The sequence below is a fragment of the Stenotrophomonas sp. PA-6-5C genome (assembly GCF_021605635.1).
GTDB lineage: Bacteria > Pseudomonadota > Gammaproteobacteria > Xanthomonadales > Xanthomonadaceae > Stenotrophomonas > Stenotrophomonas lactitubi.
Genome location: NZ_WKEE01000011.1, coordinates 1 through 53,144, shown reverse-complemented (window position 1 = coordinate 53,144; position 53,144 = coordinate 1). Strand labels below are relative to the sequence as shown.

67 protein-coding genes and 2 pseudogenes are annotated in these 53,144 nt (G+C 65.1%); 40 read left to right on the top strand and 29 right to left on the bottom strand.

All coding sequences use genetic code 11. The features are described from left to right. Positions 1 to 76 precede the first annotated feature (76 nt). Entirely contained in the window at positions 77 to 580 is a 504-nt protein-coding gene (gene smpB / locus GIW57_RS06890) for an SsrA-binding protein SmpB (protein ID WP_025878861.1), read from the bottom strand. Between the two features lie 57 nt (positions 581 to 637). Between smpB and GIW57_RS06885 the strand changes: the two genes are divergently transcribed. Then, positions 638 to 1,063 carry a type II toxin-antitoxin system RatA family toxin gene (locus tag GIW57_RS06885; protein WP_025878862.1) on the top strand — a complete coding sequence of 142 codons (426 nt, stop codon included), beginning with the start codon at positions 638 to 640 and terminating at the stop codon, positions 1,061 to 1,063. 3 nt (positions 1,064 to 1,066) lie between these two features. Further along, positions 1,067 to 1,324, top strand: coding sequence for an RnfH family protein (locus GIW57_RS06880; RefSeq protein WP_099820179.1), 258 nt, complete (start codon positions 1,067 to 1,069; stop codon positions 1,322 to 1,324). Positions 1,325 to 1,360: 36 nt separating this feature from the next. Here GIW57_RS06880 and bamE read toward each other — a convergent pair whose 3' ends face one another. Further along, a complete protein-coding gene (bamE, locus tag GIW57_RS06875) occupies positions 1,361 to 1,756 on the bottom strand; it encodes an outer membrane protein assembly factor BamE (protein WP_025878864.1) in 396 nt (131 codons plus the stop codon). A gap of 103 nt (positions 1,757 to 1,859) precedes the next feature. Here bamE and fur point away from each other — a divergent pair, with 103 nt between their 5' ends. Next, a complete protein-coding gene (gene fur / locus GIW57_RS06870) occupies positions 1,860 to 2,267 on the top strand; it encodes a ferric iron uptake transcriptional regulator (protein ID WP_025878865.1) in 408 nt (135 codons plus the stop codon). Positions 2,268 to 2,324: 57 nt separating this feature from the next. Here fur and GIW57_RS06865 read toward each other — a convergent pair. The 23 genes and pseudogenes from GIW57_RS06865 to GIW57_RS06755 form a co-directional block, all read right to left on the bottom strand. Next, positions 2,325 to 3,119: pseudogene (locus tag GIW57_RS06865) on the bottom strand (SGNH/GDSL hydrolase family protein); the annotation flags it as partial. A 111-nt stretch (positions 3,120 to 3,230) separates the two neighbouring features. Then, entirely contained in the window at positions 3,231 to 3,587 is a 357-nt protein-coding gene (locus tag GIW57_RS06860; protein ID WP_180845640.1) for a Mor transcription activator family protein, read from the bottom strand. Continuing rightward, the gene (locus tag GIW57_RS06855) at positions 3,584 to 4,048 is read right to left on the bottom strand and encodes a regulatory protein GemA (RefSeq protein ID WP_236509611.1); all 465 of its coding nucleotides are present in this window, start codon (positions 4,046 to 4,048) and stop codon (positions 3,584 to 3,586) included. Before GIW57_RS06855 ends, GIW57_RS06860 begins: the two co-directional genes overlap by 4 nt. Further along, a complete protein-coding gene (locus GIW57_RS06850; RefSeq protein WP_236509609.1) occupies positions 4,045 to 4,221 on the bottom strand; it encodes a hypothetical protein in 177 nt (58 codons plus the stop codon). Before GIW57_RS06850 ends, GIW57_RS06855 begins: the two co-directional genes overlap by 4 nt. Next, the gene (locus tag GIW57_RS06845) at positions 4,211 to 4,681 is read right to left on the bottom strand and encodes a hypothetical protein (protein ID WP_236509608.1); all 471 of its coding nucleotides are present in this window, start codon (positions 4,679 to 4,681) and stop codon (positions 4,211 to 4,213) included. Before GIW57_RS06845 ends, GIW57_RS06850 begins: the two co-directional genes overlap by 11 nt. After that, positions 4,674 to 5,042 carry a DUF2528 family protein gene (locus GIW57_RS06840; protein WP_236509606.1) on the bottom strand — a complete coding sequence of 123 codons (369 nt, stop codon included), beginning with the start codon at positions 5,040 to 5,042 and terminating at the stop codon, positions 4,674 to 4,676. The genes GIW57_RS06845 and GIW57_RS06840 overlap by 8 nt, the downstream gene beginning before the upstream one ends. A gap of 8 nt (positions 5,043 to 5,050) precedes the next feature. Further along, positions 5,051 to 5,956 carry a recombination-associated protein RdgC gene (locus tag GIW57_RS06835; protein ID WP_236509605.1) on the bottom strand — a complete coding sequence of 302 codons (906 nt, stop codon included), beginning with the start codon at positions 5,954 to 5,956 and terminating at the stop codon, positions 5,051 to 5,053. After that, positions 5,943 to 6,635: a hypothetical protein gene (locus GIW57_RS06830; protein ID WP_236509603.1), complete on the bottom strand. Its 693-nt coding sequence runs from the start codon at positions 6,633 to 6,635 to the stop codon at positions 5,943 to 5,945. Before GIW57_RS06830 ends, GIW57_RS06835 begins: the two co-directional genes overlap by 14 nt. A gap of 1 nt (position 6,636) precedes the next feature. Beyond that, positions 6,637 to 7,248 (bottom strand): DUF3164 family protein, encoded by a 612-nt coding sequence (locus GIW57_RS06825; protein ID WP_049403072.1) that lies wholly within the window; start codon positions 7,246 to 7,248, stop codon positions 6,637 to 6,639. Then, on the bottom strand, positions 7,245 to 7,499 hold the full coding sequence (locus GIW57_RS06820) for a hypothetical protein (protein WP_236509602.1): 255 nt from the start codon (positions 7,497 to 7,499) through the stop codon (positions 7,245 to 7,247). The genes GIW57_RS06825 and GIW57_RS06820 overlap by 4 nt, the downstream gene beginning before the upstream one ends. Further along, entirely contained in the window at positions 7,499 to 7,978 is a 480-nt protein-coding gene (locus tag GIW57_RS06815) for a hypothetical protein (RefSeq protein ID WP_236509600.1), read from the bottom strand. The genes GIW57_RS06820 and GIW57_RS06815 overlap by 1 nt, the downstream gene beginning before the upstream one ends. Continuing rightward, positions 7,975 to 8,202: a hypothetical protein gene (locus GIW57_RS06810; RefSeq protein WP_197615196.1), complete on the bottom strand. Its 228-nt coding sequence runs from the start codon at positions 8,200 to 8,202 to the stop codon at positions 7,975 to 7,977. The genes GIW57_RS06815 and GIW57_RS06810 overlap by 4 nt, the downstream gene beginning before the upstream one ends. Further along, positions 8,195 to 8,470, bottom strand: coding sequence for a hypothetical protein (locus GIW57_RS06805; RefSeq protein ID WP_201016728.1), 276 nt, complete (start codon positions 8,468 to 8,470; stop codon positions 8,195 to 8,197). The genes GIW57_RS06810 and GIW57_RS06805 overlap by 8 nt, the downstream gene beginning before the upstream one ends. Continuing rightward, entirely contained in the window at positions 8,460 to 8,849 is a 390-nt protein-coding gene (locus GIW57_RS06800; protein WP_024957596.1) for a hypothetical protein, read from the bottom strand. Before GIW57_RS06800 ends, GIW57_RS06805 begins: the two co-directional genes overlap by 11 nt. Position 8,850: 1 nt before the next feature. Then, positions 8,851 to 9,159, bottom strand: a complete 309-nt coding sequence (locus GIW57_RS06795) for a hypothetical protein (protein WP_201016729.1) — start codon at positions 9,157 to 9,159, stop codon at positions 8,851 to 8,853. Further along, positions 9,159 to 9,398: a hypothetical protein gene (locus GIW57_RS06790; RefSeq protein ID WP_201016730.1), complete on the bottom strand. Its 240-nt coding sequence runs from the start codon at positions 9,396 to 9,398 to the stop codon at positions 9,159 to 9,161. Before GIW57_RS06790 ends, GIW57_RS06795 begins: the two co-directional genes overlap by 1 nt. Further along, positions 9,391 to 9,627, bottom strand: a complete 237-nt coding sequence (locus GIW57_RS06785) for a hypothetical protein (protein ID WP_236509598.1) — start codon at positions 9,625 to 9,627, stop codon at positions 9,391 to 9,393. Before GIW57_RS06785 ends, GIW57_RS06790 begins: the two co-directional genes overlap by 8 nt. 1 nt (position 9,628) lies before the next feature. Further along, positions 9,629 to 10,804 (bottom strand): AAA family ATPase, encoded by a 1,176-nt coding sequence (locus GIW57_RS06780; RefSeq protein WP_236509592.1) that lies wholly within the window; start codon positions 10,802 to 10,804, stop codon positions 9,629 to 9,631. After that, positions 10,801 to 12,603: a hypothetical protein gene (locus GIW57_RS06775; RefSeq protein WP_236509590.1), complete on the bottom strand. Its 1,803-nt coding sequence runs from the start codon at positions 12,601 to 12,603 to the stop codon at positions 10,801 to 10,803. Before GIW57_RS06775 ends, GIW57_RS06780 begins: the two co-directional genes overlap by 4 nt. Position 12,604: 1 nt before the next feature. Next, on the bottom strand, positions 12,605 to 13,522 hold the full coding sequence (locus GIW57_RS06770) for a DUF3102 domain-containing protein (RefSeq protein WP_236509589.1): 918 nt from the start codon (positions 13,520 to 13,522) through the stop codon (positions 12,605 to 12,607). A gap of 14 nt (positions 13,523 to 13,536) precedes the next feature. Continuing rightward, positions 13,537 to 13,830: a helix-turn-helix domain-containing protein gene (locus GIW57_RS06765; RefSeq protein WP_111111865.1), complete on the bottom strand. Its 294-nt coding sequence runs from the start codon at positions 13,828 to 13,830 to the stop codon at positions 13,537 to 13,539. Next, positions 13,827 to 14,060: a hypothetical protein gene (locus GIW57_RS06760; protein ID WP_111111866.1), complete on the bottom strand. Its 234-nt coding sequence runs from the start codon at positions 14,058 to 14,060 to the stop codon at positions 13,827 to 13,829. The genes GIW57_RS06765 and GIW57_RS06760 overlap by 4 nt, the downstream gene beginning before the upstream one ends. Then, positions 14,057 to 14,266, bottom strand: coding sequence for a hypothetical protein (locus GIW57_RS06755; RefSeq protein ID WP_024957605.1), 210 nt, complete (start codon positions 14,264 to 14,266; stop codon positions 14,057 to 14,059). Before GIW57_RS06755 ends, GIW57_RS06760 begins: the two co-directional genes overlap by 4 nt. A gap of 113 nt (positions 14,267 to 14,379) precedes the next feature. On the opposite strand from GIW57_RS06755, the gene GIW57_RS06750 reads away from it, so the two are divergent. The 31 genes from GIW57_RS06750 (at position 14,380) to GIW57_RS06600 (ending at position 42,040) form a co-directional block, all read left to right on the top strand. Continuing rightward, positions 14,380 to 14,751 (top strand): helix-turn-helix domain-containing protein, encoded by a 372-nt coding sequence (locus tag GIW57_RS06750; protein ID WP_236509587.1) that lies wholly within the window; start codon positions 14,380 to 14,382, stop codon positions 14,749 to 14,751. A gap of 78 nt (positions 14,752 to 14,829) precedes the next feature. Then, positions 14,830 to 15,249, top strand: a complete 420-nt coding sequence (locus GIW57_RS06745; protein ID WP_236509585.1) for a hypothetical protein — start codon at positions 14,830 to 14,832, stop codon at positions 15,247 to 15,249. A gap of 77 nt (positions 15,250 to 15,326) precedes the next feature. After that, a complete protein-coding gene (locus tag GIW57_RS06740; protein ID WP_159054930.1) occupies positions 15,327 to 15,986 on the top strand; it encodes a lysozyme in 660 nt (219 codons plus the stop codon). Then, positions 15,986 to 16,492 carry a lysis system i-spanin subunit Rz gene (locus GIW57_RS06735; protein WP_236509583.1) on the top strand — a complete coding sequence of 169 codons (507 nt, stop codon included), beginning with the start codon at positions 15,986 to 15,988 and terminating at the stop codon, positions 16,490 to 16,492. Before GIW57_RS06740 ends, GIW57_RS06735 begins: the two co-directional genes overlap by 1 nt. After that, positions 16,489 to 16,806 carry a hypothetical protein gene (locus GIW57_RS06730; protein ID WP_008265891.1) on the top strand — a complete coding sequence of 106 codons (318 nt, stop codon included), beginning with the start codon at positions 16,489 to 16,491 and terminating at the stop codon, positions 16,804 to 16,806. The genes GIW57_RS06735 and GIW57_RS06730 overlap by 4 nt, the downstream gene beginning before the upstream one ends. Further along, a complete protein-coding gene (locus tag GIW57_RS06725) occupies positions 16,803 to 17,126 on the top strand; it encodes a hypothetical protein (RefSeq protein WP_236509577.1) in 324 nt (107 codons plus the stop codon). The genes GIW57_RS06730 and GIW57_RS06725 overlap by 4 nt, the downstream gene beginning before the upstream one ends. Before the next feature lie 4 nt (positions 17,127 to 17,130). Then, positions 17,131 to 17,688, top strand: a complete 558-nt coding sequence (locus tag GIW57_RS06720; protein WP_065427937.1) for a DUF3486 family protein — start codon at positions 17,131 to 17,133, stop codon at positions 17,686 to 17,688. Then, positions 17,689 to 19,425 (top strand): hypothetical protein, encoded by a 1,737-nt coding sequence (locus GIW57_RS06715; RefSeq protein WP_236509575.1) that lies wholly within the window; start codon positions 17,689 to 17,691, stop codon positions 19,423 to 19,425. After that, complete coding sequence (locus tag GIW57_RS06710) at positions 19,422 to 20,948, top strand: DUF935 family protein (RefSeq protein WP_236509574.1); 1,527 nt, start codon at positions 19,422 to 19,424, stop codon at positions 20,946 to 20,948. Before GIW57_RS06715 ends, GIW57_RS06710 begins: the two co-directional genes overlap by 4 nt. A 3-nt stretch (positions 20,949 to 20,951) precedes the next feature. Beyond that, positions 20,952 to 22,229 carry a phage minor head protein gene (locus tag GIW57_RS06705; RefSeq protein ID WP_236509572.1) on the top strand — a complete coding sequence of 426 codons (1,278 nt, stop codon included), beginning with the start codon at positions 20,952 to 20,954 and terminating at the stop codon, positions 22,227 to 22,229. Continuing rightward, complete coding sequence (locus GIW57_RS06700; RefSeq protein ID WP_236509570.1) at positions 22,229 to 22,798, top strand: phage virion morphogenesis protein; 570 nt, start codon at positions 22,229 to 22,231, stop codon at positions 22,796 to 22,798. Before GIW57_RS06705 ends, GIW57_RS06700 begins: the two co-directional genes overlap by 1 nt. A 296-nt stretch (positions 22,799 to 23,094) precedes the next feature. Next, a complete protein-coding gene (locus tag GIW57_RS06695; RefSeq protein ID WP_236509568.1) occupies positions 23,095 to 24,300 on the top strand; it encodes a hypothetical protein in 1,206 nt (401 codons plus the stop codon). Between the two features lie 22 nt (positions 24,301 to 24,322). Further along, on the top strand, positions 24,323 to 24,664 hold the full coding sequence (locus tag GIW57_RS06690) for a capsid cement protein (RefSeq protein ID WP_187362298.1): 342 nt from the start codon (positions 24,323 to 24,325) through the stop codon (positions 24,662 to 24,664). A gap of 25 nt (positions 24,665 to 24,689) precedes the next feature. Next, positions 24,690 to 25,634, top strand: coding sequence for a hypothetical protein (locus GIW57_RS06685; protein WP_201016745.1), 945 nt, complete (start codon positions 24,690 to 24,692; stop codon positions 25,632 to 25,634). A 162-nt stretch (positions 25,635 to 25,796) separates the two neighbouring features. Further along, complete coding sequence (locus GIW57_RS06680; protein WP_236509566.1) at positions 25,797 to 26,279, top strand: hypothetical protein; 483 nt, start codon at positions 25,797 to 25,799, stop codon at positions 26,277 to 26,279. 9 nt (positions 26,280 to 26,288) lie between these two features. Next, complete coding sequence (locus GIW57_RS06675; protein WP_236509564.1) at positions 26,289 to 26,822, top strand: DUF1320 domain-containing protein; 534 nt, start codon at positions 26,289 to 26,291, stop codon at positions 26,820 to 26,822. Further along, positions 26,819 to 27,295 (top strand): hypothetical protein, encoded by a 477-nt coding sequence (locus GIW57_RS06670; protein ID WP_236509562.1) that lies wholly within the window; start codon positions 26,819 to 26,821, stop codon positions 27,293 to 27,295. The genes GIW57_RS06675 and GIW57_RS06670 overlap by 4 nt, the downstream gene beginning before the upstream one ends. Beyond that, entirely contained in the window at positions 27,292 to 27,504 is a 213-nt protein-coding gene (locus GIW57_RS06665; protein ID WP_111111879.1) for a hypothetical protein, read from the top strand. The genes GIW57_RS06670 and GIW57_RS06665 overlap by 4 nt, the downstream gene beginning before the upstream one ends. A 3-nt stretch (positions 27,505 to 27,507) precedes the next feature. Beyond that, positions 27,508 to 28,263, top strand: coding sequence for a hypothetical protein (locus GIW57_RS06660; RefSeq protein ID WP_180167700.1), 756 nt, complete (start codon positions 27,508 to 27,510; stop codon positions 28,261 to 28,263). After that, a complete protein-coding gene (locus GIW57_RS06655; protein ID WP_148239591.1) occupies positions 28,263 to 28,772 on the top strand; it encodes a DUF6631 family protein in 510 nt (169 codons plus the stop codon). The genes GIW57_RS06660 and GIW57_RS06655 overlap by 1 nt, the downstream gene beginning before the upstream one ends. A 41-nt stretch (positions 28,773 to 28,813) precedes the next feature. Then, positions 28,814 to 28,954, top strand: coding sequence for a hypothetical protein (locus GIW57_RS06650; protein ID WP_153857040.1), 141 nt, complete (start codon positions 28,814 to 28,816; stop codon positions 28,952 to 28,954). 2 nt (positions 28,955 to 28,956) lie between these two features. Beyond that, positions 28,957 to 32,478 carry a phage tail length tape measure family protein gene (locus GIW57_RS06645; RefSeq protein WP_236509560.1) on the top strand — a complete coding sequence of 1,174 codons (3,522 nt, stop codon included), beginning with the start codon at positions 28,957 to 28,959 and terminating at the stop codon, positions 32,476 to 32,478. Between the two features lie 2 nt (positions 32,479 to 32,480). After that, the gene (locus tag GIW57_RS06640; protein ID WP_236509559.1) at positions 32,481 to 33,458 is read left to right on the top strand and encodes a hypothetical protein; all 978 of its coding nucleotides are present in this window, start codon (positions 32,481 to 32,483) and stop codon (positions 33,456 to 33,458) included. A gap of 3 nt (positions 33,459 to 33,461) precedes the next feature. After that, entirely contained in the window at positions 33,462 to 34,436 is a 975-nt protein-coding gene (locus tag GIW57_RS06635; RefSeq protein WP_125432875.1) for a hypothetical protein, read from the top strand. After that, positions 34,436 to 36,136, top strand: a complete 1,701-nt coding sequence (locus GIW57_RS06630) for a hypothetical protein (RefSeq protein WP_236509557.1) — start codon at positions 34,436 to 34,438, stop codon at positions 36,134 to 36,136. Before GIW57_RS06635 ends, GIW57_RS06630 begins: the two co-directional genes overlap by 1 nt. Continuing rightward, positions 36,133 to 36,915 carry a phage BR0599 family protein gene (locus GIW57_RS06625; protein WP_236509555.1) on the top strand — a complete coding sequence of 261 codons (783 nt, stop codon included), beginning with the start codon at positions 36,133 to 36,135 and terminating at the stop codon, positions 36,913 to 36,915. The genes GIW57_RS06630 and GIW57_RS06625 overlap by 4 nt, the downstream gene beginning before the upstream one ends. Before the next feature lie 11 nt (positions 36,916 to 36,926). Next, on the top strand, positions 36,927 to 37,157 hold the full coding sequence (locus GIW57_RS06620) for a hypothetical protein (RefSeq protein ID WP_040006695.1): 231 nt from the start codon (positions 36,927 to 36,929) through the stop codon (positions 37,155 to 37,157). After that, on the top strand, positions 37,154 to 37,384 hold the full coding sequence (locus GIW57_RS06615) for a hypothetical protein (protein ID WP_236509548.1): 231 nt from the start codon (positions 37,154 to 37,156) through the stop codon (positions 37,382 to 37,384). The genes GIW57_RS06620 and GIW57_RS06615 overlap by 4 nt, the downstream gene beginning before the upstream one ends. Then, on the top strand, positions 37,377 to 39,635 hold the full coding sequence (locus GIW57_RS06610; protein ID WP_236509546.1) for a phage tail protein: 2,259 nt from the start codon (positions 37,377 to 37,379) through the stop codon (positions 39,633 to 39,635). The genes GIW57_RS06615 and GIW57_RS06610 overlap by 8 nt, the downstream gene beginning before the upstream one ends. Positions 39,636 to 39,640: 5 nt before the next feature. Beyond that, the gene (locus GIW57_RS06605; protein WP_236509538.1) at positions 39,641 to 41,134 is read left to right on the top strand and encodes a tail fiber domain-containing protein; all 1,494 of its coding nucleotides are present in this window, start codon (positions 39,641 to 39,643) and stop codon (positions 41,132 to 41,134) included. A 144-nt stretch (positions 41,135 to 41,278) separates the two neighbouring features. Continuing rightward, a complete protein-coding gene (locus GIW57_RS06600) occupies positions 41,279 to 42,040 on the top strand; it encodes a DNA adenine methylase (protein ID WP_236509536.1) in 762 nt (253 codons plus the stop codon). Positions 42,041 to 42,154: 114 nt separating this feature from the next. Here GIW57_RS06600 and GIW57_RS06595 read toward each other — a convergent pair. Then, a pseudogene (locus GIW57_RS06595) lies at positions 42,155 to 42,619 on the bottom strand (SGNH/GDSL hydrolase family protein); the annotation flags it as partial. 97 nt (positions 42,620 to 42,716) lie between these two features. On the opposite strand from GIW57_RS06595, the gene GIW57_RS06590 reads away from it, so the two are divergent. Continuing rightward, entirely contained in the window at positions 42,717 to 43,634 is a 918-nt protein-coding gene (locus GIW57_RS06590) for a LysR family transcriptional regulator (RefSeq protein WP_236509534.1), read from the top strand. A gap of 104 nt (positions 43,635 to 43,738) precedes the next feature. On the opposite strand, the gene recN is transcribed toward GIW57_RS06590, so the two are convergent. After that, positions 43,739 to 45,400 (bottom strand): DNA repair protein RecN, encoded by a 1,662-nt coding sequence (gene recN / locus GIW57_RS06585; RefSeq protein ID WP_099820183.1) that lies wholly within the window; start codon positions 45,398 to 45,400, stop codon positions 43,739 to 43,741. Between the two features lie 115 nt (positions 45,401 to 45,515). On the opposite strand from recN, the gene hrcA reads away from it, so the two are divergent. The 4 genes from hrcA (at position 45,516) to dnaJ (ending at position 50,574) form a co-directional block, all read left to right on the top strand. After that, a complete protein-coding gene (gene hrcA, locus GIW57_RS06580; RefSeq protein WP_089240450.1) occupies positions 45,516 to 46,580 on the top strand; it encodes a heat-inducible transcriptional repressor HrcA in 1,065 nt (354 codons plus the stop codon). Positions 46,581 to 46,643: 63 nt separating this feature from the next. Next, complete coding sequence (gene grpE / locus GIW57_RS06575; protein ID WP_025878870.1) at positions 46,644 to 47,159, top strand: nucleotide exchange factor GrpE; 516 nt, start codon at positions 46,644 to 46,646, stop codon at positions 47,157 to 47,159. Between the two features lie 201 nt (positions 47,160 to 47,360). Beyond that, positions 47,361 to 49,286: a molecular chaperone DnaK gene (dnaK, locus tag GIW57_RS06570; protein ID WP_099820185.1), complete on the top strand. Its 1,926-nt coding sequence runs from the start codon at positions 47,361 to 47,363 to the stop codon at positions 49,284 to 49,286. Between the two features lie 154 nt (positions 49,287 to 49,440). Further along, entirely contained in the window at positions 49,441 to 50,574 is a 1,134-nt protein-coding gene (gene dnaJ, locus GIW57_RS06565; RefSeq protein WP_025878872.1) for a molecular chaperone DnaJ, read from the top strand. Positions 50,575 to 50,638: 64 nt separating this feature from the next. On the opposite strand, the gene GIW57_RS06560 is transcribed toward dnaJ, so the two are convergent. Next, positions 50,639 to 51,019: a hypothetical protein gene (locus GIW57_RS06560; protein WP_100464973.1), complete on the bottom strand. Its 381-nt coding sequence runs from the start codon at positions 51,017 to 51,019 to the stop codon at positions 50,639 to 50,641. A 62-nt stretch (positions 51,020 to 51,081) separates the two neighbouring features. Next, positions 51,082 to 51,879 carry a helix-turn-helix transcriptional regulator gene (locus GIW57_RS06555; RefSeq protein ID WP_236509533.1) on the bottom strand — a complete coding sequence of 266 codons (798 nt, stop codon included), beginning with the start codon at positions 51,877 to 51,879 and terminating at the stop codon, positions 51,082 to 51,084. A gap of 73 nt (positions 51,880 to 51,952) precedes the next feature. On the opposite strand from GIW57_RS06555, the gene GIW57_RS06550 reads away from it, so the two are divergent. Continuing rightward, the coding region (locus GIW57_RS06550; RefSeq protein ID WP_236509531.1) for an MFS transporter at positions 51,953 to 53,144 on the top strand (1,192 nt) is incomplete at its 3' end.

The window sequence follows — 53,144 nt, the reverse complement described above, 5'->3', positions numbered from 1 at the left end:
AGCCGAGCCTGCGCTCGGCTGCTTCTTTGCCGAAGCCGAGCATGGCTCGGCCCCACACGAAGACGGGCCGGCGTCCTTATGCGTCGCGGTTGCCGCGACGCATCACCCGCTGCTTCTCGATCGCCCAGTCACGATCCTTGGCGGCATCGCGCTTGTCGTGGGTCTGCTTGCCCTTGGCCAGCGCCACTTCCAGCTTGATCTTGTTCTTGCTCCAGTACATCGCGGTGGGCACGATCGTGTAGCCATCGCGCTCGACCTTGCCGACCAGCTTGTCGATCTCGCTCCGGTGCAGCAGCAGCTTGCGCTCGCGCCGGTCGTTGGCCACCACGTGGGTGGAGGCCTGGATCAGCGGGGTGATCTGCGCGCCGATCAGGAAGATCTCGCCATCCTTCACGTAGGCGTAGGCGTCGACGATGTTGCCGCGGCCAGCGCGGATCGACTTCACTTCCCAGCCCTGCAGCGCCAGGCCGGCTTCGAAACGGTCTTCGATGTGGTACTCGTGACGGGCACGCTTGTTCAACGCGATGGTCTTGTTGGCCGTCGCGCTCTTTGCTTTATCCTTGCCGGTGTTCTTGCTCATTTCCGTATTGTCTCCGATTCGGGCCCGCCCGGTCGATTGCCGAAGCGTCCTGTATTCATGCCTACTATCCGCCGCAGTGCCCTGGTCGAACATTCGGCCGCGCGCATGTTCGATCTGGTCAACGACGTCCAGGCCTATCCGCGCCGTTTCCGCTGGTGCTCCGACGCCCGCATCCTTGAGCAGGGCGAAGACCGGCTGGTCGCTCGCCTGGACCTGGGCCTGGGTTCGTTCAGTACCTGGTTCCAGACCGAAAACACCCTGCAACGTCCGCACAGCATCGACATGCAGCTGCGCGAGGGGCCCTTCAAGCAACTTCACGGCCGCTGGGAGTTCCATGCCCTGGCTGAAGATGCCTGCAAGGTCACCCTCACCCTGGACTTCGAGCCGAGCTCACGCCTGCTGGGCCCGGCGCTGGCGATCGGCTTCCAGGGCTTGGCCGATCGCATGGTCAACGATTTCGTCCGCGTCGCCGACGAGGGCTGAACGATGATCGAGGTCGAGGTCGTGCTGGCCTGGCCACAACAGGTGCTGTCGCGCCGGCTGCAGCTGGAGGAAGGGGCTACCGTGGCTGATGCAGTGGCAGCGGCCGGGCTCGAAGGCAGTGCCGACTGCCCGGCCGCTGCGGTGCATGGCGTGCTGGCGCGGCCGCAGCAGGTGCTGCTGGATGGTGATCGTGTGGAGCTGCTGCGTGTCCTGCAGGCCGACCCGAAGGACAACCGCCGGCGACGTGCGCGCGGCGGATGATCCTCAAGACCCGTCCCGAAGGACGGGCAGGATGGCTCAGCGGCCGCCCTTCTTCTTCTTGTCCTTCGGCAGATTGCGGCCGAACTGGCGCACGGTCTGCTGGGCAAGGGCCTTGTCGTTGGCCGGGAAGTAATCGCCGTCCCAACGGGTGACCACGTCATTTTCGAAGTACACGACGAAATTCTTCACGTCGGTACGGCCCAGGCGGTTCACGCGCTCGGTCGAGGTGTAGTCCCAACGCTGGGCGTGGAACGGATCCGGCACCGACGGGGTGCCCAGCAGGGCAGTGACCTGCTGCTTGCTTTGCCCGACCTGCAGTTTGGCAACGGCATCTTCCCGGATCAGGTTGCCCTGGTAGATGGGTTGCTTGTAGATGATGCCGCACCCGGTGGTGGACAAGGCGACGGCGGCGACCAACAGGAGATTGCGCATCGGGACTGGCGGTTGGGGAAATCAATCCGATGATACACTCCCGGCGTGCCACCGCGACCCAATCCGAGGCAGCTGGCGCTAAATCGCCAATGAACGGAGACCTATGGAAACCCACGACCTGCGTAAAGTCGGCCTGAAGGTGACCCATCCGCGGATGCGGATCCTGGCGCTGCTCGAGCAGCGCAATGCCCAGCACCACATGACCGCCGAAGACATCTACCGCCAGCTGCTGGAGCATGGCGACGAGATCGGCCTGGCCACGGTGTACCGGGTGCTGACCCAGTTCGAGGCTGCCGGCCTCGTGCTCAAGCACAATTTCGAAGGCGGCCAGGCCGTCTATGAACTCGATCGCGGCGGCCACCACGACCATATGGTCGACGTGGACAGCGGCAAGATCATCGAGTTCGAAAGCACCGAGATCGAAGACCTGCAGCGCAAGATCGCCGCCGATCACGGCTACGAGCTGGAAGAGCACTCGCTGGTGCTGTACGTGCGCAAGAAGCGCAAGTAAGCCCCGCAGCCAGCTGGTTGCGACGAAACCCCGGGCATGCCCGGGGTTTTTCGTTTGTCACCGTAGATCCACGCCACGCGTGGATGGCCCCATCAGGACCTCCAGATCCACCGCCTCGGCCATCGCCCGGTTCCCCGCATCGCCCGGGTGCAGGTGGTCGCCGGAGTCATAGGCAGCCGCCATCCGTGAAGGATCGGCCGGATCACGCAGGGCGGCGTCGAGGTCGATCACCGCATCGAACGGACTGTCCGTGCGCAGCCAGGCATTGAGCTGCCGGCGCTGGGCATCCTTGCCAAGGGCGTAGTAGTCGTCCAGCGGCGTGCCGGGCAAGGCACCGGCAAACGGTGTCAGGGTCGCGCCGAGGATGCGCAGCCCGCGGGCATGGGCGCGTTCGGCCAGGTCGCGGTAGCCGGCCTGCAGCTCGGCCAGGGTCGGCCGCGTCTCGCCGCGAGCAAATGCCGTGCCTGGCCAGCTGATGTCGTTGATGCCGATCAGCACGATCACACTGGCGACGCCGGGCTGGTCGAGCACGTCACGCTGGAAGCGGTCCAAGGCCGATTGTCCCATGCCATCGCGCAGCAGGCGGCCGCCGGAAATGCCCGCATTGACCACCGCCACGCTCTCTGGCGCCAGTCGCGCGGCGAGGTGATCGGTCCAGCGCTGGTCCTGATCGAGGCTGGCGGTGGCGCCATCGGTAATCGAATCGCCGATCACCACCACACTACGCGCGCTGGCCGCCGCCTCCACCTCGATACCCGACAACAGCAGGCGGGCCGTGGTGCTGCTGGCGCCTTGCAGCGCGGGCCATTGATGCTGGTCACCCGGCGCAATCCAGCTGGTCTGCCGCCCCTCCTGTTCAGGGGTGAGATATATCAGGGGGGGCTGCGAGATATCTAGCCGGAAGACCCCGGAAGAAGGCTGGCAATGGCGGATCGGGATGGAATGCCATTGCGCCTGGTGCAATCAGGGTGCGGTGCGGAACAGACTCATCTGATTGAGGTTGCGATCCCGGAAATTCGCCCTGGTGAGCAGCTTCCGAATCCCTTGCTCAGACATTCTGTATCGCTTCGCCAAACCCGGAACGGTAGCTCCATTGCGGTGGGCATCCAGTATCTCACGCTCGCGCGGGCTGAGCTTGAATGAGGCGTCCTGGGGAAAGTAGATGGTCTGGCCGCCCCAGTCTTCGGCCAAGGTATCCGCCACCGCCGCGCCGATCTGCTCTGCGAAGTCATCGCCGAGGCCGAGCGCGCGCGCAGCCGTAGCCGCCGCCGAAGCGGCATTGGCCAAGAGCTCGTTGCGGCGGGCCTCCATCGACTTCATGCCGAAGGAGCTTCCCGCCGGGCACGGCGATTGGCGTCGATCTGAAGAGCGGCAATCACTTTGGACAGCTGATCCGGGTTGCACCATTCCAGGCGTCCTACCTTGAACATGCGGCGGGCCACCGAATGTGCATATTCCCACTCGCGCCCCGAATCAGCCAGCAGCGCCTCGATCTTGGACAGCTGCGGGGACAGGTCGCCCTTGGGACGGCCGGCCCAGCGCTTGGCGGCATACGCTGCCTTGGCGGGGATGCCACCCAGGCGGCGCAACTCGTTGGCGATCGCATCGAGCTGCCGGCGATCGCACTTGCCGGCGCTGCGCTGGGCAACGCCATGCTCCCTGGATACACGCTCGACCAGGTCACGGTAGACGTCCTCGGAGAGGCCGAGCTTCTTGGCACCGGCGTGGATCGCGGCCAGTACCCGGTTACGGCCGTCGCCGGCCTTGCGAGCGCGGGTCATGCCTTGCTCCTCGCACCCTGAGCAGCTCGGAGGGCAGTCTGCCAGGCCGGAATCTCCAGGCCGGACTGATCCACAAGCCGCAGCAGGCCGTCGCGTGCACCAGGCACGATACGGCCACCGGCTTTCAGCACCTCAGCGACCTGGCTCTTCTTCGTCAGAGGATCACGGCGCATCAGCGGTTTCCTCCTCGCTGCCGGTTTCGGTCAGCTCCTGCTGGATCAGCAACAGCGTCCGCGTGCGGCACTCGTTGAAGCCGTCGCGCCATGCCTGACCGGGTGTCAGGTCGTCAAAAGGCCCTCCAATCTGTTCGCTCAACCACATCGGCGGCACACATTGATGCCAGTTCAGGGTGTTGGTCGGCAGCGGGAGCCGGAAAAGTGGGATGGTGTAGGTCGCCCGCATTACCGGCCAATAGCCGTTCTGGCTTTCACTGCCCAGCTCCATGAGGTCTGCCGCGACTGCCCGCCGCAGTTCGCGGTCGGCGAAGAACGCCGGCTTCGAACCGGCCGGCATCAGGTGGCTAAGAGCTGCATCCACCGCCGCTCGGACGGCCGAGCGTGACGGGCCGTTGGCCAAGGCTCGCGGCGCTGCCTTGTAGGCCCGCCATGCGGCTTCGTACACGGTCTCATCCATGAGGCACCTCCACTTCCTCAACCTGCATGTGGCAGGGATCGAGGTCGGGTCGGTCGTCCCAATCGACCAAGCGGATCCCGTGAGGTGATGGCCACCCTTCCAGCTGGTCAAACTCGCGCTGCATGCCTTCGGTCGAATAGCTGGAGTTCACGTCCAGCAACCACCCCATGAACTCGGCGCCAGCCATCTTGATGACGACCAGTACCGCGTCACCATCGGCTTCATCAAGGCGCTCTTCGGCGCCCGTCCAGAACTTGTTGATTTCCGCCGCCAGCTCCGGCGTCAGGATGCTGTGGTCGATCTCCAGCAGCACTTGGCCTTCGCCCCAATCACGTTCAATTCTGTAGCGCTTGATAGTCATGTTGGGCCTCACTGGGTCTTGGAAAGGTGGAAGGCCTGTTCCAGCACCAGGAACAGGCGGCGAATCTCGCCGCTCTGCAGGGCAAAGCGGGCGTCGAACTCGGCGCGGCGGCCGTCGGCATCGGCCTGCTCCAGTTGGGAGAGCGCGCCGTCCAGGAACTTCAGCTTGCGCAACACCAGGTCATCGCCCAGCTCGAAGGACAGCGCGTCCTCCAGCACCAGGGCCAGCTTGGTGACCTGCTTGCCGGCATCCAGATGCTTGTCGATCTCGTCGCTGCGCAGTTCCTGGTCGCTGCAGCGCACCTTGGCGCCACCCTCGACCGGATCGCGCAGCTCGGCGGACTCTCCAAGGGATAGCCCGTCCGGCAGCGGCTCGCCAGCGATCCAGCCGGTCAGGATCGAGCGCGGCGCGACCTGGGCATTCAGAGGGACTGCCGGGAAGCCGCCCAGCAAGCCGCGGATATCGGACACGAAGGCCTCACCCACCCTGCGGCTGGAGGTGTCCACGGCCACATAGCCGTTGGCAAGGTCCACAATGGCATCGTGGCGGCTGTTCTTGACGAAGGCCTTGGGCAGCAGCTCGTGCAGGATGTCGTCCTTCATGCGCTTGCGCTCACCGCCATCCGGTCGACGCCCTTGTTCCTGTTCCATGACCTGAAGACGACTCTCCAGCGCACGGTTAACCACCGCGCTGGGCAGAATCTTGTCCTCGCCACCCACCGTCAGCCAGAGGAAGTCGCCCTGTCGGCACGACAGGCGCTCCTGCTCCTCGCGGCCGAAGGGGGAAATGAAGCCGCGCGAGTTCATTTCCAGCGGTCCAACCGGCTTCAGCACGCCATACGGCAGCACGGATTCGACTTCGGAGAAGTCGGTGCTGGTCGGAAAGCGGAACAGCACCAGGTTACGTACGAACATGGTCATTCTCCGAGGGGTTGAGGGAGTAGCGGCCCTGCCACACCACCACCGGCGGATGGAGCAATAGCTTGAGAATGGCGTCGATGGCCGCTTCCGCCTGTGCTTCACACTTCTCGGCCATGCCATGCCCGACCTGGCGAGCGATGGCCACGGCCACGTTCTGCTTTGTCTGCGGGTCGCGCAGGCCACAGATGAAGTCGAGTCCGTCCATTCGCCGGATCGCCTCGGCCGTGGTCTCAGTCATCGCGCCCACCGCCTGCTGAGCGCAGGGACCGCACATGGGCGACTCGGGCGCACCGGTGGGCATGTCGCAGTTGACGCAGGCATGACGCGGCCCGGTGGTGGCCACCTCGGGGTCGGTGCGTTCTTCGAAGTGCAGAAGCGCCGGCTGGGAGATGTGGCGCTTCAGGCGCCAGGGCAATGCGTCTCCGCGCGCCTCGATGTACCGCACCGCCTGGCGGATGGCATAGCGAGCAGCGGTCGCGTCTTCGCCCTGGATGTTGCCGCAGGTTGCATCGAAGAAGCGCAGCCCGTCCAGCTTCACGGCCGTCGCGTGGATCTCCACGTCAGCCCGTGCAGCACGGTCGGCGATCTCCACCGCCAGAGCCAAGGTGCTGGCATTCAGGGCACCGCGAACGCCGTCGAAGCGGAAGGTGCAGGTGTCTCGGATCTTCGGCATGTCAGACTCCGGCCACGTCGAGGGAAATCGGCTGGTACTGACCCCGTGCATCGCGCTCGTAGAAGCGCACGTAGGTCTTGCTGCCCACCACCGTCACCGCATCACTGATCGCGGTCATTGCCCGCTGCCAGCGGGCGTCATCGAACTGCAGCCGGCGCAGTGACAGCACCTCTGCCGTCTTGATGCTGCCGTCCTGGCCCACCTTGAAGGCGCTGTTGACCAGGGTGCGCAGCTCAGCGCGTGAGCCTTCGGTCCAGTCGTTCAGGCACTCATCGATGAGGGCCTTGGCGGCCTGCAGGCGCTCATCGAACTGGATGGTGTCCTGGCAGGCGCGCAGGATCTTGAAGCGGCCATCGTAGGAATACAGGCTGACGTTGCCCTTGTCGCCGCCGATCTTGGCGCCGTACTGCTCGCCGCTGAGCTGCACGAACGCGCCGATATCGGCGAACGTGTCCGCCTTGAAGGTGCGCAGGGCTTCGCGCAGCTCCAAGGCGCGCTGAATCTTCTCCTGCACCAGCTGGTCACGCGCCAGATCGATCGGCTTGATCTGTGCCTCGGGTACCAGCCGACCGTTACGGTCCTCGCGGTAGCCTTCGGGGATGGATGGGGTCATTGGGCGCCTCCTTGGGCGGCGGGGGTGACAAACGGTTGGTTGGGCCGAAGGACGTCGGGGACGCCTTCGACGTGGATAGGGCTGGCGGCGGTGAACCAGTCGGCGCGCCAGCGGCGGGCGGCGTCCAGCGAGATGCCGAGCAGGCCGGAAATGCGCTGAGGGGTGAGCTGGCGCGGGTTCTGCGTACGGGCCCACAGTGCAAAGCGCATCGCGCGAAGGTGGTCGTAGCGCTGGCGGCCGGTACGTGCCATCACTCCACCCCGCCGAAGATGCGATCGAAGTGGCTATGCAGCGAATCGACCAAGCGACCACCGAGGTAAGGCGGCAGCTCGCCTTCCAGATCCTCCTGGGACTGGCACACGGTGCCGATGGAGGGCGTCAGCGGGCCCTTGTCGAAGGCGGGGCCTTTGTAGCCGCCAGCAGCGGATTGGGCCTTCTGCGTCCCTGTCGTACCCGGCCGAGTGCCGCGCACGCGCTGTGCCTGCGCGGCGGCCAACTCCGTCGGGTCGATCTTCCAGTCGGGGTTGAGGCGGTAGTTGCGGGCCAGCCCTTCGCCAACGCGCAGGATCATTCCGCATCGCACCGCCTTGGCGACCGCGTTGGACACGTAGCCGCGGTACTGGAAGCCGTGCTCCATCACCCGGTCGATCAGGTCGTCAGACCGGACCACGCTGGCGCCCAGCGACAGGGCGATAGCGTGCTGCAGCGCGGGGCTGGGGATGGCGCTCATGGCTGGACCACCTGCGGCTGGGTGATGCCCGCTTCCGTGCGCGTCAGTACAATGACCGGCGCCGGGCTGGGCGTGGTGCGGGCAACCACGCAAACCACCGCGCGGTGCTTGCCGTCGACCTTGCTGCGCGCCTGCGCGTCTTCGATCGCCTTGGCCGAGTCGGCGAAGGTGTCGCCACCCACCCACTCTGCAGGGACCACCAGGAATTGGCCGCGCTCAGCCATGTGCCACCTCCTTCAGCATCGGCGGACGCTGGGTCCACTCCAGCTGCACGCCCTGGTACTCGGCGGCCATCACGCGGTCCTGGCCGCCGCTGCCGTTGGGCTGGCGGCGCTTGAGGTGACCACCGACCATCGTCGGCGGGCGGTCCAGGACCAGCACCGCGCGACGGCCATTGCTGTGCAGGCCCAGGATCTCGATGCCGCTGTTCTCCAGCTCGCGTGCGGTGTTGGCGGCGGCATACAACACGTCGGAATTGCGTTCATGGTTCATGGTTGGATTCCTCGTCGGTAGCGGGCTTGTCCAGCCCGAGTTGTCCGTACAGATCCGGGAGCGCAACGCGCTTCATTGCGCTGACTTGCTCCAGGGAGGTCATGGCGCGCCCGACCAGAAAGGTGCAGGCGCGGTCCAGTTCGGCCGCACTGGCGGCCAGGTGGTAGCCGTGAGCCGGGTGGGCGCAGATTGGGTGCCCCTCGCGCCGCAGCTGCTCGATGATCTGGCGCAGGCGGCGCTCGTCGGCGGTGCTGGTACGTGAAGTGATCTGCTGCACCAAGTCGCGGGCGGTGATGCCATTGACGGCGCCACGGCGGCCCTGCAGCTGCAAAAGCACCGTCTGTGGGGACAGCTCTTGCGGTAGCAGGGCCAGCTGCATGTCAGATGGCCCCCCGATCAATGCCGGCGGCGATGGCCAGGTCGAGAATCTCGTCCAGTTCCAGCAGCCAGCGCTTGCTGGTGCTGTGCGCGATCACCACCACGCCGCTGTGGATCCAGACCTCGACCGAGTACTCGCGCCCGGTTTCAGGGTCGTGCACCTGGACTTCTCCCACACGCGACGCTGTCGGGAACGTGTGGTAGTCCTGTACCAGCGTCCCGATGGACTTCTTCCGCTGGGGATGCTGGGCACTGTGGCGCTGGCGGTTGCGCACTTGGCCGAGGCAACGCTGGAGGGTCGGAACGGCCATCATTCCTCCTCGTCGTCATCGCCGTCGCGCAGCTGGTCGACCAGCGCACGCAGCTGCTGCAGGTTGAGGCCGTCCAGCAGCGAAGCCATGCTCTGGCCATCGCGCCACTCAATGCCCGCGCGACGGAACAGGTCCCGGTGCATCACCGTCACCTGCTGGTCGGGAAGCTCGGCATCGCGCATCAAGTGAAAAGCGAAGCTGCGCAGGTACTGCGGCCCAGAGGTATTGAAATCAACCATGAGACACCCCCTCGCGCTGTAGCACATCAGCTGGAACATGCGCGGTGATGCGCTCCCAGTTGGCGCGCGGCACGATCACCACCTGCAGGATGTCCACATTCACCGGTGCGGGGCGGTCCTGCATTTCAAAGGGAACCGCGACAACACGCGTCGCAAGCGGCCACTGCGCCGTCATCGGTTCAACCACCATGCCTTCTACGGCCGGCCAGCCTTCGGTTCGGATCGCCATCTCACACCCCCCGCACAACGTCAGCAGTGACGGTCGGCACGCCCAGGTCGGCGGCGCGGTTCATCGCAGCGGTCAGTGCGTTCTGGACCGCCAGCGGATACAGCAGCGACCCGGCGCCGCGCGAAGGAACCAGCTTGGTGCGCAGTGCATCGATGGCACCTTGGTCCACCACCTTGTCCAACGGCACCTGGGCGCGCTTGAAGCGGTGTGCCAGGTAGGCGCCCAGCTCGTTGTCCAGCGGCGGCAGCGTGATGATCTCGATACGCTGCACAACCTCGCGAACCTCCGGGTTGTGCTCGGAGAGCTTCACACCCAGCTCAGGCTGACCGATCAGGATCACCGACAGCAGCGGGCGCAGGCCGTCCTTCAGCTCGCGGAAGCGCTTGAGGTGCTTCAGGGTCGGCAGCGGCAGGCTGTGGGCCTCTTCAATCACCAGGACGTGGCTGTGGCCGGCGCGGGCGCTGTCACGCAGCGACTCGTGCAGCTGGCGGAAGCGGGCTTCGGGGCTGCTCTTGGGCTTGGCCAGCGGCGCGACGGCGGCCATGATCGCCTCGGCGATATGGTGGCTACGCAAGGTCTTGCCCACTGCATCGCTGCCCTCGCTGGCCAGCACGTAGGGCTGGATCACAATGACCGCCTGCTCTTCGCGCTGGATGCGATCGACCAGGTCTTCGCGCAGCGTGCTCTTGCCAGCGCCACTTTCGCCGATCACAGCAGCGAAGCCGCCGTGGCGGGCCACCTGGTACATGCTCTCGCGGACATAGCGGATATCCGGCGACAGGAAGACCTCTTCGGCACTGGTCGGATCGGCGAAAGGATTGGTGGTGAGGCCGAAGTGACGCTTGGCCTGTGGAGTCAAAGCCTGAAAACGCAGTAGCATGGGATCTTCCTCGTCGTGAATGTCGTTGTCGTTTTCGGTGTCTTGCGGTGGGGAAACCGGGGCTGGCGTGACCCCGCACGTCGGCCCCTCTTTTTCATGCCAGGCGGCGTCGGTCACGCCGTGCTGGGTCAGGCAGGAACTGATGGCAGCGCGCACCGCTGCCGGGTCGCAGCTGGTGGGCAGCTGGCCGTGGTTGATCAGGGCGTTGAGGGCCGGACGGCTCAGACCTGCAGCACTGGCCAGGTCTCCCTGCTTGATGCCGGCCTCGGTGAGCAGGCGCTTCAGACGCAGCGTCATGCGGCACCTCCTTCCACCAGGCGCAGACCGCCACGCTCAGGCGTTGCCAGGGTCTTCGCCCAGGATTCGACCTGATCCACAGGCAGGCCGTCAGGCCAGCGCTGAGCGGTGCGGGCATAGTGATCGGCCGTCCAGGCCGAACCCGCCGCCTCCAGCAGAGGCTTCAGGCGCATGGCCGCTTCCACATGGTTCAACGGCGGCAGCTCGGCCCTGATCGACGCGGGCTCAATGCGCTGGGCGGCAAGCACTTGCGGTGCATCGACCTGGGCGATGCGGCCCGAGCGAGGCAGGCTCGGTGCCACATTGGCCTCGCGCAGGTGCTTCATCGGGTCCACCTGACCACCGAAGGCCACACGCTTGGCCTTGCGCGCCACCACTGCCTCGGCATCGGTCTGGACCTGCATGGCAAGGCGGTCCAGTTCCTTGCGGGCTGCGTCGGCCGGCGTCTCTGGAGCCGTCCGATACTCACTGCCCACCTGAGCAGCGCTGTCCAGGAAGCCCCAGTCATCGCGGCCAATGCGCGGCGCGATGTAGTGCACGGGCGCACAATCCTGCGTACCCGGCATCAACACCCTCACGCTGCCGTCCGGATCCAGCGCATTGACCACCACGTCCACGCGCTGGCCGTTGATGAGGCCGGGTACTCCACGCACGTCGTACTGCTGCGCACGGAAGCGGATCATGCAATCGCGCACGGTGCAGGCCTTGGGCGCGCTGGTGGCCAGCTGCCGCAACACCTCCACGGCCGGGGCAAGGCGTAGCTGGTCCGGGGTGATGCGCAGCCACCCATCACGGCGCGTGTAGCCGGTGCGGCTGTGGGTACGGGTGGCGTTATAGGCCTGCGCCCATTCCTGGGCCAGGGTGTTGATTTCTTCCAGGCTGGTGACCGGGGCGCGCAGCTTGAGCAGAGCCTCGAAGTGCGTTTCGATCAGGTAGTTGGCGTTTTCGACCTGTCCCTTGGCGCGTGCATTGCCCACTTCGTTGATGATCGGCTCGATGCCGCAGGCCGCCAGGAAGCTGCTGGTGCTGGTGGCCGTCATGGCGCTGCCCGGATCCATCATCAACAGCTTGGGAACGCCGTGCATCGTGCCGATCTCGCGACGGGTCATCGCATGGATCAGTGCCGAGAGCAGATTGGCGCTGCTTTCGGCGCCCAGCACATAGAACAGCTCGATCGCGCCGCTGGCATGGTCGGTGATGGCATAGCGCCACAGCCGCCGTTCGGCGATCTTGGTGAAGTTGCCTGGCTTGCCGCGGTAGAACTCGCGCTTGTCCATCACCCGTGTGCCGTCATCGGCCAGGTAGAACTGCCGGCTGACCGAGGCGTCGATCTGCCACAGGTGGTTGGGATGCGGAGAAGACAGGCGTGCAGCCGGTGTTGCTGCTGCCAGCTGATCACGGTGGAAACCGTAGTGGCGGATGGCACGGCAGATCGCCGAGGTGCTCAGCTGCACCACCTCGCCGGTACCCTTGTCTACGCGCATCGCCTCGATCTTGCCGTTGGCGCGCAAGGCATCCACGGCTTCTTCAACCGGCAATGCGCCGGTACCGGTCAAGCGACGGGTTTCCTCCACGAGGGCCGCGATAGAGGCGGCTTCATCGCGGGTGAGGGACAGTTCGCCCGCGTCGGACCTGCGCTTGCGGGGCTTGAGAGCCGCCGTCACCTTGGACAGGTGACGGTAGGCGGTCTGGACCGAGCATCCCAGCTGCTCGGCCAGCGCGGAGGCAATGCGCCCCTTGCTGCCGTGCGGCGCCGCCAGCAACTGGCTGGCCGCAGCCTGGATGAGGACCTCGGACACGTCAGATCCCCGTGTCGTTGGTGACAGGGATCGCGATGGCCAGATCCTCATCGTCGCGGGCGATGCGCACCGACGTGAGGAGGCGGCCAATCACGTCGCTCAGGAACCGTGCTGCGTCCTCTTCGACGTGGTTGTCACAGGCGAAGTCGGCCAACGCCTGGAAGGAGGCGCGCAGGCCGCTGCCCTCGCTGCCGATGGCAGCCAGAACGTTCTGCTCGGCTTCGGTGACCGACTGCTTGAGTGCGACCAGTTGCTCGTCGGGCGTGGCGGCCTTCCAGCGGTGCTGCGCCTTGAGGGTCTTCTCAGATTCCTTGTTCAGATCATCACTCAACTTGTTGATGCGCTGATCTTTTGCGTCGGCATCGGCCCTGGCTTCGCGCAAAGCGGCACGCAGCTGGCTGGCGCTCATGCGCTCCACATCGTCCACGGTGATGCCAGCAACCGACTCGCCGGATTCGAGGGCCTGCAGGTCTTCGTCGTCCAGAACCGCCAGTTCCAGAACCTTGGCTTGGGTACCGGCGGCCTTCAAAAGTGACACCGTGTCACTTTTGGAGAACTTCAGGGCGACGGTCATCAGGCGCGCCGCCGTCCGGTAGTTGAATCCTCGCGTGGCAATCTGTTCCTGGAACTCACCATGCGCGGTCTGCTCTTTGATGAGCAGCAGGCCCCGGCCCATTTCGAGGATGTCCTCGACGGAGCGGCGTTGGCGGTATTCGACCATGCTCCAGAGCGAGTCGGTGTCCAGGGCGCCCGCGTAGCCCAGCGTGGTGGCCAGGCTCTTCACCTGCGCTTCGGCCTGCGCCATCACCTGCAGTTCCTGGCTACGCTCGACCAGCTTTCCCGCATCCAGCTCCGTGCCTACCGGCTCAGCCTGGGCGAGTGGCTTGGCGCCGCGCTTGTTGGGTTGCTTCTCTGCCATTTCGATCCTCGTCATCAGTTGGGGCTACGGCTGTAGCGGTTCTTGAAGTCGTCCAGTTGCCGCTCTTCACGAGCCACCTCGGCTTGATGGGCCAGGGCGATCTGGACAATTCGGGGGGACAGGCGCCAGTTGTCCTGATCGAAGGGGGAGCGTTCGACCAGGCCGTCCTCGGCCAGGCGCTGCAGGTTGCGCAGCGTGGTGCTGGGTGATTCGCCGATGCCGTCGGCAATGGGCTTCAGGCGCAGACCGGTGCGGCTGTGCCCGGCCAGGGTGAACAGCAGTCGGGTGAAGATGCTCTGCTCGCTCATGCCGCAGCGTCCTGCTGGCGGCGCGCCAGCTCCCTCAGGATCCGGACGGCGCGGCGGTCGGCTGCGTCAACGGCGCCGGCCAGCGGCAGGGTGAGCGCCAGCGGATCTTCCGACTCGACGGCGCGCTGCCAGTTGTTCACGGCGGTGGCGTACTGGTCACGGGCCGAGGCAAGCAAGAGCTCCAGTTCGCGGGTCGGCACTTCGTCTAGGGGGCGGCCGGCGGTGCTCATGCGGAAGCACTCAGGCCTGCGGCCTTCAGCAGCCGGCGCCGCAGGGCCTGACCCTTCGGGCCATTCCAGCGTCCGATGAGGACGTCTCGGGCGTTCTGCGGCGGGACGCCGTTCTCCATGCACCAGCCGCGGAGACTGGTGCCCTTGCCAACGAAGGCGGTGCGGACCTTGAGGTGAAGATCCAGGCTGGGGGCGGGTTCGCTCATCGCGTGTATCCTTTGATCCTTGTTCCATTGGTTGGCTGCTTTGGGCGCTGCCAGTGGAAGTAATCATGGTACGGATTTCCGTGCCTGTCAACACATATGGCATGGAATTTCGTATGACGATCGGAACCCGTCTTAAGAGTGAGCGGGAACGCTTGGGCCTCACGCTGCCTGAGTTCGCAGAACTCGCTGGCGCGAAGAAGAACACCGTGATTGATTGGCAAAGAGATGCATCCAGCCCTCCTGCCGCCAAGCTGGCTGCGCTTGCCGATGCGGGAGTGGATCCGCTTTACGTGCTGACGGGGCAACGCAGCATCGCGCGCCCCGGCATGACGAACACTGAGATAGAGCAGTTCAATGACGTGGTGGATACGTTCTGGGCGCTGTCCGATCCCGGTCGCGTAATGGCCTTGAACATGCTGACTGCACTGCTGGCAAAGGAAACCCAAGAAGGGTCTTCTCGGGGACTGCGTAAGCCAAAGACCTGAGTCCGTAGATGACCTGCTAGTGAGCTTAAAAGGGCGCATTTTTCAATGCGCAGAATTCAAATCGGACAAGGAGGCTTCATGAAGAAGTTGGTTTTTTTGCTTGTGGTTCTGTTGGTCTTGCTCGGTGCAAAGGCGGTAATTGGCCAGGACTTCAAAGACCAGAATCTCAAGCATCTAGTCATCGGAAAAACAACGCTGAGCGAGGCGTCCGCCCTCTTGGAAGCGCCGCCACTGCGATCGTCGGTTGGGGCAAGCGGCGCTACTGGCTACACCTGGCAATACATCCAGTCGAAAGCCAGTCTTTGGACTGGCAATGTGCGCAGCTCCAGTAAGCAGGTCATCCTGGTCTTCAATACTGATGGAACATTCCAGAGAATTTTCCAAATGGATGGCATCCAGCTCCCGCCTGAGGACCTCGAGAGGCTTTTCAGTCAGCCTGCTGCCGAGCACGCGCACAGGCAACAGAACCAAGTGAATTCACGAGCTGTTCCAGACTGACTCGGGGCGATCGAGATCTGACGGTCCGCCCGTTGTGATGTTGATCGCAATGAAAGCCCACACTCTCACGCGCGCGCGTGAGGTTCCTCGAAACCAGTTTCAAAGACGACGATCAGTCAAAGACTGAAACTCTGCCCATCGGTTTGGTGTGCGCATGGCGCACCTGGCCGGCGGGCATCCTCGTCTGCCCGTCGGCCATCTTTCCCTGGAGATGGCGCATGGCAGCAGAGCAACCCGGTAACAAGGCACTGCCCATCGCGGGCGGAATGCTGGCAACCATGCTGGCGTTGCTGCTCGGGTTGGTGCAGCCCTTCGAGGGCTACTCGGCCCAGCCCTATCGTGATGTCGTCGGCAAGCTGACGGTCTGCTACGGCCATACGGCCAAGGTAGAACAGCGCACCTACACCCGCGCCGAATGCGAGCGTCTGCTCCAGTCGGACCTCGGCGTCGCCTGGAACACCGTGCAGAGTTGCATCAAGGTGCCGATGACGGACTACCAGGCGGCCGCCCTGACGTCGTTCGCCTTCAACGTCGGTCCGGGTGGTGCTGGCGTCAAGGACGGCCTGTGCACGCTGCGCAACGGTCAGCAGCCGCGGATCCGCGTCTACGCCAATCAAGGCCGCTGGGACCTCGCATGTGCCCAGCTGAGCAACTGGGCCAATGCCGGCGGCAAGTCCTATAAGGGATTGGAGCGCCGCCGTACCGCTGAGCGTGCGATGTGCGAGGGCCGGTACTGATGGTCCGCACCCTGACCGCAACGGTCGCCCTGCTGCTGGTGCTCCTGCTGGTCGCCATTGCCGCAGCACTTCTCTATCGCGGCAATGCCCTGGATGCGCAGGCCCGTGATACCAGGACGCAGCAGCGCGTGACCACGCTTCAATCGCAGCTGGAAAGCGAGCGCAGTGCTCGCGACACCGAGCATACCCAGGCCAGGGAAATGGCTCAGATCGGAGACGAACATGAAGATGATCGGGAGGCGTCCGCGTCCATCCCTGCTGCTGTTGTGGCTGACTTGCGCGCTGGCAATCTCCAGCTGCGCGACGACCTCGCCACCTGTCACACCGCCCGCCTGTCCCAAGCCGTCTCTGGCGCCGTCGAACGTGATGCGAGCGCCCAACTACGTCCAGAGGTTGCAGGCGCTGCTCTTCAAATCGTCACCGAAGCTGAAGACCACGTCCGCTCCTGCCAAAACGTCATCGGCGTCCTCACCGGACAGCGCCCTCCCGTCGAGACCAACCCATGATCGTTGAAGTACAGCCGCTCTACCTGGTGTGGTTCGCCGGCATCGGCATCACGCTGCTCGGCGGCCTGATCGCCGGCGGCCGCTGGTTGGTCAACCAACTGCAACAACGCACTGATCAGCAGCTGGCGATCCTGATCAACGACAGCAAGCGCTGGCGCGAGGTTGAGAGTCACCTCACCGACTTCCGGCTAGAAGTTGCGAAGGATTACGTCCGCCGCGAGGACTATGCCCGCGGACAGAGCGTCATCGAGGCAAAGCTCGATGCAGTGGCCTCGAAGATCACGAACATGCAAAGCAAGGGGAACACGCCGTGAGTCACGGAAATCAAGGCCCGGATCTGGGCAAGCTGCGCCGGGAGCAGCTGCGCTGGCTGATGCTGCTGGTGCTGGATCGCTCACGCCCCTATCCGATCGGTGAAGCGGTCCTGGCCGGCGCCGCCCAGGACATGTACCCGGATGCCACAGCGCTGGAGGTTCGCCGGGAGCTGGACTACCTGGGCACCCGTCGCCTGATCGACATCACCAAATCCCCTTCGGGGCCGTGGTCGGCTGAGCTGACGCGCCACGGTGTGGATATTGTCGAGTACAGCATCGACTGCGGGCCGGGCATCGCGCGCCCACCGAAGTACTGGTGATCCCATGCCTCCCGTGAGCAAGATCGACCTATTGCCGGCCGAGGTGCGCGACGAACTGGATCGGCGCCTGGTCGCCAATGCCTTCGGCGGCAGCATCTCGCTGTCCGAATGGCTCGGCGAGCAGGGCTATGAGATCAGCAAGACCACCGTCAACGAGCGGGCCAAGCGGCTCAAGCGCCGCCTGGCCTCGATCAGCGCCAGCACCGAAGCCATGAAGCTGGTGGCCGAGCAGGCGCCGGACAATGCCGCCGAGCGCGGCAGCGCGCTGATGGGCCTGCTGCAGACCGACCTGTTCGAAGCACTGCTGCAGTTTCAGGAGGCTGCCGACCAGGACGATGAGAGCATTTCCCCCGCCGATCGCATTGCGCTGTACAGCAAGGCGGCCAAGGCCATTGCCGAGCTGACCCGATCTTCCATCGTGCGAGAGAAATGGGCCGGCGAAATCCGCCAGAAGGCGCTGGTCGACGCGGCCAGCCGGGTCGAGGAGGCTGCACGGGCAAAGGGCCTAGACGCTGAGGGCGTGGAGTTCTGGCGCAACAAGGTGCTGCATGGAGTCGGCTAAGTGAGTGCACTGGGTCCCCTACCGGATACCGAGCGCGTCCTGGACTGGGATGAGCTGCCTGAGAGCGTGCGCTCGATCTCGGCCAACTTTGACCCCAGCAAGGCTGGCGTGCTGATGGCCCATCAGTCCGAATGGATCCGGATGCAGGAAGGGCTGGATATCGCGGTCTGCGAGAAGGGGCGTCGTACCGGCATCACCTTCGCCCAGGCGTTGAGCGACACCATCACCGCAGCCTCTGCCAAGGACGCCGGCGGCGACAACGTGTGGTACATGGCCGACACCAAGGAAAAGGGTCTGGAGTTCATCGGCTACGTGGCCAAGTTCGCGCCGATCATTGCCCAGGGCCAGGCGTCAAGGATTGAGCAGCACATCTTCCAGGACCAGCAACCCGATGGCACCAGTCGGCAGATCCAGGCGTTCCGGGTTCGCTTCGCCAGTGGTTTCCGTATCACGGCACTGTCCTCGCGCCCAGAGAACATCCACGGCCTGCAGGGTGTGGTCGACCTGGACGAAGCGGCGCTGCACAAGGATGTGGCCAAGGTGCTCGAGTCGGCCACCGCCCTGCTGATCTGGGGCGGCCGCATCCGCGTGTGGTCCACCCACCGCGGCAAGAAGAACCCGTTCAATCAGCTGGTGCAGGACGTCCAGGCCGGCCGCTACGGCAAGAAGGCCGGGGTCATCCGCATCAGCTTCGATGATGCGGTGTCCAACGGGCTGTACGAGCGGGTTTGCGCCATGCGCGGCAAGGTGGCCACCGCCGAAGGCAAGAAGGAGTGGTACACCGCCATCCGCTCGGCCTATGGCCCGCGCAAGGCCGCCATGCGCGAGGAACTGGACGTCATCCCGCGCGATGGCGATGGCTCGGCCATCCCCTCTGTCTGGATCGACCGGGCCATGCCCGAGGCCCGGCCAGTACTGCGCCTGGTCTTCGATGACGACTTCCCCAGGCGCTCGGAGAAGGAACGCGAGATCTGGTGCGCGGTCTGGATCGCCACCACACTGCTGCCGACGCTACGCGCGGCGATCGCCGGCTTCACCGGGCGCTGGGCGATCGGCATGGACTTCGCGCGCCACCGTCACTTTTCCGTGATCACCCCGGCCAAGGTTGGCCAGGATCTGCGGCGGGACGTGCCATTCCTGATCGAGATGGCCAATGCGCCCACCCGCCAGCAGGAGCAGATCCTGTGGGCGCTGCTGGACGCGCTGAAGGAAGGATTCCCTGGGCGCTGGTCGTTCGCTGGCGACGCCACAGGCCCGGGCCAGACCTTGATGGAATACACCGGCGACCGCTACGGCCGGGCCGAGCTCGATGCGGAGACGGGGCGATACAGCGGCGGCCCGATCCATGAGGTCACCCTGTCGCGGCCGTGGTACGCCGAATGGATGCCCAAGTACATCGCGTTGTTCGAAGACGGCTTCATCAGCCTTCCCAGGGACGCGTCCCTGGAAGACGACCACCGCGCGGTGGAGTACGTCGACGGCATCCCGATGGTGCCGCGTCTGGAACGGAAGGACCTTCAGGAACCTGATCTGATTCGTCACGGCGACGGTGCGATCGCCGGCGCCCTGATGCAGTTTGCAGCGCTCAACCACGTCACCTCGGTGCCCATTGAGTTCCAGGCGGCCGGCGCTCGCGCCTACATCGGCGATGGCCGGGCTGACGGCGTGGCCACCGTCGTGACCGATGATGCCTTCGGCACCGTCAGCGGCGGCAATGATTTTGGAGGATTCGTATGACCATCGCCCGCCCAGAGATCGGCCGCGAGATTGCCACCACCGCCGATGGCATCGACATTACCCGTGGCTACACCGGGCCACTGCTGCTGCCCTTCGATAGCGTGCTGCGCAATCGGGGCGGCTATGACCTGCAGATCTACGAGCAGGTGCTGTCCGATCCGGAGGTGAAAACCACCTTCGGCTCGCGCCAGGATTCGGTGGTGGCCTGCGAATGGCAGGTGGAGCCTGGCGGCGAGAAGCGCATCGACCGCCAGGCGGCAGAGTATCTGCAGGAGCAGCTGCACGGGATCGGCTGGGACAACGTTACCCGCAAGATGCTGTTTGGCGTGTTCTATGGCTATGGCGTGGCCGAGATCCTGTACAAGGTCGACGGCACCCGCATCGGCCTTGAGGCGATCAAGGTCCGCAATCGCCGACGCTTCCGCTATGGCAAGGAAGGCGATCTGCGCCTGCTCACCCAGATGCAGATGACGGAGGGCGTGCCGGCGCTCGCGCCGTACTTCTGGAACTTCTGTTCGGGTGCTGACCATGACGATGAGCCCTACGGCCTGGGCCTGGCGCACTGGCTGTACTGGCCGGTGCTGTTCAAGCGCAATGGCCTCAAGTTCTGGCTGATCTTTCTGGAGAAGTTCGGCATGCCCACCGCAGTGGGCAAGTACGACACCGAGGCAACCGATCCTGAGAAGGCCAAGCTGCTGCAGGCCACCCGCGCGATCCAGACCGACAGCGGCATCATCATGCCCAAGGGCATGGAGCTGGCGCTGCTGGAGGCCGGGCGCAGTGGCACGGCCGACTACAAGGCCCTGCAGGATTACATGGATGCCACGATCCAGAAGGTCGTGCTGGGCCAGACTGCCAGCACCCAAGGCACACCCGGCAAGCTGGGCAACGACCAGCTGCAGCGGGAGGTGCGCCGCGACATCATCACCTCCGATGCCGACCTGGTGTGCGAGTCCTTCAACAAGGGGCCGGCGCGCTGGCTCACCGAATGGAACTTCCCCGGCGCGGCCATCCCACGGGTCTACCGCGTCACGGAAGAGCCGGAGGATCTGGACGCCACCGCCAGCCGTGACAAGAAGATCCTCGACCTGGGCTACAAGCCCAAGCAGGTCTACATGGACCAGACCTATGGGGACAACTACGAGCCGGCCCAGGCGCAGCAGGAGCCGCCTGTGGGGCCGACGGCGATCGATGGCGCCCAGTTCGCCGATGCAGGCGGTGCGGTGGTCAGCTTGCTGCGCCGACACTATCCGGCGGCCTTTGCCGACAGCACCCCAAAGGCGCCTGATCCTGCCGTCGGCCTGGGCCGGCAGCTTGATCGGAAGCTATCGCCCATTGGCAGTGGCTGGGTGGAGCAGATCCGCCAGCTGGTCGATGAGGTCGATTCGCTGGAGGAGCTGCGCGACCGGCTGTTCGAGCTTCATCCGAACATGACCCTGGACGACTACGCCTCGGTGATGGCCGATGCGATGACGGCAGCGACGCTGGCCGGCCGTACCGACGTCCAGGGCGCGGGAGACTGATCAATGGCAGGCGTTGCTTACGCTCAACTGCCGTTCCAGGAGCAGATCGAGTTCTTCCGCCGCAAGAAGAACGTGCTCACCGAGAGCTACCTGGACGTATGGGAGGCCGAGCACGACACCAGCTTCATGGTGGCTGGCGCCAACCGTGATGCACTGTTGGCCGACTTCCGGCAGTCCATCGACCGTGTCATCGCCGAAGGCCGCACGCTGGAGCAGTTCCGCGAAGACTTCGATCGGATCGTGGCCACGCACGGCTGGGACTACAAGGGCGGTCGGAACTGGCGCTCGCGGGTGATCTACGAGACCAACCTGCGCCAGAGCTACAACGCCGGGCGCTGGGCCCAGCTGCAACAGCTGATCAAGGTGCGGCCATTCTGGCGTTACAACCACAACGATGCCGTCGAGCACCCTCGGCCGCTGCACGTGTCCTGGAATGGCCTGGTGCTGCGCCATGACGATCCGTGGTGGCGCTACCACTATCCGGCCAACGGCTGGGGCTGCCAGTGCTATGTCGATGCGCTCAACGAGCGCGACCTGCGCCGCTTGGGCAAGGACGGCCCCGACACGGCGCCAGAGATCGTGATGCAGTCGGTGATGGTCGGGCAGCGCAGTCCCGGTGGGCCGCGCACGGTGTTGACGCCGGCAGGCGTCGATCCTGGCTTCGGCTACGCGCCAGGTGCTACGGCCGATCACTGGCCCAGTGGCCGTGGTGGTCCGGCAACACCGCCATCGCTGACCGGGCAACTGACCTCCGCCCTGCAGAATGCACTGGAGACGGGCGCGCTGCTGCCAGCGGCGCCCGCTGCGACCAGTGCCGCCCAGGCCTTGGCGCGGCCGCGCGCCAAGGATGCGCTGCAGGCCGGCTATGCCAGCTGGCTGGCCAGCATTGATGCCGATGCTGCTCACGCTGCCCGCTACCTGGCCGGCGCACTATCTCCCGCGCTGGTTTCGCAGCTCCAGCGTGCCGCCGTCCGCCCAGCGACAGCCGCCTTTGCAGTGTTGGCTGAGCAGCTCCCCATCACTCGGCCTGGCGCGGTCGCCATCGCCGCAGCCGAGCTGCCTATCCGCCTGCTCGATGCAGTGGCCATCCTATTGGACGTGGCCGCAGGCCACCTGCGGTATGTCCTTGCGGTGGGGCGTCCGGCCTTCATGGTGGTCGACGTGGCCATCTCGGAAACGGGCGTCAGCACCATCCAGCCCCAGCTGCAGATGCTGATGCCTTCTGATCTCAAGCGCAGCGTCGCCGATGGCACGCTGCAGCTGCTGCAGGGAGCACTCTGATGGCGCAGCTCGAAGTCACCCTGGATTCGGCAACACCTGCGCTGGCTGATGCGCTGCGCCAGCTGGAAGGCGAAGCCCGGCAACTGATCCTGAGAGACTGGGGCGAGTACCTGCTGAGGTCGACACGCGAGCGAGCCAAAAAGGAGCGTGATCCGACCGGACAGCGATGGCGTGCACTGGAGCCAAGCTACAAGCGCTGGAAGCAGAAGAAGCGCCCTGGCGTCCCGATTCTGAAGTTTGACTTCCACATGCTCGGCGACATGGCATCGTGGCAAACGGATGGGAATGAGGCCGTCCTGGTTGGCACCAATGCGCCCTATGGCGCCATCCATCAGTTCGGCGGCACCATCCGTCACGCGGCGCGCCCGGCCAAGATCCACCTGAAGACTGGCAAAGGCGGTAGCCGGTTCGTCAAAGCCAATCGCAAGAATGCGCGCTACAAACGCTCGATCACGATGCCCGCTTATACGAACACCATCGCTGCTCGCCCTTGGCTTGGCGTCAGTCGCGAGGATGAGAAAGAGCTGCTGGATATCGCTCAAGATCACGTGAGCGGCACCTTCAGGTAGCTCGCGCATAAGCGGCGCTCTGCGCGCTGCTGTAGGCGCGCTGCCACACTCGGGCGTCACCCATAGCCTCTTGGTGTCTGACACGCCTCTGCGGCCGATACTGGCACCTGTTTCCACGTAGGGCGATCAACGCACGCGCAACGCGCATCAGTGGTTGAAATTCTCTGCAGCGCACCGTCCCAAGACGTGAGACGGTACTGCGGGAAAAAGGAGGGCATGAGCCAGTCCGCTGCCGCCCTCGAAAGTTGGAAACCAGTTTCAAAGACAGCGATCTCTGGCGCGGGAAAACTGGCGGCATGAACCAGCCCGCCGCCACCCTGCAGATCTTCAAAGCCGGCACGCATATTGCCGAAGACGGCCGCACGCTGACATTCAGCGACGCGGATGTGCAGCAGATCGCCGACAGCTACGACCCAGCGCTGCATGAAGCGCCCATCGTGGTGGGCCATCCCAAGACCGACGATCCGGCCTATGGCTGGGGCAAAGCGCTTCAGGCCAAGGACGGCCTCCTGATGGCTGAACCGCACCAGGTTGATCCTGCCTTCGCGGAGCTGGCCAACAACGGCCGCTTCAAGAAAATCAGCGCCTCCATCTTCATGCCCGATTCGCCAGGCAACCCGACGCCGGGCAAGTACTACCTGCGCCACATCGGCTTCCTGGGCGCGCAGCCGCCGGCAGTGAAAGGCCTCAAGTCGGCCTCGTTCGCCGAAGGCGATGACGCTGCCTGCTTTGCCATGTCGCTGGCCCCGCTGGGCTGGACGTTGACGGATCTGTTCCGCCGCTTCCGCGACTGGCTGATCGATACCCAAGGTCTGGAGACAGCCGACCAGGTCATTCCGGACTGGCAGATCCGCGGCATCGAGAGCAGCACACGCGATGACGACAACTCGCGTACGTCGGCCCTCTTCGCCTCGCCATTGCTCACCCAGTTCCCGCGCAGCGCCCACGGTGCACCTGCGCCCGTCCAGGCACCGCCTCCCACTCGTGAACAGGTCAAATCGGAGATCGACCCCATGTCCCAGCAGAACAACGCCGAGCACACGCAGCGTCAGCAGCAGCTCGACCAGCAGGCTTCCACCCTGGACGCTCGCGAGAAGGCCCTCGCCGCCCGTGAACAGGCCGCGCGACGCGAAGACGCAGTGGCGTTCGCCGAAGGCCTGGTCAAGGAAGGCAAGCTGCTGCCGCGCCAGCAGCCGGCCGTGGTGGAACTGCTGCTGGCTCAGCCCAATGGCAAGGAGCCGCTGAACTTCGCCGAGGGTGAAACGACGGTGTCCAAGCCGGCCGAATCGGTGCTGCGCGAATTGCTCACCAGCCTGCCCAAGGCGGTGGACTTCAGTGAGAAGTCTGGCGGCGACGCACCCAGCACAGCCGCGAATTTCGCTGCCCCTCCTGGGACGCATGTCGACGCCGGCCGCGCGGATCTGTTCAACAAGGCCAAGGCCTATCAGCAGCAGCACCCCGGCACGTCCTGGGCGGCTGCGGTCGCCGCGGTCGGCGGCTGACCTTCCCATCCAGGAGCCCACCATGTCCCAGAACATCGCTCTGCTCACGCTGTCCGTGCAGGCCACAGCAGCACTCACCCACAACCGCTTCGTCTCGCCGTCTGGTGGCGTCGCCGCTGCCGGCGGCAACGCCTATGGCGTCACGCGCTCAGATGCAGTGATCGGACAACTCGCTCCGGTTGACGTACTGGGCACGACCCAGGTGACCGCGGGTGCCGCCATTGCTGCGGGCGCTGCCATTGAGGTTGGCGCTGACGGCAAGGCCGTCACGGCTGACGCGGGCAAGGTCGTTGCCCGCGCCGCCCCCGGCGCCACAGCGGTCGCTGACGGTGACGTCCTCGAAGTGATCCTCATCCCGAACTGACCGGCTAGCGCCGCAGGAGATTTACATGTCCGCACAGATGACCCCCGGCCAGGTTCGTGTCGTTGACCCGATCCTTTCCGAGCACGCCCGTGGCTACCGTCAGGCGCAGCTCGTGGCCACCGCGCTGTTCCCCTTCGCCGACGTCGCCGCCTATGGCGGCCAGGTGATCGAGTTCGGCAAGGAATCCTTCAAGATCTACAACGCCAAGCGTGCCCCCGGTGCCAACACCAAGCGCATCCGCTTCGGCTATGAGGGCAAGCCGTACGCCATCGTCCCGAGCGCACTGGAAGCGCCGGTGCCGCGTGAACACATGCGAGATGCGAGCCAGGTGCCGGGGATCAACCTGAGCACCCGGGCCGTGAACATCGTGCTGCGCTCGCTGCTGCTGGAATATGAGGTGGACAGCGCCAAGATCGCCACCAATGCAGCCAACTACGACAACGACCACAAAGTCGCGCTGGCTGGCAACAACGTGTGGTCCAACGCCGCCTCCAATCCGGCGCAGGATGTGGAAACCGGCAAGGAAGCGGTGCGAGACAGCATCGGCCTGTATCCCAACACCATGCTGTTGTCTGCCAAGGCGTTCAAGCAGCTCAAGCAGCATCCGAAGCTGATTGATCGCTCGGCCAGCACCGGCATTCGCAAGGTCACCCTGGATCTGCTCAAGCAGGTTTTCGAGATCGACAACATTGTCGTCGGCGGAGGCGTGGTGGCCGATGACAATGGCGCATTCGGTGATGTATGGGGTAATTCGGCTGTTCTCGCCTACGTCAGCCCGGGCGCTGACGTGAACGCCAACGTCGAGGAGCCTAGCTATGGCTATGGCTATCGCATCGAAGGCATGCCCCTGGTCGAAGTTCCCTACTGGGACAACAGCGCCAAGAGCTGGATCTATGGGGTCAGCAACGATGCCACCCCGGTCCTGGCCGGCATGGCCGCCGGCTATCTGATCAGCGGTGCAGGCAACTAATGACTGGCGTCGGCGAAGGATAGTCGGCGTAGTTGCCGCTTTACCCGTACAACCCAGCGAGCGGCAGCACCAGGCGAACGCGGGACCTGGCCGTGCGAAGCACAGCAAAACCATGCGTGACAGCCGGAGAGCACGGCACCACACCTATTCGGAGATCTCGTCGTGGCCAAGCCCCGCACCGCACCGCCCAGCGCACCCAAGACCGTCCAGGACGACAAGCCGGCCGATGCGCCGGCGGTCACGGAAGAGAAGGCGGCCGACGCGTCGCCGGTAAAGGACGGTTCGGTGCCGGAGGAAGGCCGCGGCGAACCAGAGTCCGCCTCGTCGGCCGTCTCCGCAGCCAATGGAGCCGCAGTGGACCAGGCCCAGGGCGGTCAGGCAGCGGCTGATCAGGACGTCGGCAACGGAGCGGAAGCGTTTGCGCCTGATGCTGCGTCTCTCGATGCTGCTGCATCTGCTACCGCCACAGCTGGTGACGATGATGCGCCGAGCACTTGGTGCTTCGAAGTGCTCAGCCCGTTCAAGCACAACGGCGTGGTCATCAAGCCGCCGGCATGGATCGAGATGACCTGGGACGAGGCCAAGGACTACCAGGATGCTGGCGTCCTCGGTGACGAACCGGCCGCTCCGGAAGAGCTGGAGTAACTGGCCGTCATGTCCTACTGCACGCTCGCCTTGCTGTCGGCGGCCAAGCTCGCCCAGGAACTGGCGCAGGTGGCCACGCCGGAGCGCTATCCGATCGTGGACGATGCGCTGATGGATGCCACGCTGCTCGGCGGCGATCGCAGCGCCTTCGACCCAGCCGACGTGGCAATTGCCGATGAGGCGGCCGCGCACGTGCAGCGTGCCCTGGATGACGCCGATAGCCTGATCAACGGCTACCTGGTCATGCGCAAGCCCAAGCCCTATCCGGTGCCGCTGCCGACGCCGGTACCGGGCATCGTGTCCACCTGGGCGCGTTGGATTGCGCGCTACCTGCTGCACAAGGATCGGGTCAACACCGAGGAGCGCACCGATCCGGTGGTGCGCGACTACAAGGAAGCACTGCGCTTTCTGGAACTGGTACGCGATGGCAAGTTCAGCCTCGGCGCCGACGACCCGCTGCCTGCGCCCAGTGGCGGCGCGCCCGAGGTCTGTGCACCGCCGCGGGAGTTCAGCCACCGCACCCTGCAGGACTACGGCCGGTGAGCACGCAGCCCTTCGACATTGGCCTGGTGCGCGATCGCATCCGTCAGGGCGTCAGCGACAAGGAACTGCGTCAGGTGCAGGGCAGCGCCGACTACGCCGCCGTCCAGGCGCTGCGCGACTTCCCTGCGCCGTGCTGCTACGTGCTGCTGGCCCGCGAGATGCCGTTGGAGACCAAGACCGGCGCTTCGCTTCCCGGCCAGCAGACGCGCCTGGCGCAGTTGGTCGAAGTGAACTTCGCGGTAGTGACCGTGTGCCGCAACTACCGCGAACAGCGCGGCGGCCAGGTGATCGATGAGCTCCGGATCCTGCTGGGCAAGGTTCGCCAACCCCTGCTGGGCTGGACGCCGCCCATTGCCGGTGGCCGTGCCTGCCAGCTCATCGAGGGCAACCTGGAGGACTACGACGCCGCTACCGCCCTGTGGGTCGACGTATGGAAGACCCAAGCCCTTCTTCAACCTGAGATCCCGCGATGACCACCCAGAAATACACGATCAAGAAGCCGGGCCTGACGCTGTCGCGCAAGCCCATTGCCGCCGGCGAAACAGTCGAGGTTCCCGCCGACCTTGTGCCCTGGGCAGTCGAACGCGGCTTCATCGACGCCCCCGAGACTGATTCTTCCCCCAACACGTCGCGCAAGGCCAGTGGCCAGCCGACCACTGCCAGCGCCCAGGAGGCGAAGTAAGCCATGTCCGAGACCGAATATTTCTCCCTGCAGGGACGTGTGTACCTGGGCCTGCGCAATCCCGACGGCAGCCGCGCACCAGCGCGCTGGGCGTACGACGCCAGCGTCCTGGAGCTGACCATGTCCAGCACCCGTGAAACCAAGAAGGAGAGCTGGTCGGGTGTGCGCGGTGTGGGCGCTACCATGACCACCGAGCGCAACCTCGGCGTCAATCTGACCCTGGGCCAGCTCAACACCGATCACCTGGCGCTGGCCACCGACGGCACCCGCATGGAGCTGGCTGCCGGCTCAGCGGCCAACGAGGCCATTGGCACGGTCAAGCCGGGTGACGTGGTCGCACTGGAGTATGCGGCGATCAGCGCGCTGGTACTGGAAGGGGGCACCCCGGCCGCGCCGCTGGTGCTGGACACTGACTACACCGTCAACCTGACCACCGGCATCATCACTTTCCTCACGGCCAAGACGGCGGTGGTGGCCAAGACGTACGAGTACGCTGCGCACAGCCTGGTAAAGGTCTTTGAAAGCACCAAGTCCGAGTACTACGTGCTCTTCGACGGCGTCAACAGCGTTGACGGCACCACGATGCGCTTCCGCGGCGAGGTGCACCGCGTCACCTTCCCGGCGTCGGAAACGCTGTCGCTGATCAATGACACCTTCGGTGAGATTGCGCTCACCGGCGAGGCCAAGATCGACCCGGTACGACAGGCCGATCCGCGCTTCGGCCTGTATGCCCGCGCCCTGCTGGTGGATGCAGCCTGATGGCCAAGGTGATCGGCAATGTCGGTCAGCAGTCCTCCGGATCCGGCACTACGGATCCGGGGGCCGTAGCCGGTGAGCTGGACGTGCTGGCCGGACAGCAGCAGGGGCAGCTCGGCGGAAAGACCATCACAGTGCGCGAGTACGGCTTCTTTGAGGCCGCTCGCATTCTGCAGACCGCCGCGCCACTGGTTGGGGATCTGCAGCCGCTGTTCGAGGGCGCCGATCCGCCTTCCATGCTGCAGGTGATGGATGCACTTATGTCCCACCCGGATCTGATCCGGCATCTACTGGCATGCTCGATCGCAGCGCCGCCGGCTGATGCCAAGGACCACGCAGCCGAGGTGCGGGAGCAGGAAGCGTGGCTGGAGACGCTCAACGAAACCGACGGCGAACAGATGCTGCTGTTGTGGTGGCAGGCCAATAGCAGTTTTTTTCTCCGCCGCCTGCTCCGAAACGCCGTCAGTCAAAAGGCACTCCCGTCGGTTACGGACGCGTCTTCACCGACCTGATCAACGCTGGCTACGGCCGCAGCTTTGGCGATATCGGTCGCATGACCAAGCGCCAGATATCCCTCGCCTGGGAGCACGTCCAGGCTCAGCAGCGGCGGGCACGGCGGGAGCGCATTACCGACGCCAACGCTGCGTATGCCGGCGGTAATTCGATGACCACCTTGCTGAAGGATCTGAAATAACAATGGCTTCCTCGCGCAACCTCGAACTGGCGATGCGTATCGCCCTGGACATCGAGCAGGTGCGCCAGGCGCTGCCAGTGGTCCAGAAGGGGCTCGCCTCGGTCAAGGGTGCCGGCCAGGATGCCGGCGCCGGCCTGGGCGACGTCACGAAAGAGGCGAAGAAGGCCGCTGATGCCTTGGATCGGGCCGCCCGCAGCAGCTCCGCCTCGGGCAGCCAAATGGAGGATGCTGGCCAGAAGGCGGCCGCCGGCGCGGCGGGCATGGCCACGGCAGGAGAATCAGCCAAGGCCATGTCGGCGGATGTGGCCACCGCCGCAGATCGCGTCCGAACGTCCGGCGCGGCAGTGCAGAAAACAGTGGCCGATGAGATCCGCCTCATCTCCGAGCTCGATGCACGTCTGGAGCGCGGCGCGGCGAGCATGTCCGATCTGGCCGACACCGAGGCGATGCTTGATCGGGTGATGGCGCGCGGCCTGATCACCACCGAGGACTACAACAGCGCGCTCAAGGCGCTGGATAAGCAGGAAGCAGGCCTGGCTCGGTCGGAGCAACAGCGCCAGCGTGCTGTTGAGGGCGCCCTAGGGCGCTATGACAGTGCATCGGTAAAGCTGCAGAAGCTGGAACGGGACGAGCAGGAGCTCAAGGCGGCGGTGGATGCCGGCCGCATCAGCCGCGAACAGTACAACCGTGCCCTGACGGGCATTAATGTCCAACGTAACGCCGTCAAAGTTGCCGAAGCGAACAGCCGCAGCCTGGGCGCCGGGGCGATCTCGGCCGGCCAGTACCAGATGGCCATGCGCCAGCTGCCGGCGCAGATCACCGATATCACCACCAGCATCGTCAGCGGCATGCCGATCTGGATGGTGGCCATCCAGCAGGGTGGCCAGCTGAAGGATTCCTTCGGCGGCGTGGTCCCGGCCGCGCGCGCGCTCACCAGTGCGCTCAATCCCACGGTGGTCGTCCTGGGCGGTGTGGCCGCCGGACTGGGTGTTGTTGGCTTTGCCGCGCTGCAGGGCTACAAGCAGCTGCGAGCCTTCGACGCCGCTGTGATCTCGACCGGCCATTCACTTGGTGTGTCCAGTGGACAGCTCTATGCCCAAGCGAATGCCGTCGGTGCGGTCACTGGCGAATACTCAGATGCAACGGCAGCCGCGCAGCAACTTGCGGCCAGCGGGAAGCTGACGGCCAACACGCTATCCACTGCAATCAGTGTCGCAGTCAACCTGGCCAAGCTCACAGGTGAGTCGATCGAAGGCACCACCGCAAAGGTGGTGGAGGTGTCCAAGGCTCCTTCGGCTACGTTGGCCAAGCTCAACGAGCAGTACCACTTCCTCACCGCAGCGGTGTACGAACAAGTTCGAGCGCTCGAGGACCAGGGCAAGGCGACCGATGCCGCCAAGGCCGCGCTCGAGGCGATTGCCAATGTCAGTGACCAGCGCGTCAAAGAAATGGAGTCGCGGGCGGGCTATCTGGAGCAGGCATGGGATGCAGTGGCCCGTACGCTCAAGAGGGTCTGGCAAGGGCTGAAGGACATTGGCCGCACCGACTCCGAGGCGATGCTCCGCGCGGAGACCGCGGCGATGCGCGGTACGACCGAGCAGCTGCAGCAGGCGCTGAGGAACGGCAATGCCCCAGCAATCGGCTACTACTACGACCAGCAGATCAAGCAGATCGACCGGCTCCGCAAGGCGCAGGCCGCCTACGATCGTGACGTCAATGCCGCCGAGAGCGCCGGCCAGGCCCAGCGGATCCAGGATGCCGGCGTCGACGCGGCCAAGGCGATAGCCTCAGGTCTCGAAGAGGGTGCCAGCAAGGCGGAGAAGCTGAAGAAGGCAACCGAAGAGGTTGCCAAGCAGTTCCGCGAGTTGCGCAAGGCCAATCCAGGAAGCGACCTCCTCAAGGGTGTCAGCTTCGGCGACGACGGTAGCGTCAGCGGCGGCGCCTATGACAAGCGGATTGCCCAGCTGCAGGAGAAGTTCAAAGAGCGCACTCGAAAGACCCCGAAGACCGAGAGCCAGAAAGATGAGACCGCGGCACAGCGGGAGCTGGAGCGACTCAAACAGCAGATCGATCTGGTCGGAACCCTGGATGAAACGCGCAAGAAGGCAACCGAGACCGCCCGCATCCAGGCGGCCATTGCCGAGGGCAATTTCCAGAACGCTTCGGCGAAGACCAAGCAGGAGCTGCTGGACGAAGCCAAGAGGCTGGATCTGGCCAACCTCCGGGTCGAAGCCGACCGCAAGATGCTGGACATCCGTGATCGCATTGCGGCCCTGCAAGGACGTGGTCCCGATGCAGAGTTGGCCAAGACCACGCGCGAGCTGACGAAGCTGAAGGAAGAGCTGGAGGCTGCCGGACGGTCTGCTGATGCTGCAGATGTTGCCAAGCTCCTCAACCTGAGCAAGGCCAGCACTGATCTGAAGAACCTTCAGGAAACCTACAACCAGGTCATGGCCGGCATCGCGCTGGGCCAGCAAAGAATCCAAGTGGAGCTGGAAGCAGGCTTGATCACGCAAGCCGACGCACAGCAACGCGTGGTGGACCTGTATCAGAAGCAGAGCTCGGCCTTGGGGGATCTTGTTCCACAGATGCGAGCAGCGGCAACAGCACTGGGAACGCCGGAAGCAATCGCCGCAGTCGATCAGATCGACCTGAAGCTCAAGGAGATGGTTCAGACCACGAACCTGCTTCAGCAAACCGTTAGGACCACGCTTCAGACCGGCTTCAAAGAAGCCTTCATGTCGCTGGCCAATGGAAGCGCTTCGTTGACCGACGCGGTGCGCGGGTTTTTCCTGTCCGTCTCCAGCGGCTTGGCTGAGTTTGTGGCCGATCAATGGTCACAGGCCTTGGCCAATCGAATCACCTCAATGGTGTTCGACAAGGGCGTGGACGTCGGCGCCGATGCAGCAGCTGCAGCCGCCACCCAGGCGTCGGCGGCGGCCCTTTCGAGTGCTGCTGCAGGCGTTACCGCCGGCGCCGCGGCAGTTACCACGAGCGCGGCCGCTCTTAATACCTCTGGTTCCGGCCTGATCACCGGAGCATCCGCAGTGACGGCAGCGGCCATCCAGATGCAGGCTGCCGCACAGGCAATGGCCGCAGCGTCTGCTGTGAAAGCGGCTGCAAGCTACGCGGTCGGCGGTTACACCGGCCCCGGCAGCAAGTATCAGGAGGCCGGCACGGTCCACGCGGGTGAATTCGTCCATCGCCAGGAAGTGGTGCGCCAGCCTGGTGCCCTGGCGTTCCTCTATGACTTCAATCGGGTGGGTATGGCAGCGCTTGAACGATGGCGCGGTTATGCCGACGGAGGACATGTGGCAGCGCTGCCCACGCTGCAGCGGTCCCCCGTGTTCACCAGCGCAGCTTCGGCGCCGCCGAGCACTGCCGCGCAGTTGGGCCTGCGCGTAATCAACCAGGTGTCGCCAGAGCTGTTCGGCGAATACCTGGACGACCCGGGCAGCGACACCACCGTCATCAACAAGATCAACCGCAACTCTGCGGCGATCCGCCAAGTACTGGGACTCTGAACATGGCCTGGGCAACCGACACCGCAGCCAATATCACCGACCTCATGGCCCGCCTCCGGGATTTCCTGACCACCAACGCGGCCCTGGTGGCAGCGAACCAGCAGTGGCAGGTGGTGGGCGGCGTGGCCAGCGGCCCGATCGCGGCCAACGATTTCGTGTCACTGAAGGGCCGTGGGCTCTCCGGAGAGGATGAGATCTACGTGTCACTGCAGGCGTGGGTAGTGCCGGCCAGCAACTACTACAACATGCGCATGCGCGGCCACACGGCGTACAACCCGGATCTCCCAGGCATCCTCACGCAGCCCGGTGCGAACTCGAACTACGTGTCGATCCTGGGCGTCAATTCACCGATCAAATACTGGTTTATTGCCAACGGCCGCTGCTTCAAGGTGATCACCCGCATCAACGGGCGCTATGACGCTCTGTATGCTGGGTTCATCCTGCCGGAGCACCTGCCGGGCGACTGGAGCTACCCGCTTTTCATCGGTGGCTCTTTCTTGGGCAGTAACGGTGTAGCGTCGCTGGATACCTACGGCCACTCCAATTTCTGGAATGCGATCGCGGACGGACAGAGCAACGACTCGTTGAGTCAAGGCTATCTCTTCACGCCGATGCAGGCGTGGCTGCCCGTTCGTAATGGGTACACCACCACGTACATGGCCACGGGCCGCATCACCATGCCCTGGAACCCATATGTGGGTAACCAGAACCTCCGCAGCTGCCTGGATGGTCAGCGCTGGCTACAGCGCGGTCAGCTTATGGCGGTGGGCTGGACCTCGGGCAGCGTTGATCGCGGGTCGCGCGTCAGCGAGGTCCCGGAGGGCGGTCAGTTCTACGGCAGCTTTGATGGCGTCTTCTACACACCGGCCTTCGGTGCCACAGCTGAACAGATCGCTACGGTCAACGGGGTTGACCATCTGCTGGTCCCCAATGTCTATCGAACAGGCGACGGGCAGTACGCCGCATTTGCTCTGGAGTAAGAGATGGCCTACGCCGAATTCACCAATGTTCCCAACGTACAGACCCTGATCGACCTGGTGGTGCAGTTCGCGCAGGCCAATGGCTGGACCGTCGAGCGCAACAACCTGGTCGGTGCCAATCGCACCGCCACGCTCCGCATTCCTGGCGTCTCCGACTACGTTCATCTTTTCAACACCGACCAGCTGAGCCTGAGGTCTCGCATCTCGATTGGCTATGACGGAAACGGAGCACCGTCCGTACAGCCGTTGGTGTCCCCGCGCGACATCTCGACATACGAACTGGCTGGCCCATTCCCCCGTTTGAAGCTGTTCGCCAACGGCAATGCGATCCACGTCGCCATCGCCCAGGCCGTTGCCGGCGAGTACCGCCATCACACCTTCGGCGTTCTTGAGAAGGCTGGCGCATACACGGGCGGCACGTATGTCGACGGGACCTATTGGGCGCGCACGGGAAGCTATAGCGGGATGGTCAGCCAGAACGGCAACAACGTCGTCTTGTTCGGCCACAACACCAGCACCACGGGGTGTGGGCATGTGCGTGCGGATTCGGCTGAAGATGGCCGCGCGAACAATTACAGCCGGATCTGCAACTACTACGGCAGCACGCTGGATGCCGAAGGTCAGGCAGGATCCGGTGTCGGATCTATCTACCAGTCGAGCACTTCCTCCAGCCTGGACAGTATGTGGTTGGGTTATGCCCTCGCAGGTGGCGACGAGAACACTTTCTCTGGCCGCAGCGTGCTTCATCCGATTCAGTTGAGCATTCGCCGCCCCGGTACCGGTGTGTACCTCTCACCGATCGGGCGAGTGCCCGGACTTCGTGCCTGCTACCTGGAAAAGCTCGAGCCCGAGCAGGAGATCACCATCGGCGAAGACACATGGATGGTGTTTCCTTGGCTGCGCAAGCTGGCCATGAGCAGCGTGACCAACGCGCCTCCGGCCAGCGGCAACTATGGCTGGGCTGTGAAGAAGTCCTGATGGCCATCATTCTCACCACGCAGAGCAGCACAGGGCCCAACTGGCGCAGTGGCAATCTGGCGATACCGCGCACCCGCATTCCTCTCCAGTTTCGCGGCGCAGCTGCACGGCTGGGTTTCTTCACCGGGTCGACCAAAGAATCGACCATCGAGGAGCCCGAACAGCGATCCAGCGGCCCCCAGCAGCGCACATCGTTCGATGACTGGTACTACCGCATCCACGTGCTGCCACTGCGCATCGACCTGGGCAATCTGGTCACCAACCAGGTGCGCTACGTCCAGGTTTGGAACTCCTACCTCCAGCAGCAGACCCTGACCTCTGCAACCCTTGAGAACGGCGAGGGCGTTCAGATGGTGGGTCCCGGAGCGCCGCCGCTGCCGTTTGCGCCCCTGCAGCTGCGCCGTTGGCAGCTGTCGGTCACGACCGAAGGCCCGCCGGTGATCGCGGCTACGCTGTCTTACGACTTCGTGGCTCTCGGGCGTCGCACCGTCACGATTACCGGCAACCGCATGTCGGCCTGGATGCTGCCGCCGGATTGGTCCCGCCCGGTGTCGGAAACCCTGGCCTGGGCGACGGACGTGCAGCAGTCGGTCGGTGGCGGCGAAGCGCGATTTCCGCTGCGTGGCTCGCCGAGGCGCTCTTGGGAGTTCAGCGTGCTGGCCGACCGGCGCGAGCGGCAGGTGCTTGAACACGCACTGTTCGACTGGTCGGCGCGTACCTGGGCGCTGCCGGTCTGGAACGACGTGTCGTGGCTGAGTGCGCGCCTGGCGCTGGGGGTGCAGTCCATCCCGGTACAGGCCGCCACGCAGCGCGACTACCGCCCCGGCGGCCTGGCCATGCTTTGGAAGGACGTCACCACCTACGAGCTGGTGGAAGTGGCCGACATTGCCGCTGACAGTCTGCAGCTGGCCCGCCCCACGGCCAACGCCTGGGCACTTGGCACACGGGTGCTGCCCTGCAGGACTGCTCGTATTGCCGAGACCCCCAGCCTGGAACGCGTGACCGACCAGGTCATGCGGTCGACCGTGCGCCTGGCTGCGGTGGAGACCTGCGACTGGCCGGCAGCTGCGCCGGCGGCTGTCTATCGCGGTCGACCTGTGCTGGAGCAGCGTCCCGACCTCGACCAGGCGCAGACGGCCGAGTTCGGCCGGCAGCTGGTGGTGATCGATGGCGATATCGGCCCTGTTGCCGTCGATGACATCACCGGCAAGGCATGGCCACTGCAGTCACACGCCTGGCAGACCTGGGGACGCACAGAGCAGGCCAACCTGCGCAGCTTGCTGTACTGGTTGCAAGGCCGGGCGGCCGCTCTGTGGGTGCCGTCCTGGGCCGACGACCTGGAGCTGGTCGAGCCGGCCCTGACCACCTCCAGCGGCATCGTGGTCGCCTGGGCGGGTGTGGCTCGCTTCGGGCGTGCTCAGTCCGGCCGGCGCCACCTGCGCATCGAGTTGTTCAGTGGCCAGGTGCTGTACCGGCAGCTGCTTGAGGCCACAGAGCTGGATCCACAGCGGGAGTTCCTGCAGCTGGACGTGCCGCACGGCATCGCCCTGCAGCCGAGTGCCATCCGCTTGATCAGCTGGATGGTGCTGGCCCGCCTCAGTTCCGACACCGTGGAGCTGTCCCATGAAACCGATGGTGAGGGCGTCGCGCGTTGCCGCGTGTCCTTCGCCGGCATTGGCGCTGAGGAGAGCGAACCATGAGCCTGTTCTCCCGCCATGTCGAACTGTATGAATTTGGGCGCGGTTCCCAGCGCTGGCGCTATACGTCCAGCGATCGAGTCGAGATCTACGATGCGCAGCCGTTCAGCCCCGAGGCGATCAAACGCGGTCGCCTTGGCCAGTCGGCACAGGAGGCCAGGTCCAACCTGGAGGTGACCGTACCGCTGTCCATCTCTTTGGCGTCAGTCCTGCGGCCATATCCGCCGACCGATCGCATCGTCGTTCGCTGGCGCCGGATTCGGAAGAGCGACGGCGCGATCCGCGGCACCTGGAACGGCGTGCTGAGCGACTTCAGCGAGCGGCAGAATGATCTGCTCCTGACCTGCCAGAGCAATGCCGGCGCCGCTGCGACGAACGGCCTGCGCCGGTGCTGGCAGGCGCAGTGTCCGTTCGCGCTGTTCGACGCCGACTGCGGTCTGAATCCGGAGCTGTTCCGGGTCGATGGCGTGTTGTCAGCCGCATCCGCTCAGACGATCACGTCCACTGCCTTCACGGCGAAGCCGGACGGTTGGTTCGTCGGTGGATTCATCAAGTGGGTCCAGGGCACGGCCGTCGAGTACCGCTTCGTGGTGGGCCATGTTGGGCCGACCCTCACCTTGCTTACCGCAGCGCCGCTCGCAGCGGGCGCGCTGGTATCCGCCTACCCCGGCTGTGGCCACGCCCTGCAGATCTGCCACGAGAAGTTCAACAACGCACCGAACTACGGCGGCCAGCACACCATACCGCCGAAGAACCCCTTCGGACCTGATCCCATCTTCTAAAGGAGCCTCCCATGTGGGTTCAAATCGTCGTAATGATCGTGGCGCTGATCGTCAGTTACGTGATGCGCCCGAAGCCTACGGTTCCGAAGCCGGCCGCCCTGGAGGACTTCAATGTCCCCACCGCCGAGGACGGTCGCGAGTGCAGCATGGTCTTCGGTACGAACTGGATCGATGATCCCAACGTGCTGTTCTACGGCGATCTGCGCACCACACCGATCAAGGTCAAGGGTGGCAAGAAGTGATTGATCGTCCTGTCCTGGTTACCGTCGAGCACGCCCGCGCGGCCAAGCTGGGCGAACACAGCGGCGTGCTGTGCGCCGCCGGCATCCGCAGCTGGATGGATCGTCACGGTCTGGATCTGCGTCGCTTCCTGGATGAAGGCCTGCCGGTAGAGCAGTTCGAAGCGCTGGACGACGCCTTCGCACGGCGCCTGGCGGCGATCGCCCGCGAGGAGGCTGGCCGTGGGTAGTGGCAAGAAACAGACCGTAGGCTATCGCTACTACATGGCCCTCTATATGGGCGAATGCCTCGGCCCGGTGGACGCACTGCGGGAGATCCGCGTAGGCGACCGCAAGGTCTGGGACGGTAGCGCGCAAACGGCGTGGACCAAGGTGCTCGGGATGAACATCCCCAGGACGGTGCCTGCCACCGGCCCGATTACAGCGTCTCGCTCGATCACCATCCTGGCGCCGGAGATCTTCGGCGGCGACAAGGGCGAAGGCGGCATCGTCGGCACGCTGGAGGTGCGCATGGGCGAGCCCGCCCAGATGCCCAGCACCTACCTGCAGTCGCTGGTGCCCGGCCCGTGGCCAGCCGCCCGTGGCCTGTTCACGACAGTTTTCAATGGCCAGGTGTCGGCCATGAACCCGTACATCAAGAATTGGACGAAGAAGGTCTCGCGCTGGCGCCAAGGCTGGAAGAAGGGGCTTTGGCAGGGTGACCTGGTGCAGATCGATGAGGGTATGAACCCGGCCCACATCATCTATCAGGTGCGCACAGAGGGCATGGGCCACCCGATCGACGTGATCAACGACGAAAGCTTCCGCAAGGCGGCACAGACGTTGAAGAACGAAGGGTTCGGCCTGTGCCTGAAGTGGTCCCGATCCGTTCCTGCAGGCGAGTTCATGGACATGGTGTGCGACCACATTGGTGGCATGCGCATCGAGGATCCGGTGACGGGGCTGACCGAGTTGGTGCTGGTGCGGCCGGACTATGACCCAGCCACCCTGGAAGAGATCGGCCCGGCGAACATCATCGAGCTGCTGGAGTGGCAGCAGCCGATGCTGGAAGACAGCGTCAACGAGATCACGGTCGTCTACCGGGATATCGCCACCAACAAGGACGCAGCTGTCACCTACCAGAATCTGGCCAGCGTTCAGGCGCAGGGCCGGGTCGTCAGCAGTCGCAAGAACTATCCCGGCCTGTGGAACGCAGCACTCGCGGGGCGGGTTGCGGCGCGCGAAGTAGCTGCAGTGAGCAGTTTGCCCTGCAGGGTGAAGATCCGGGTGCGTCAGGATGCCGGCCCTTTCAAGCGCGGGCAGGTGCGTGCCCTGTCGTGGCCACGGCGCGGCGTTGCCCGCATGCCAGTGCGCATCCTGGACGTCGACGACGGCACACAGACCGAGACGGCCGTGGTGTTGACCGTCGTCCAGGACGTCGCCGGCATGGCCGCTGCCAGCTACATCCAGCCTTCCGAGAATGCCTGGGTGGAGCCGGACACCAAGCCCAAGCCGGTCACCGTGCAGCGCCTGCAGGAGGCCAGCTACCGCGACCTGGCCACGACTCTCGGGGCGTCGGAGCTGGCTGCTGTGTCGCCTGACGTCGGCTACCTGACGTCGATCGGTGTACGGCCGACCTCGGTGGCGTTCGGCTACACGTTGCAGACCCGGTTGGGAAGCGCGCCGTTCGCCGAGGCGGGCGCAGCCGACTTCGCTCCCACTGGCCTGCTGATCACCGCAATGACGGCCACCACCACGGCCATCGCCCTGTCCGCCGGCGTCAGCCTGGACATGATCGAGGTCGGCACCGAGGCGCTGATCGATGACGAGCTGGTCCGGGTGGTCTCGATCGACCCGGTGGCGGCGACGCTGACCGTGGCCCGTGGCTGCGTGGACACTGTGCCGATGCCGCATGCCGTGGGTACGCGGGTGTGGTTCACCGACGAATATGTCGGCTTCGATGGCCGTGAGTACATGGCCAACGAATCGCCCCAGGCGAAGCTGATCACACGCACCAGCCAGGGCGAGCTGAACCCGGATCTGGCCACGACGATCGGATTGACGCTGCAACGTCGCCAGATCCGGCCTTATCCGCCCGGCCGCTTGCGCCTTCAGGGCGAGGCCTACCCGCCGGAATTGTGGACCTTCGGCACCGAACTGACGGTGCAGTGGGCGCACCGCGATCGCCTCCTGCAGGCCGACCAGCTGATTGACACCACGCAGGGCAACATCGGCCCGGAGCCTGGCACTACTTACACCGTTCGCTGGTACCTCGCCGGGGCGCTGGTGCGGACGCAGGCCGCCATCAGCGGCACGACCGACACCTACACGCCGCCCGCCGGCAGCGGTGGACAGCAGATCCGTGTCGAGGTCGAAGCCATCCGTGACGGCTACCGCAGCTGGCAGATCCAGCAGCACACCTTCCTGTACCGCGCGCAGCTGGTGACCGAGGCGGGCGATCGCCTGGTCACCGAAGCGGGCGACCCCCTGATTCTGGAGTAACGAAAATGGTCGACGTAAAGATCTCTGGCCTGCCGGCTGCCGCCGTGCTCACCGGCAATGAGGCGATTCCAGCTGTCCAAGGGGGCGGCAGCGTGAAGCTCCTGGTCAGTGCGATTCGGGCTGGTCTGGCAGCTGATGGCAACGTGGTGCATACCTCTGGTACGGAGAGTATCGGCGGGACCAAGACTTTCCAGGTCTACACCTATTTTTCGGGAGGTTTGGCTTCTGATGGAACCATCACGATTCGGGGCGATGGCACCGGAGCCGCTCGACTGATGCGAATCGGCGGTACCCGAACCGCAGACGGTCCGGCTTACTTCGACCTTGTGGCAGAGGCAAACCGCTCTGACTACAACACTCGCTTCTATCGCAGCGGTGGCGTAGATGGAGACACCAACATCAATCATCGTGGCGCCGGCGTGCTGGCATTGAACGCTGAGAACGCTGGTTCCATCGACTTGCGCATTTCCGGCACCAGCGCAATGCGCGTCAATTCCGATCGGTCAGTCACCTTCGGTGGCAATGCTGCTGCGATGGCGGCTACCCGCGTCAGCCTGGGCGCGGTTGGTCTAGTGGGAGCCGAGCAGGTGTCCGGGGTGAAGACGTTCTCGTCTGAAGTCCGAATCCAGAACGTGGCTCCCGGCTTCTGGCTCGATGAGTCGGACGGCGCGAACGGATTCTTCGCCGTTGTAGATTCAGGCGTCTATCAGCTTCAAGTAAGAGGCCCCAATTTCGGGGGGTATGTCCGGCAAATGCTGCAGGTCAGCGCATCTGGCGGCACCTTCGCAATGGGCGGGGACCTGGTTCGACCGCTGGCGGACAACGCTCAGGCCCTGGGAGCGTCCAACTACCGATTCACATCTCTATGGTCTGTGAACGGTGCGGTCCAGACTTCTGATGCTCGTCTGAAAACACCATTGGAGTGCATGACGGATGTGGAGGAGGCGGCGTTCCTGGAAATCAGCGCGCTCCCGGCGAAATGGAAGTGGAGGGCTCGCGTGGAGGAAGAGGGCGACGAAGCTCGCTGGCACGCAGGCCCTTCGGTGCAAGCCGCGATCGCTGTAATGGAGAAGCATGGCCTCAGTGCGTTTGCTTACAGCGCGTTCTGCTACGACTCGTGGCCGGCTGAGGACGAGGTATGGCGGGAGTGGCCCGCACAAGAAGCCGAAGTTGTTGAGTGGCCGGCCGTGCCGGAGACGTGGGCCGAAATTCCGGCGGAAGTTGATGAGGCCGGCGAGATTGTCATTCCTGCCCGGCGTGAGTTGGTCCACGAGGCCATGCCGGCAGGGCGCGTGGTGCTGAAGGAACCTGTCGAGGCTGGTCGCGAGCTTGTCCGGCCTGCGGTTCAGGCGGGCGACCGCTACAGCTTCCGAGTATCCGAGCTGCAGGCTTGGATTCTGGCAGCAATGGCTCGCCGTGAACGCCGCGAGCGCGAGGCGGTCGAGCAGCGCCTGGTCAGCATCGAGCAGCGCCTGGCTGTCCTTGAGACCGGGAAGTAGTTCAAGAACTGGGCGCCGGCCGATCAGCGGGAACTGATCGGCCGACGCCGCAACACACGCGACAGCCCGCGTGCAATTGGCCAAGGCCCAGCCCCCTCGCGCGGGGAGGCTCAGTCTGGCCGGGATCCATCGCAGAGGCTGAGAATGAAGACCACAACGCTGTTCCCCTGGCCGGGCGGGAAGACCCGCCTACTGCCGCACCTGCTGCCCCTGGTGGCCGAGAACCCCCACCGCACCTATGTCGAGGCGTTCGCTGGTGGCGCGGCTCTACTGTTCGCCAGGGAGCCGGCCAAGGCTGAAGTCCTGAACGACTGCCACGGCGAGCTGGTGCGGCTGTATCGGGTGGTGGCCAACCATCTGGAAGAGTTCGTTCGCCAGTTCAAATGGGCCCTGACGAGCCGCGAGATGTTCCGCTGGTGCCAGCTCCAGCACCCGGACACCCTGACCGATATCCAGCGTGCCGCACGCTTCTATTACCTGCAGCGGCTGGCATGGGGTGGCAAGGCGACTGGCCAAACCCCCGGTTTCGGCCGGGGCGGCAAGGGCCTCAACCTGCTGCGCATTGAGGAGGATCTGAGCGCCGCACACCTCCGGCTTCACAAGGTCACCGTCGAGCACCTGCCCTGGCAGCAGTGCCTGGCCAAGTACGATGGAACGGACACCCTGTTCTTCCTCGATCCGCCGTACTGGGAGACCGAGGGGTACGGCGCTCCCTTTGGCATGGACCAGTACCAGGAGCTGGCCCGTCAGATGGCAGGGCTGCGTGGCGCGGCGATCCTGACGATCAATGACCACCCGGCCATGCGGGAGGTCTTCAGTCAGTTCAGAGACCGGGTGGTGCCAATCCGCTACACCATCGGCCGCCAGGCTGTTCAGCGGCGGGAGCTGATCTACACGACTTGGTAGGGGAGCCAGGGCACGGGGCGGTTTCCGCCCCGTGCAATTTCATTCCGCTGGGCGCAACATTGGCGGCCCACCGTTTATCTCACCAGCGGCTGGCGATTTATCGCGCGCCGTTACACCCTCCCAATGGAAGGTCTGCAGCGGCGTGGGGTCGGGCAGGTAGACGCTGACGTGCAAGGCCTGCCGATCAGCAGTGGGAAGGGGGAGCGGATCGCTCAGGCGGTCCTGCCCCGGCGCAATCACGACCCCGGGCTGGCCGTCGAAGCGCAGCGGCTGCGGCGTGTCACCCGTACGTGCAGCCACGCTGGCAGCGCCGATCTTCAACGGCCGGGTGCCATAGGCATTGGTCAGCCGGACCCGCAGGCGCGGCCCGCCCAGGCTGAGGCGCGCGCTCTGCCGGAAGGTCTGGTCCTGCAGTTGGCCGGGAATGAGGGCAGGAAACAGGAAATCAGCGCTCCATACCGGCTGCGGGCTGGCTTGCCAGCTGGCGACCCAGTGCGGCGCGGGTGAGGCGGTTGACGCGGCGGCGGCGCCGGACAGGGCGAACAGGGCGGTGGCGGTCAGTTGGCTCAGACGATTCATCGGAATGACCCGGTGGGAGGGACGGCCATGGTGCGTCCGCGCTCACCTGTGAACTAGACTGCGCATGGATAATCATCTGTGAATCAAATTCATTGCCATGGCACGCACCGACATCAACCGATCCGGCGAACTGGAAGTGTTCGTGCGGGTCATCGAAACCGGCGGCTTTTCCGCTGCCGCCCGCAGCCTGGAGATGACGCCCTCGGCGGTCAGCAAGCTGGTTGCGCGGCTGGAACAGCGGCTGGGGACGCGCCTGCTGCAGCGTTCCACCCGCCAGCTACAGCTGACCCCGGAGGGGTGTGCGTTCTATGAGCGCGGCCTGCGGGTGCTGGCTGATCTGGAAGAAGCCGAACGCTGCGCCAGCGCCCACGCCGAGCCGCGCGGGCGGCTGCGGGTGAATGCCAACGTGCCGTTCGGCCAGCACTTCCTGCTGCCACTGCTGCCGGACTTCCTGCAGCGGCACCCGCAGGTGGGGGTGGACCTGACCCTGACCGACGAGGTGATCGATCTGCTGGAGCAGCGTACCGACGTGGCGGTGCGGGCCGGTCCGCTGAAGAGCTCCAGCCTGGTCGCGCGCCGGCTGGGGGCAACGCGGATGATGATCGTGGCGGCACCGGCCTATGCGGCACGACACGGATTGCCGGGCAATGTCGAGGCGCTGCTGGCGCACAACCGGCTGGATATCGGCCACGCACGGTCGGTGCAGGGCTGGCCGCTGTTGCAGGATGGGCAGGAGCAGCGGGTGCTGCCCAGCGGAAATGCGCGCGCCAGCAATGGCGATGCACTGCGTCAGCTGGTGCTGGGCGGGCTGGGCATGGCCCGTCTGGCCGCGTTCCAGGTGCAGGCCGACATCGCGGCAGGGCGGTTGTTGCCGGTTCTGGAGGACGCCAACCCGGGCGACCTGGAAGAGGTGCACGCCGTGTTCCTGGGGCAGGGTGGTTACCTGCCGCTGCGGGTGCGCGCGTTCCTCGATTTCCTGGTGGAAACGGTGGATCTGGCGCGACCGCTGGGGTGACATGCGCCGCGCTACCGCGCGGAAGCCGAGCATGGGCTCGGCTCTACACGTCGGTTCCGTTCGAGATTCCTGTAGAGCCGAGCCCACGCTCGGCGCCACCAGCCTCAGGCCTGCAGCAGCTTGCGCGCGGCGGCGCGGGCTTCCTTGCTCACTTCCACGCCACCGAGCATGCGCGCCAGCTCTTCCTCGCGCGCCTTGGTGTCCAGCTTCTCCACCGCGCTCTGGGTCATGCCTTCCACCGGCGCCTTGCTGACCCGGTAGTGCGCGTGGCCCTTGGAGGCGACCTGCGGCAGATGGGTCACGCACAGCACCTGACGCTTCTCGCCGAGCGCGCGCAGCTTCTGCCCGACGATATCGGCCACCGCGCCACCGATGCCGGAGTCGACTTCGTCGAACACCATGGTCGGTACCGCGTCGAGGTCGAGCGCGGCCACTTCGATGGCCAGCGAAATGCGTGACAGCTCGCCACCGGAAGCGACCTTGCGCAGCGCACGCGGTGGCTGGCCAGCATTGGCCGCCACCAGGAATTCAACGCGCTCGGCGCCCTGCGGGTCCGGCTTGCCGCTGTCCTGCGGCTCCAGTTCGATCAGGAACTGGCCGCCGCCCATGCCCAGCTCGGCGATGATGCCGGTGGTGGTGGCCGACAGCTCGGCAGCAGCGGTGCGGCGGCTGCTGGTCAGCACCGCGGCCTCGACGCGCCAGGCCGCTGCGGCCTTTTCAATCTCGCCGGCCAGGCGCTGCAGGCGCTCGTCGGCGCCACGCAGCTGTTCCACTTCGGCGTGCATGCGCTCGCGCTGCATACCCAGCTCATCCATCGGCACGCGGTGCTTGCGGGCCAGATCGTGCAGGCGGCCCAGACGGCGCTCGTTCTCCTCGAACTGGTCCGGATCGGCGTCCAGGTCGTCATGCACCCGGTCGAGCAGGGCCAGGGCTTCGTGCAGCTGGATGGAGGCGCTGTCGATCAAGGCATCGACATCGCCCAGCCGCGGGTCATGTTCGGCCACCCTGGCCAGTTCATGCCGCACCTGCTGCAGCAGATCCAGCGCCGAGTGGCCTTCGTCGCCGTTGAGCTGGTCCGAAGCTGCCTGGCAGGCGGCCAACAGGGCGCTGGCATGCGCCTGACGGCGATGGCTGGCGCCGAGCGCGGTGATCGACTCCGGTTCCAGATCCTCACGGTCCAGTTCGCGCAGCTGGTGTTCGAGGAAGCCGATGCGGTCACTCACATCGCCCTGTTGCGACAGTGCCAGGGATTCATCGACCAGCGCCTGCCAGGTGGCGGCAGCGCGGCGCACCTGGCGGCGTTCGCTTTCGTTGCGGGCATAGGCGTCCAGCAGGGCCAGCTGCGACGGACGCGTCAGCAGGGCCTGCTGCTCGTGCTGGCCATGGATCTCCACCAGCAGGCCAGCCAGGTCCGCCAGCTGCGCCAGAGTGACCGGGCGGCCGTTGATCCACGAGCGCGAGCCGCCGTCGGCGCGGATCACGCGGCGCAGCTGGCATTGGTCGTCATCGTCCAGCTCGTTGCTGGCCAGCCACTGGCGGGCGGCCTGCAGCTGGTCCAGTGCGAACTCGGCCGACAGTTCGGCCCGGGCCGCGCCGTGGCGGACCACGCCGCTGTCGGCGCGCAGGCCGGACAGGAAGCCCAGCGCGTCGACCATCAGCGACTTGCCCGCGCCGGTCTCGCCTGAAACCACGGTCATGCCCGGCCCGAACTCCAGTTCGGTGGCGCGGACGACGGCGAAATCCTTGATTGAAAGATGTCTGAGCATGGGTAAGGGGGTGTCTGCAGCCGCGCAACGCTAGCACGCGCGGCGGGGTCGTCCAATGACTTGCCAAGGGGATGCGTCGCCATTATCTAATGTCCCTGTCTCACAGGTTGATTCCATGCACGGTTCTCCCGACCAACTTGCCCCGCGCGCGCGGCACCTGCTGCGCACGCTGATCGCGCGTTACATCCAGGACGGCGAACCCGTGGGCTCGCAGACGCTGGCGCGCGTGGCCGGCCTGGAGGTCAGCCCGGCCACCATCCGCAACATCCTTGGCGACCTGGAAGACCTGGGCCTGCTGGCCTCGCCGCATACCTCGGCGGGGCGGATTCCGACCGCGCATGGCTATCGGGTGTTCGTCGACAGCCTGCTGCAGATGCAGCCGCCGGGTGAAGGCGAGCTGGCCCGGCTGCGTCAGGAGCTGGCCGGCGGCGGCAGTACCCAGGCTCTGCTCGGCAGTGCCTCGGAGCTGCTGTCGGCGATGAGTCATTTCGTTGGCGTGGTCAGCGCCCCGCGCCGCGAGCAGTTCGCCTTCCGCCAGATCGATTTCGTGGCGCTGGACGGGCGCCGGGTGCTGGCGATCCTGGTGTTTGCCGACAATGAGGTGCAGAACCGGGTGATCGAGACCCGCCAGGACTTCGCACCGGGGCAGCTGGAGCAGGTGGCCAACTACCTCAATGCCCACTTCGCCGGGCTGCCCCTGGCCGAGATCCGTACCCGCCTGCTGCTGGAGCTGCGCGACGCGCGGTCCGAGCTGGAACAGGTGCTGGCGCACAGCATCGAGCTGGCCGAGCAGGCCCTGCAGCCGCCGGCCGACGACATGCTGGTGGCCGGCCAGACCCGTCTGATGGGGGTGCAGGACCTGTCCGACCTGGAGCGCCTGCGAGAACTGTTCGAGCTGTTCTCCAGCAAGCGCGAGATCCTCCAGCTGCTGGAGCGGACCATCCAGGCCCCCGGCGTGCGCATCTTCATCGGCGAGGAAACCGGCGTGGTGCCCCTGCAGGGCGTCTCGCTGGTCACCGCCCCGTACACCGCCAATGGCCAGGTACTGGGCGTGCTGGGCGTGATCGGGCCGAAGCGGATGGCCTACGACCGCATGATCCCGCTGGTGCAGGCCACCGCCGATGTGCTCGGTGCGGCCTTTTCGCCCGGCGGGCGAAGTCCAGGTGCATCGGACGCTTGAAACGCAGCATCCCGCCCACACTAGGGTGGGTGGAGGCGGAGAGTGACCGCCAGGGACCCAGACATGAATCAAGATCAGCCAGACATCGCCGCCCAGCAGGCCGCCGCCGACGCAGCTGCCGCCGAGGGCGTCAACGAACAGATCGAACAGCTCCGCGCCGAAGTGGAGCAGGTCAAGGCCGAAGCGCTGCGTGAGCGCGCCGACCTCGACAACCAGCGCAAGCGCGTGGCCCGCGACATCGAGCAGGCGCGCAAGTTTGCCAACGAAAAGCTGCTGGGCGAGCTGCTGCCGGTATTCGACAGCCTCGATGCCGGCCTCAAGGCCGCCGGCGACGATGCCCATCCGCTGCGTGAAGGCCTGGAGCTGACCTACAAGCAGCTGCTGAAGGTCGCTGGTGACAACGGCCTGGTGCTGCTGGACCCGACCGGCCAACCGTTCAACCCGGAACACCACCAGGCGATCAGCCAGGTCGCCGCCCCCGGCGCCGCCCCGGGCAGCGTGGTGACGGTGTTCCAGAAGGGTTACCTGCTCAACGAGCGCCTGCTGCGGCCGGCGCTGGTGGTGGTTGCCGCCGATTGACCCCGCGCGCCGGGCCAGGCCTGGCGCGGGTGTCTTCGCCCCGGACGGGGCCTCGGCACGACCGACGCTGAACGTGTTGGGCGAACGGAAACACAGCGTTCGGCGGGTGGCTTGAATGTTCCACGAGCCTCCCCCACATCCCATTCATCCACCGGCCGAACGGCCGGACTGACAAAAACAACATCCTTCAAGGAGTCCCCCATGGGCAAGATCATTGGTATCGACCTCGGCACCACCAACTCGTGCGTGGCGATCATGGACGGCGGCAAGGCCCGCGTCATCGAAAATTCGGAAGGCGATCGCACCACCCCGTCGATCGTCGCCTACACCAAGGACGGCGAAGTCCTGGTCGGTGCCTCGGCCAAGCGCCAGGCCGTGACCAACCCGAAGAACACCTTCTACGCGGTGAAGCGCCTGATCGGCCGCAAGTTCACCGACGCCGAAGTGCAGAAGGACATCGCGCACGTCCCGTACAGCATCCTGGCCCATGACAATGGCGATGCCTGGGTGGCCACCAGCGATGCCAAGAAGATGGCGCCGCAGGAAATTTCGGCCAAGGTGCTGGAGAAGATGAAGAAGACCGCCGAGGACTTCCTCGGTGAGAAGGTCACCGAAGCGGTCATCACCGTGCCGGCCTACTTCAACGACAGCCAGCGCCAGGCAACCAAGGACGCCGGCCGTATCGCTGGCCTGGACGTCAAGCGCATCATCAACGAGCCGACTGCGGCTGCGCTGGCCTATGGCCTGGACAAGGGCGACAACAAGGATCGCAAGATCGTTGTGTACGACCTGGGCGGCGGCACCTTCGACGTCTCGGTGATCGAGATCGCCAATGTCGACGGCGAGAAGCAGTTCGAGGTGCTGGCCACCAACGGCGACACTTTCCTGGGTGGCGAAGACTTCGACAACCGCGTCATCGAGTACCTGGTTGAAGAGTTCAACAAGGACCAGGGCATCGACCTGCGCAAGGATCCGTTGGCCCTGCAGCGCCTGAAGGATGCTGCCGAGCGCGCCAAGATCGAGCTGTCCAGCGCCCAGCAGACCGAAGTGAACCTGCCGTACGTCACCGCTGACGCGTCGGGTCCGAAGCACCTGAACATCAAGCTGACCCGCGCCAAGCTGGAATCGCTGGTGGAAGAGCTGATCAAGAAGTCGATCGAGCCGTGCCGCGTTGCGTTGAATGACGCCGGCCTGCGTTCGAGCGACATCAGCGAAGTGATCCTGGTGGGTGGCCAGACCCGCATGCCGAAGGTGCAGCAGGCTGTCACCGAGTTCTTCGGCAAGGAACCGCGCAAGGACGTCAACCCGGACGAAGCCGTGGCACTGGGTGCCGCGATCCAGGGCGGCGTGCTCGGCGGCGACGTCAAGGACGTGCTGCTGCTGGACGTGACCCCGCTGTCGCTGGGCATCGAAACCATGGGCGGTGTGTTCACCAAGATCATCGAGAAGAACACCACCATCCCGACCAAGGCCTCGCAGGTGTTCTCCACCGCCGAGGACAACCAGTCGGCCGTGACCGTGCACGTGCTGCAGGGTGAGCGCGAACAGGCCCGCTTCAACAAGTCGCTGGCCAAGTTCGATCTGTCCGGCATCGAGCCGGCCCCGCGTGGCCTGCCGCAGGTGGAAGTGTCCTTCGACATCGACGCCAACGGCATCCTGCACGTGTCGGCCAAGGACAAGAAGACCAACAAGGAACAGAAGGTCGAGATCAAGGCCGGTTCGGGTCTGTCCGAGGAAGAGATCGCACGCATGGTTGCCGACGCGGAAGCCAACCGCGAAGAAGACAAGAAGTTCCAGGAGCTGGTGCAGGCCCGCAACCAGGCCGATGCCCTGATCCACGGCACCCGCAGCGCGATCACCGAGCACGGCAGCAAGGTCGGTGGTGAAGTGATCGGCAAGGTCGAAGCGGCCCTGGCCGATCTGGAAACCGCGATGAAGGGTGACGACAAGGCACAGATTGAAGCCAAGTCGAAGGTGCTGGAAGAAGCTGGCCAGTCGCTGTTCGCTGCCGCTTCGGCCGACCAGGGCGGTGCAGCCCCGGGGGCCGACGCCGGCAATGCGGGCAAGGCACAGGATGACGTGGTGGACGCCGAGTTCACCGAAGTCAAGGACGACAAGAAGTCCTGATCCGGACCGACGCGGGACGCTGCTTGCCAGCGTCCCGTTGTCGTATCAGGGTCCTGACCGCCCTCTGGCGCGTCGGGGCGCCCGACGCAAGAGCGGACCTGGTTCCGCTCTTCCGCTTTGACGAATCCCGACTTTCCGGAATGCGATCCACGATATGAGCAAGCGCGATTACTACGAAGTGCTGGGCGTTGCCCGCACCGCCACCGACGAAGAACTGAAGAAGTCCTACCGTCGTTGCGCGATGAAGTTCCACCCGGACCGCAACCCGGGTGATGCGGCGGCCGAAGCCTCCTTCAAGGAGTGCAAGGAAGCCTACGAAGTACTGTCCGACGGCAACAAGCGCCGCATGTACGACAGCCATGGACACGCCGCGTTCGAACACGGCATGGGCGGTGGCGGTGGTGGTCCGGGTGGCCCGGACATGAACGACATCTTCGGCGACATCTTCGGCAACATCTTTGGTGGTGCAGGCGGCGGTGGTCCGCGCCAGGCGCGTCGCGGCGCCGACATCGGTTACGTGATGGAGCTGGACCTGGAAGAAGCGGTGCGTGGCGTCGAACGCCGCATCGAGATTCCGACCCTGGCCGAATGCGGCGACTGCGATGGCAGCGGCTCGGAAGACGGCAAGGTCGAAACCTGCAACGTCTGTCATGGCCGCGGCCAGGTGCGTATCCAGCGTGGCATCTTCGCCATGCAGCAGGCCTGCCACAACTGCGGCGGCCGTGGCCAGATCATCGCAAAGCCCTGCAAGACCTGCCACGGCAACGGTCGTGTCGAGGAAGACAAGGTGCTGTCGGTGAAGGTGCCGGCAGGCGTGGATACCGGCGACCGCATCCGCTTGGCGGGTGAGGGCGAGGCTGGCCCTGCGGGGACGCCGCCGGGTGATCTGTACGTGGAAGTGCGCGTGCGTGAGCACCACATCTTCCAGCGCGACGGCGACGACCTGCACTGCGAAGTGCCGATCCGCATTTCGCAGGCCGCACTGGGCGACACCGTGCGCGTGGCCACCCTCGGTGGTGAGGCGGAAATCCGCATTCCGGCCGAGACCCAGACCGGCAAGCTGTTCCGCCTGCGCGGCAAGGGTGTTCGTTCGGTGCGCAGCCGCAGCGAAGGCGACCTGTACTGCCGCGTGGTGGTGGAGACGCCGGTCAACCTCACCAGCGACCAGCGCAAGCTGCTGGAGCAGTTCGAAGCCACCTTCAACGGTGAAGATGCGCGCAAGCATTCGCCGAAGTCGGCGACCTTCATCGATGGGGTGAAGGGCTTCTGGGACCGGATGACGTCCTGAGCGACCGACGGAAACGTTGAACGGAAACGCCGGGCAATGCCCGGCGTTTTCGTTTGCGGATGCGCTACAGAATTTCCCAGTTGGCTTTTCCGTACAGCCGCCGCCCCTCGAACAAAAGCGTTCCGCGATCACCCACGACATCCAGTTCGAACCAGGGTTGGCCGTCCCGTTTTCTGGGCCGGACGTAGAGACGCTTCTGGGCGCGATTCATTTCGACGTAATACGAGTTCCGTAGCGGGGCATCCTTGGGCTGCCCCGTCCATTGAACTTGGATAAAGCCATCGTCGTCTCGGCCTTGGATCTGGAGAAGGAAATGAAAACCGTCCTTCTGTTCATCCGAGTAGAAACCGAACTGCGTGCCGGTCGCGTATGCCGGTAGTTGCATTGCCGACAGGGCCAACAGCGCAGCAAAAAGCCATCGGGTGATACTCCATGCCTTTATCACAATTGCCTCCTCTTCCTTGGACGCGTTCCGAACATGACCATGTGTAGACGGCGTTCAACGGATCAACGGAAAAACGCCGCCGGCGTCTGTCCCAGCTGGCGTTTGAACATGCTGGTGAACGCACTCGGGCTTTCATAGCCCATCGCCAGCGCGACATCAATCACTTTCTCGCCGCGGGCCAGCCGCTCCATCGCGGCCAGCAGGCGTGCCTGCTGCCGCCACTGGCCGAAAGTCATGCCCAGTTCGCTGGCGAAGTGACGCTGGATGGTCTTCACATCGATCGCCAGCGCCTGCGCCCAGTCCTGCAGGGTCGCCTCGTCGCCGGGATGCTTCTGGATGTGCTGGCAGATCCGCTGCAGGCGCGGGTCGACGGGCTCGGGCAGGTGCAGCGGCAGTACATCCATGCGGTGCAGTTCGTCGAGCATCAGCCGCACCACCCGCCCATCGCGGCTGTCCTCTTCATGCGGTCCGTCGATCAGGCTCGCCGCCTGCAGCAGTTCGCGCAGCAGCGGCGCCACCTGCACGGCGAAGGGTTCTGCCGGCAGGTGCGGGGCGAATGCCGGTTCGATGTACAGGCTGCGCATGTGCACGTCGGCGATGCAGTCCACCGCATGCGCCATGCCTGCCGGCATCCAGATGGCGCGGGTGGAGGGCACCACCCAGCGGCCGACCTCCGATCGCACCACCATCAGCCCGGACATGGAATAGACCAGCTGGTGTCGGCGGTGCTTGTGCGCCGAGATGTGGGTGCCGGCGCGGTAGTCGCGGGCGCGGCAGGTCACCGGGCGATGCACCGGGACGTCGTTCCACGGCGCGGTTTCGCGGATGGGGCAGGGGGTGTCCTTTTTGCGATAGGCCATGACCAGAACGCGGCAGAAGGGAGCGGGTGGTCACCGTAGCATGCACGGCTCGCCCCCATCCTGACCGTGCGCAATGTCGACTCTGGCTTCTCCCGCCGTATCCGCCCGCCCCGTATCGCCAGGAGTGCTGGCGGCGATCTCCAGCTCGCACATGGTCAACGACATGATGCAGTCGCTGATCCTGGCCATCTATCCGGTGATCAAGGGCGGCTTCAACCTCAGCTTTACCCAGATCGGCCTGATCACGCTGACCTACCAGCTGACCGCCTCGATCTTCCAGCCGCTGGTCGGGCTTGCCACCGACCGCCGGCCGGCGCCGTACTCCCTGCCGATCGGCATGGCCTCGACCTTGTGCGGCATGCTGCTGCTTGGCTTTGCGCCCAATTACGCGATGGTGCTGCTGGCCGCCGCGCTGGTCGGCATTGGTTCGGCCATCTTCCATCCGGAAGCCTCGCGCATCGCGCGCCTGGCCTCCGGCGGCCGTCACGGCCTGGCGCAGTCGGTGTTCCAGGTGGGAGGCAACTTCGGTACGGCGCTGGGGCCGCTGATCGCCGCCGCGGTGATCGTGCCCTACGGCCAGCATTCCGCATCGTGGTTTGCCGGTGCGGCGTTGATCGGCATTGCCCTGCTGACCTATGTCGGCCGCTGGTACTCGCTGCATCTGGGCGCTCCCCGCCCAGCAACACATGGCGTGATCGCGGCGCGCCATCCACCGCGCACGATCGCCCGGGTGCTGGCGATCCTGCTGGTGCTGATCTTCAGCAAGTACTTCTACATGGCCAGCATCGGCAGCTATTTCACCTTCTACCTGATGCATCATTTCGGCATTCCGGTGGCGCAGGCGCAGCTGCATCTGTTCGCCTTCCTGGTGGCGTCCGCCGCGGGCGGCTTCTTTGGTGGGCCGCTGGGTGATCGAATCGGACGCAAGCCGATCATCTGGGCCTCGATCCTGGGCGTGGCACCGTTCGCGCTGATGCTGCCGCATGCCGACCTGCTGTGGACCACGATACTGGCGGTGCTGATCGGCTTCGTGCTGTCTTCCGCGTTCTCGGCGATCGTGGTGTACGCGCAGGAAATGATGCCGCACCGGATCGGCATGGTGTCCGGCCTGTTCTTCGGCTTCGCCTTCGGCATGGGCGGTCTCGGTGCGGCCGTGCTGGGTTTGCTGGCCGACAAGACCAGCATCGAATTCGTCTACCAGCTCACCGCCTTCCTGCCGCTGCTGGGCATCGTTGCCGCCTGGCTGCCGCCATCGAAGCCTTCTG

Excerpts from the sequence above, each read along its gene's own strand:
- smpB (WP_025878861.1), bottom strand. The coding sequence starts at position 580 with ATGAGCAAGAACACCGGCAAGGATAAAGCAAAGAGCGCGACGGCCAAC.
- GIW57_RS06885 (WP_025878862.1), top strand. The coding sequence starts at position 638 with ATGCCTACTATCCGCCGCAGTGCCCTGGTCGAACATTCGGCCGCGCGC.
- GIW57_RS06880 (WP_099820179.1), top strand. The coding sequence starts at position 1,067 with ATGATCGAGGTCGAGGTCGTGCTGGCCTGGCCACAACAGGTGCTGTCG.
- bamE (WP_025878864.1), bottom strand. The coding sequence starts at position 1,756 with ATGCGCAATCTCCTGTTGGTCGCCGCCGTCGCCTTGTCCACCACCGGG.
- fur (WP_025878865.1), top strand. The coding sequence starts at position 1,860 with ATGGAAACCCACGACCTGCGTAAAGTCGGCCTGAAGGTGACCCATCCG.
- GIW57_RS06860 (WP_180845640.1), bottom strand. The coding sequence starts at position 3,587 with ATGAAGTCGATGGAGGCCCGCCGCAACGAGCTCTTGGCCAATGCCGCT.
- GIW57_RS06855 (WP_236509611.1), bottom strand. The coding sequence starts at position 4,048 with ATGACCCGCGCTCGCAAGGCCGGCGACGGCCGTAACCGGGTACTGGCC.
- GIW57_RS06850 (WP_236509609.1), bottom strand. The coding sequence starts at position 4,221 with ATGCGCCGTGATCCTCTGACGAAGAAGAGCCAGGTCGCTGAGGTGCTG.
- GIW57_RS06845 (WP_236509608.1), bottom strand. The coding sequence starts at position 4,681 with ATGGATGAGACCGTGTACGAAGCCGCATGGCGGGCCTACAAGGCAGCG.
- GIW57_RS06840 (WP_236509606.1), bottom strand. The coding sequence starts at position 5,042 with ATGACTATCAAGCGCTACAGAATTGAACGTGATTGGGGCGAAGGCCAA.
- GIW57_RS06835 (WP_236509605.1), bottom strand. The coding sequence starts at position 5,956 with ATGTTCGTACGTAACCTGGTGCTGTTCCGCTTTCCGACCAGCACCGAC.
- GIW57_RS06830 (WP_236509603.1), bottom strand. The coding sequence starts at position 6,635 with ATGCCGAAGATCCGAGACACCTGCACCTTCCGCTTCGACGGCGTTCGC.
- GIW57_RS06825 (WP_049403072.1), bottom strand. The coding sequence starts at position 7,248 with ATGACCCCATCCATCCCCGAAGGCTACCGCGAGGACCGTAACGGTCGG.
- GIW57_RS06820 (WP_236509602.1), bottom strand. The coding sequence starts at position 7,499 with ATGGCACGTACCGGCCGCCAGCGCTACGACCACCTTCGCGCGATGCGC.
- GIW57_RS06815 (WP_236509600.1), bottom strand. The coding sequence starts at position 7,978 with ATGAGCGCCATCCCCAGCCCCGCGCTGCAGCACGCTATCGCCCTGTCG.
- GIW57_RS06810 (WP_197615196.1), bottom strand. The coding sequence starts at position 8,202 with ATGGCTGAGCGCGGCCAATTCCTGGTGGTCCCTGCAGAGTGGGTGGGT.
- GIW57_RS06805 (WP_201016728.1), bottom strand. The coding sequence starts at position 8,470 with ATGAACCATGAACGCAATTCCGACGTGTTGTATGCCGCCGCCAACACC.
- GIW57_RS06800 (WP_024957596.1), bottom strand. The coding sequence starts at position 8,849 with ATGCAGCTGGCCCTGCTACCGCAAGAGCTGTCCCCACAGACGGTGCTT.
- GIW57_RS06795 (WP_201016729.1), bottom strand. The coding sequence starts at position 9,159 with ATGGCCGTTCCGACCCTCCAGCGTTGCCTCGGCCAAGTGCGCAACCGC.
- GIW57_RS06790 (WP_201016730.1), bottom strand. The coding sequence starts at position 9,398 with ATGGTTGATTTCAATACCTCTGGGCCGCAGTACCTGCGCAGCTTCGCT.
- GIW57_RS06785 (WP_236509598.1), bottom strand. The coding sequence starts at position 9,627 with ATGGCGATCCGAACCGAAGGCTGGCCGGCCGTAGAAGGCATGGTGGTT.
- GIW57_RS06780 (WP_236509592.1), bottom strand. The coding sequence starts at position 10,804 with ATGACGCTGCGTCTGAAGCGCCTGCTCACCGAGGCCGGCATCAAGCAG.
- GIW57_RS06770 (WP_236509589.1), bottom strand. The coding sequence starts at position 13,522 with ATGGCAGAGAAGCAACCCAACAAGCGCGGCGCCAAGCCACTCGCCCAG.
- GIW57_RS06765 (WP_111111865.1), bottom strand. The coding sequence starts at position 13,830 with ATGAGCGAGCAGAGCATCTTCACCCGACTGCTGTTCACCCTGGCCGGG.
- GIW57_RS06760 (WP_111111866.1), bottom strand. The coding sequence starts at position 14,060 with ATGAGCACCGCCGGCCGCCCCCTAGACGAAGTGCCGACCCGCGAACTG.
- GIW57_RS06755 (WP_024957605.1), bottom strand. The coding sequence starts at position 14,266 with ATGAGCGAACCCGCCCCCAGCCTGGATCTTCACCTCAAGGTCCGCACC.
- GIW57_RS06750 (WP_236509587.1), top strand. The coding sequence starts at position 14,380 with ATGACGATCGGAACCCGTCTTAAGAGTGAGCGGGAACGCTTGGGCCTC.
- GIW57_RS06745 (WP_236509585.1), top strand. The coding sequence starts at position 14,830 with ATGAAGAAGTTGGTTTTTTTGCTTGTGGTTCTGTTGGTCTTGCTCGGT.
- GIW57_RS06735 (WP_236509583.1), top strand. The coding sequence starts at position 15,986 with ATGGTCCGCACCCTGACCGCAACGGTCGCCCTGCTGCTGGTGCTCCTG.
- GIW57_RS06730 (WP_008265891.1), top strand. The coding sequence starts at position 16,489 with ATGATCGTTGAAGTACAGCCGCTCTACCTGGTGTGGTTCGCCGGCATC.
- GIW57_RS06720 (WP_065427937.1), top strand. The coding sequence starts at position 17,131 with ATGCCTCCCGTGAGCAAGATCGACCTATTGCCGGCCGAGGTGCGCGAC.
- GIW57_RS06710 (WP_236509574.1), top strand. The coding sequence starts at position 19,422 with ATGACCATCGCCCGCCCAGAGATCGGCCGCGAGATTGCCACCACCGCC.
- GIW57_RS06705 (WP_236509572.1), top strand. The coding sequence starts at position 20,952 with ATGGCAGGCGTTGCTTACGCTCAACTGCCGTTCCAGGAGCAGATCGAG.
- GIW57_RS06700 (WP_236509570.1), top strand. The coding sequence starts at position 22,229 with ATGGCGCAGCTCGAAGTCACCCTGGATTCGGCAACACCTGCGCTGGCT.
- GIW57_RS06695 (WP_236509568.1), top strand. The coding sequence starts at position 23,095 with ATGAACCAGCCCGCCGCCACCCTGCAGATCTTCAAAGCCGGCACGCAT.
- GIW57_RS06690 (WP_187362298.1), top strand. The coding sequence starts at position 24,323 with ATGTCCCAGAACATCGCTCTGCTCACGCTGTCCGTGCAGGCCACAGCA.
- GIW57_RS06685 (WP_201016745.1), top strand. The coding sequence starts at position 24,690 with ATGTCCGCACAGATGACCCCCGGCCAGGTTCGTGTCGTTGACCCGATC.
- GIW57_RS06675 (WP_236509564.1), top strand. The coding sequence starts at position 26,289 with ATGTCCTACTGCACGCTCGCCTTGCTGTCGGCGGCCAAGCTCGCCCAG.
- GIW57_RS06665 (WP_111111879.1), top strand. The coding sequence starts at position 27,292 with ATGACCACCCAGAAATACACGATCAAGAAGCCGGGCCTGACGCTGTCG.
- GIW57_RS06660 (WP_180167700.1), top strand. The coding sequence starts at position 27,508 with ATGTCCGAGACCGAATATTTCTCCCTGCAGGGACGTGTGTACCTGGGC.
- GIW57_RS06655 (WP_148239591.1), top strand. The coding sequence starts at position 28,263 with ATGGCCAAGGTGATCGGCAATGTCGGTCAGCAGTCCTCCGGATCCGGC.
- GIW57_RS06650 (WP_153857040.1), top strand. The coding sequence starts at position 28,814 with ATGACCAAGCGCCAGATATCCCTCGCCTGGGAGCACGTCCAGGCTCAG.
- GIW57_RS06645 (WP_236509560.1), top strand. The coding sequence starts at position 28,957 with ATGGCTTCCTCGCGCAACCTCGAACTGGCGATGCGTATCGCCCTGGAC.
- GIW57_RS06640 (WP_236509559.1), top strand. The coding sequence starts at position 32,481 with ATGGCCTGGGCAACCGACACCGCAGCCAATATCACCGACCTCATGGCC.
- GIW57_RS06635 (WP_125432875.1), top strand. The coding sequence starts at position 33,462 with ATGGCCTACGCCGAATTCACCAATGTTCCCAACGTACAGACCCTGATC.
- GIW57_RS06630 (WP_236509557.1), top strand. The coding sequence starts at position 34,436 with ATGGCCATCATTCTCACCACGCAGAGCAGCACAGGGCCCAACTGGCGC.
- GIW57_RS06625 (WP_236509555.1), top strand. The coding sequence starts at position 36,133 with ATGAGCCTGTTCTCCCGCCATGTCGAACTGTATGAATTTGGGCGCGGT.
- GIW57_RS06620 (WP_040006695.1), top strand. The coding sequence starts at position 36,927 with ATGTGGGTTCAAATCGTCGTAATGATCGTGGCGCTGATCGTCAGTTAC.
- GIW57_RS06605 (WP_236509538.1), top strand. The coding sequence starts at position 39,641 with ATGGTCGACGTAAAGATCTCTGGCCTGCCGGCTGCCGCCGTGCTCACC.
- GIW57_RS06600 (WP_236509536.1), top strand. The coding sequence starts at position 41,279 with ATGAAGACCACAACGCTGTTCCCCTGGCCGGGCGGGAAGACCCGCCTA.
- GIW57_RS06590 (WP_236509534.1), top strand. The coding sequence starts at position 42,717 with ATGGCACGCACCGACATCAACCGATCCGGCGAACTGGAAGTGTTCGTG.
- recN (WP_099820183.1), bottom strand. The coding sequence starts at position 45,400 with ATGCTCAGACATCTTTCAATCAAGGATTTCGCCGTCGTCCGCGCCACC.
- hrcA (WP_089240450.1), top strand. The coding sequence starts at position 45,516 with ATGCACGGTTCTCCCGACCAACTTGCCCCGCGCGCGCGGCACCTGCTG.
- grpE (WP_025878870.1), top strand. The coding sequence starts at position 46,644 with ATGAATCAAGATCAGCCAGACATCGCCGCCCAGCAGGCCGCCGCCGAC.
- dnaK (WP_099820185.1), top strand. The coding sequence starts at position 47,361 with ATGGGCAAGATCATTGGTATCGACCTCGGCACCACCAACTCGTGCGTG.
- dnaJ (WP_025878872.1), top strand. The coding sequence starts at position 49,441 with ATGAGCAAGCGCGATTACTACGAAGTGCTGGGCGTTGCCCGCACCGCC.
- GIW57_RS06555 (WP_236509533.1), bottom strand. The coding sequence starts at position 51,879 with ATGGCCTATCGCAAAAAGGACACCCCCTGCCCCATCCGCGAAACCGCG.